The sequence below is a fragment of the Actinacidiphila sp. bgisy144 genome (assembly GCF_057708105.1).
The window spans coordinates 55359-113029 of the sequence record NZ_JBYIRM010000006.1; the positions used below are offsets into that span (position 1 = coordinate 55359).

Consider the following 57671-nt stretch of genomic DNA (forward strand, 5'->3'; position numbering starts at 1 on the left):
GGGCTGGTAGTGCGCGGCCAGCTCCGCGCCGGGCACCACCGGGGTCGCGGTGAGCAGCGCGCGCTGGAGGGTGAGCGCGGTGTGCCGGGTGCGCTGCAGCTCCACCGCCTGCCGCAGCGGTTCGCGCGCCTGGTACAGGATCTCCCGCAGCAGCGCCCGGTCCGCGGCGCCGGGCGGCGGGCTGTCGGCGCAGCTGGCCGCGCAGGCGAACGCGACCACGGCCGAGTCGATCACGATCGGCACCATGGTCAGGCTGGTGGCGCGCGCCTCGCGCAGCCACCGCCGGGACATCTCCGACAGCACGCTGTCGGGCGGGTCGCCGGTGGGGAAGGTGATCAGCCGGGGGCGGCGGCTCTCGATGACCTGCTGGGCGGCCTGGCCGACGAGGTAGGGCCGGTTGCTCAGCGGGGGCAGGGCCGGCAGTCCGGCGCGGGCGGTGGTGGCGACCCGGACCGCGGTGAGCGGGCCGCCGACGCCGGCCGCGGGCAGCATGAAGACCGCGCACGCGTCGGTCAGCTCCGGCACGACCGCGGCGGCCACGGCGGCGAACGCGTCCGGCACGTCGTCGGCGGTGGTGACCGTGGTGACCCGGGCGAGCAGCCGCTCGCGCAGCCGGTTGCGCCACTGGTCCTCGATGTCGGCGGTCGCGCCGATCCACTCCACCAGTTCCCCGCCGCGCTCGACCGGCACCGCCCGGGACTGCACGTGCCGGTACTCCCCGGTGGCGGTGCGCATCCGGAAGGTGCACTCGAAGCGCGCGCGGCCCTCGGCCGCCTCGTTCCAGGTCCGCACCAGCCGCTGCCGGTCGTGCGGGTGCACCGCGGCCATCCACTCCTGGTCGATCACCGGCCGCCACGGGATGCCGGTGAACTCCTCGAAGCCGCCGACCAGTTCGACGATCTCGCCGTTCGGCTTCATCAGCCACACGATCTGGGTGACCGCGGACATCAGCGCCTCGTACCGCTGGAGCGCCTTCTGCCGCTGCTCGGAGAGCAGTTGCGCGGCCTCGACCGCCTCCACCTGCGGGGTGGTGTCCACCGCCACGGCCAGCACCCCCGCGCCGAACCGGGAGACCACCGGCGAGCAGCTGTAGACGAAGTGCCGGCGGCCGGGCGCGCCGGGCGCGGTGCCCTCGGTGGTGCGGGTCTCGGTGACCTGCCGGGCGGCGCGGTCGAGGTGGACCTGGTCGAGCATCTTCAGGAAGCGGGCGGCATTGGGCTCGGTGAACACCTCGGCGGCGGGCGCGCCCAGCTGCCGCGGGCCGAACAGGGCGCGGAAGGCCTCGTTGACGTAGACCAGCCGGTGGTCCTCGCCCGCGGTGATCGCGACGGCCACGATGGCCCGGTCGAACACCTCGGGTTCGAGTTCGGGCACGCCGGGGCCCGCGCCGATCCGCCTCATGCTCCGATCATCGCGCGCCGCGGCCCGCCGGGCGCGTCGAACGCGCCGCGCGTTCGTACATCTGACCGATTTCGGGGGCCGCGGGCTTCCGGCGGGCCACGGCGCGCCGGTGCCCTTACGGTGGTTTGCGGGGGTACGGCCGCGTAGGTATCCGCGCACCCCCCTGCCCCGGCAGCCACGCAAGGAAGAAGGCGCTCACCATGGCCTCAGCGCCCACCATCCCGGACGTCACCCTCAACAACGGCGTCACGATCCCGCAGCTCGGCTTCGGCACGTTCCAGATCGAGCCGAAGGACACCAAGGACGCCGTCCTGGCCGCGCTGGAGATCGGCTACCGGCACATCGACACCGCCGAGATGTACGGCAACGAGAAGGAGGTCGGGCAGGCCGTCGCGGAATCCGGCCTGGACCGCTCCGAGGTCTTCGTGACCAGCAAGCTCAACAACGGCTTCCACGCCTACGGTGACGCGCTGACCGCCTTCACCCGCAGCCTGGACGACCTCGGCATGGAGTACATGGACCTGTTCCTGGTGCACTGGCCGCTGCCGGAGGTCGGCGACTACACCGAGACGTGGCGGGCGATGGAGGAGATCTACCGGTCCGGCCGGGTCAAGGCGGTCGGCGTCTCCAACTTCCAGATCGCGCACCTCAAGCGGCTGTTCGAGGAGACCTCGGTGGTGCCCGCGGTCAACCAGATCGAGGTGCACCCCTATCTCGTGCAGGACGAGTTGCGCGCCTTCGGCGAAGAGCACGGCATCGCCACCGAGGCGTGGTCCCCGATCGCCAAGGGCATGGTCCTGGACGACCCGGTGATCACTGCGATCGCCCAGCGGGTCGGGCGCAGCGCGGCGCAGGTGACGCTGCGCTGGCACCTGCAGCGCGGCGACATCGTCTTCCCGAAGTCGGTGACGCGCTCGCGGGTGGCGGAGAACCTGCGCCTGTTCGACTTCGAGCTGACCGGCCAGGACCTGGCGGACATCTCCGCGCTGGACCGCGGTGAGCGGACCGGCCCGGACCCGGACACCTTCAACTGGGTGCCGTAGGGGCGTACCCCGGCCGGGCGACGCGCCGCCGCCTCCCGCGCCCCGGGTCGCGGGAGGTGGCGCGCCGCCCGGCCGGGGGTCAGACGGAGGTCTCCAGCAGCCTGCGCAGGTCCTCGGCCATGCGCAGCGCCGCAGCGCGCCCGTCGCCGCCGAGCGCGCCGGCCGGCGCGGGTCGGGCCCGGTCCACCACCACCCGCAGCGCGGCCGCCGCGTGCCGGGCGAAGAGCGCCAGCAGGTCCAGCTCGCTCAGGCTGGAGCGGGACTGCGGCACCGGGTCGAGCACCTCCAGCACCCCCAGCACCCGGTCGCCGTGGGTCAGCGGCGCGGCCATCAGCGCGTCGGGGACGTACTCGGTGGACTCGGCGAAGTCCCGGTCGAAGGAGGAGCTGCGGGACAGGTCGTCCACGATGACGGGCTCACCGGAGGAGACCACCCACCCCGCGATGCCGCTCTCGGCGGGGAAGCGCCGCCCGACCAGGAAGCTCTCGCCCTGGCCGGAGACGGCCTGGAAGACCAGCTCGTGAGCCGGTTCGTCGAGCAGGAACACCGAACTGGCCTGGGCGCCGAAGATGGCCCGAGCGGTGTCGACCACCGACTGCATCAGCTCCTGGGAGAGCGGGTCGGTCACTGCGTTGCTCTCGTTGCTCTGTGTCACGAAGCACCCCTGATGCCCAGTTGGACGTTGGCCGCGGAAAGGTAGAGCGCGTTCTTGAGCTGGAAGGTCGTCATCCGGCGGTGCCGGGACAGGATGCGGGCGCACAGCCCGGCGATGTAGGGCGTGGCGAAGCTGTTGCCCGTGGTCCTGATCGACCCGCCGCCGAGCCAGGCCACCTGGACGTTCTGGCCGGGGGCGAAGAACTCCACCGGGGGGCTCGGGTTGTACAGGTGCAGCTCGGGGTCGTCCTCCTGGTGGCTGCCCACGGAGATCACCGACGCGAACCGCCACGGGAAGCTCTCCACCGGGGTGTTGTGCGCGGAGGCGACGATCGCGGTGCCGCGGAAGTACGCCTCGTCGGCGAGGACCCGCAGCTCCTCGGCGAACTGCGGGCGGGTGGTGGACAGGCTGAGGTTGATCACGTCGAAGCCCTGGCGGATCGCCCAGCGCAGGCCCGCGAGCAGCACGTCCCCGGTGCCGCCGAAGCCCTTGCCGAGCACCTGCACGCTGTACAGCTCGCACTCCGGCGCGGTCCTGCGGATGATGCCCGCGCAGGCGGTGCCGTGGCCGCAGGAGTCGCCCGGCTCGGTCGCCACGACGCTGGTGCCGGCGGCGTCCTTGCGGACCGTCCAGGAGCCGTCGACCCGGCCGATCAGCGGGTGGCCGCCCTCCACGCCGGAGTCCACGACGCACACCCGTACGCCGGTGCCGAGCGCGTCGGCCCAGCCGCGGCCGGGCGCCGGCGGCTCGCCGTCGGCGGCGACGAGCACGTCCTCCGGGCGCTTGCCGCGCAGGCTCCAGGTGAGTGAGGGGACGGCGCCCTTCTCGACGGTTCCCATGCAGCAGCCTCTCGCGTTCTGGCGGGGTCGCGGGTGCGGTGGGCGGCCCGCGCGGGTTCTCGGGGCGTGACGTGCCGTACGGGCGGCAGCGGCGGCGGGCGGCTCACGCGGGGGCCTGCTGCCGGCGGGCGGCGCGGCGCGCGCCGGGCAGGTGGCCCTTGGCCGCGAAGTGCCGGGCGGCCTGAGCTGCGGCCTCGCCCGCGGCCTCGGCGTTCCCGGCGCGGCGCAGCACGTCGGCGCGGTCCAGCCAGGCGACGGCGAGCAGGACCGGGGAGTCGGTGCCGGCGGCGGTGCGCACCGCGCGGGCGGACAGCGCCTCGGCCTGCTCGGCGCTGCCGCGCGCGGCGGCGATCCGGGCGAGGAGACCGTCGAGGTCGGCCGTGTCGGAGGCGGCCTCGCCGGGGGCGGCGGGGGCGCCGGAGTCCGCGGTGGTGGTGCCCGGGCCGGTGGCAGGGTCCAGGCCCGCGCCGGGGTGGTCGGCCGGACGTTCACCGGTGGCCGCGCCGGGCTCGGCGGGCGCCCCCAGGGCGTACGGGTCCGGGCCGGTGCGCGAGCCGCTGCCGGTACGCGCCCCGGGGCCGGCGGCCGAGGCGGCGGCCGGGCCCGAGCCGTTGGGGGCGGCGGCGAGGCGGGCGGCGGCCTCGTCGTGGCGGCCGACGTCCACCAGCAGCCGGGCCGCCTCGCGGGCGACCACACCGCGCAGCCCGTCGGCCTTCAGGCGCGCCGCGGCGGCGTCGGCCTCCTCGAGCAGGTCCAGGGCCCGGGCGCGGTCGTCCCCGAGGGTCGCCACCGCCGCGGCGAACAGCGGGAGCACCACGCGGCCCTCGGCGTACCCGAGTTCGCCGGCCAGCCGGCGGGCCCGGCTCAGGCACGCCTCGGCGTCCACCCACCGCTCCTGGAGGGCGAACAGCACCGCCAGCGGGCAGTTCAGCGTCAGCCGTACGGTAGGGCGCTGCTCGCCGTGCTCGGCCAGCAGGTCGCGGCTGCGGGCGACCGCCGACGGGACCGGTTCGGGGCCGCGCCACAGCGAGACGCCGATCGCGCCGAGGGCCAGGGCCCGTTCGGGCTCGGCGCCGGCCCGGCAAGCGTGGGCCAGGGCCCGCGACAGCAGGTCGTCCGCGGCCACATGGCGGCCCTGCGACTGCCGGTCCTGTGCGATCCGGATGCAGGCCCGCGCCTGGCCGAGGTCGTCGCCCGCCTGCTCGAAGACCGGCAGCGCCCACTGGGCGACGGTCCCCGCGCTGCTGCCGTCCGGCGCCGCCGACACCGCGGCCAGCGCGAGCCGCGCGTGGGCCGCCTCCACCGGGCGCACCGCCTCCCGCCCGAGCACGTCGAGCAGCAGCGCGCGGCCCTGGTCGGTACGGCCGGTCGCCAGCAGGACGTCGCCGAGCCGCCGCGCCGCCGCGCCCCACTCGGGCTCGTCCTCGGCCGCCAGATCCACCGCCCGTTCCAACAGCCCCGCCGCCCACGCCAGATCCGACCGCGCCAGCGCCCGCGAGCCCGCCTCCACCAGCAACCGCACGGCCCGCGCCCGCAGGTGGTCGGTGTGCGGGTCCAACACGCCCAGCTCGGCCCGGTAGCGGTAGGCCCGCTCCAGATGCGCCGCGACGGCCGCCACGCCCTCGACCCCGCCGGACCGCGCGCGCAGCAGCACCTCGCCCGGGCCTCCCTCCTCCCGGGGCCCCGCGGGCGCCTCCTCGGCGGCGGGCGCCAGGCGCCTGGACAGGGCCAGCGCGGCGTGTTCATGGCGTTCGGCACGGGTGCGCTTGGCCATGGACTGGTAGGTGACCTCATGGACGAGGCCGCTGCTGAAGCGCAGCGGATGGGTGCCGGCGAGCAGGCGGTGGCGGCCGAGTCCGGCGAGCGCGTCGCCCAGCGGCCCGGGCGCGGGGGTGCGGGCCGCGGCGTCGTAGAGGGCGCCGCCGGGCGCGCCTTCGGGGTCGTCGGCGACCAGGTCGGCGACCTGGTCGGCGGTGAACTCCCGGCCCGCGACGGCCGCGATGTCCAGCGCGGCGCGCTCCGCCCGGCCGAGGGCGCCGATCCGCGCGCCGAGCAGCGCCTGGAGGGTGGTCGGCAGGTCGCCGCCGCCGTCGGGGCGGTAGCCGGAGTCGGGCTGGGTGAGGGCGGCGAGGAGCTGTTCGAGGTAGAAGGGGTTGCCGCCGGCGGACTCCAGCACCTGCGGCGGTACGCCCGTACGCCCGCGGGCGGGCGCGGCGCCGTCCCAGTGCGCGCCGACCTCGGTGAGCGCTTCGGCGACGGTCTCGGCCTGCGCCGTGGTCAGGCCGGGCAGGGTCAGGGTGCGTGCCCGGGGGCCGCCCCACCCGGTGTGGCGGTCGGCGAGGTCGGGGCGGGCGGCGCACACGAACAGCACGCCGGCGCCGGCGAGTTCGGCGCGCAGCGCGGTGACCATGGCCAGCAGCGGCTCGCTCGCCCAGTGCAGGTCGTCCAGCACCAGGACGAGCGGGCGGCGGCGCGCCAGTACGGCGAGCAGGCCGGTCAGCGCGGCGCAGGTGTCGTCGGTCGACGGGTTGGGGGTGCCGTCCTCCAGCAGCCCGGCCGACAGCACGGCCAGCGCGGCGGCGGCCTCCTCGCGATCCGTGCGGTCCGCGATGCCCGCGGGGTCCGCCATGTCCGGCTCGCTGTCGAGGAGTTGGCGCACCGCCTCGGCGAGCGGCGCCAGGCTGCCGTGCTCGCCGTAGGGCCGGCAGCGGCCCGCGCCGTGGGCGAAGGCCCGCCCGGACTGCTTGCGCCACTCGTGGATCAGCCGGGTCTTGCCCATGCCGGCCTCGCCGAAGACCACGACCAGGTCGGGCCCTTGGCCGTCGCGTGCGGCGGTGGCGGTGAACGCCTCGCGCAGCGCCGCCAGTTCGCGGTCGCGGCCGACGAAGGGCACGTCGAAGCGGCGGCTGACCTCCGGCTCCTCCTCGACCACGGCGACCAGCCGGTAGGCGTCGACCGCGTCCTCCTTGCCCTTCAGCCGCAGCGCGCCCACCGGTTCGGTCCGGGCCCGCGCGCCGGCCGCGCGGCGGCTCTCCGGGCCGATCAGCACCTCGCCCTCGGCGGCGTTCTGCTCCAGCCGGGCCGCGACGTTGACCGTCTCGCCCGACACCAGCGCCTGGCGCGAGGACACGTCGGAGGCGGTGACGACCGGCCCGGTGTTGACCCCGATGCGCACCCCGATCCGGATGCCGAGCGAGGGCCCCAACTCCACGTCGTTGAGGCGCTGTACGGCGTCCAGCATCGCCAGTGCCGCGGCCAGCGCCCGCGCCGCGTCGTCCTCGTGGGTGACCGGCACCCCGAAGACGGCCATCACCGCGTCGCCGATGAACTTCTCGACGGTGCCGCCGAACTGCTCCAGGCACTCCCGCATCCGCTCGAAGTAGCGCAGCACCACGGTCCGCAGCGTCTCCGGGTCGAGCACGCCGGACAGCGCGGTGGAGCCCACCAGGTCGCAGAAGACCACGGTCACGACCTTGCGCTCCTCCTGCCGCACCCCGGCCGGTCCGGGGGCGGCCGGGGTGCCGCAGGAGGGGCAGAAGCGCGCCTCGGCGGGCAGTTCGGCGTCGCACGCGGTGCAGTGCATGCTCGGTCCCTTCCGCTGGTGGTGGAGCGGCTCAGAAGAGCGCGCCGCCGGCGATCTCGCTGTGCGCCTGCACTTCAGGGCCGACCTCGTCCAGCCGCGCCTTGATGTCGAGCATCACCGACAGCTCCTCCGCGCTCAGCGCCCGCAGCACGTCCCGCTGCTCCTCGGTGAGGTCGGCGACGCCGAAGCCGTGCGCCTGGAGCACCTCCAGGGTGTCGTCGGCCGTGCCGTCCATGCCCGCCCCGCCGATGTCCGCGCCGCCGTGGCCGCCGTCGCGCTCCCGGCTCTGCGCCGCCCCGTCGCTCATGAGGTGTGCGTCCTTTCCCTGGGGTGTTCCTGCTGCGCTGCCCGGCCGATGTGCGCGAACAGCTCCACGAGCCCGTCCACGGTGTGCAGCGCGCTCATCACGACCGCGTGCAGCAGGGGCGGGTCGAGCGGCAGCCCGTCGAGCAGCGCGAACAGCGCGGCGGTGTGCCCGCCGTCCAGCTCGGCGTGGCCGCGTACGGTCCGCAGCGCCGCGGCGGGCACTCCGGCGGCGGCGATCCGGTCCGCCAGCCAGGGCGCGGGCGCGTTGCCCTCCAGCACGGCGATGTAGCCGAGCAGCGCGACGGGGTGGTGGTGCGTGATCCAGTAGTACTGGGCGCCTGCCAGCCGGGCGACGACGGGGGACGGCTGCCGGTCGCGGACGGCCGCGGCATCGCCGCCCAGCGCGGCGATGTCCGCCAGCAGCCAGGCGTCGTGGCCGCGTTCCTCCTCGATGTGCGCGCGCAGGTAGGCGGTGAGCGGCGCGGCAACCGGGTCGCCGGGGCCCAGCCGGGCGCAGCGGCCTGCCGCGTGCTCCATCAGCGGCACGGACGCGCGGATCAGCCCGTGCATGGCGGCCAGGTAGCGGTCGTAGCGCGAACTCAGGCCCTGCGGGCGCCACATGGCGGTGGTGGCCGCCTGCACCGCGGGCGCGGTCAGCGCCAGCCGGGCGCGCAGCGCGGTGCCGGGCGGGACCGCGGTGGCCGCGCTCACCGCGCGGCTCCGCGCGGTGCGACCAGGTCGGCGTAGGGGGCGCAGCCGTGCCGCCGGACCAGGGCCACGGCGCCGGCCGCGGCCTGGCCGTCGGCGGCGTACCGGTCGAGCAGCGCGCCCGCGGGTCCGGCGCCCGCGGCGGCCGCGGCGGCCAGGACGCGCGGCTGGTCGGCGAGCGCGCGGCAGCCGTCGCAGTAGCCGCGGACCGGGGCCGGCTGGGCGGCGGGGTCGGCTTGAGCGGCGTGGGCGGCGGGGTCGGCGGCGCCGTAGCGGTGCCGCAGGTTCGCGGGGCCGACCGTCCTGATCATCCGCAGCACCGGCGACCGCCGCACCCGGGCGCTGATCTCCGGCCAGCCGTTGGCGCCGATGTGGCCGAGCGCCAGGTGCGCGGGGGCGGGTCTGCGGTCGACGACGTCCTGGTTGCAGCAGGCGAGCACGGCGCCGTCGGCGGCGACCACCGGCCAGGCGGCCATGGCGCAGGGCAGCGCGCGCTCCGGGTCGGGCGCCGCGGTGTCCGCGGCGGCCCAGGAGGCGGCCCGGCCCACCCGGCGCAGGGAGTTGACGAGCATGGGCACCCGGGTGCCGAAGGTGTGGCGGATGTCGGCGGTGACATCGGCGAGGTAGGGGTCGTCGGGGCCGCTGCCGACCAGGTGGACGCTGGTGGCGACCCCGGCGTCCAGCACCTGCGCCAGGAGGGCGAGGACGGGCGCGCGGCCGGTCTCGCGCTCGTGGAAGGCGTCCATGCTCACCGAGAAGTGGTCGACGGACGTCACGGCCCGCCAGATCCGCTCCGGCACGGCGTGGGCGCCCGGCCGTTCCGCGCGGGCCGCCGGGCCGACGAAGAAGGCGCCGGTGAGCAGCGCGGTCCTGGTGCCGGCCGCCCGCGCGCTCGCGGCGAGTTCGGTGACGAGGCCGGGCCGCAGCAGCGGTTCGCCGCCGGTCATCATGAGCACCGCGGGGTGCTCCTCGGCGGTGAAGCTGCCGACGAAGGACCGCAGCCGGGCGGCGTCGGGTTCGCCGGAGGCCATGGTGGCGGCGGTGGAGCAGTGCGCGCAGTGCAGCGGGCAGCGGCCGGTGACGGTCAGGAGCAGGCCCGCGCCCGGCAGCGGGCGCTGTGTCATCAGTTCGGCGAGTTCCATCGCACGCTCCTCATCGTCCTCCCGAGTGTCGGCGGGAGCGGTTCGAGGTGGGGTAAGAAGCGGTATGGGAGCGGTAAATCCGCAGGTGGCGGCCCGGGACACCGTTGGCCCCCGAAGGGGCGCACGCCGGGTCGGCGCGTGCGGCTCAGGCGGTGGCCCGCGGCAGCGGCAGGAGGTGGCGCTGCGCCTGTTCACGCGCGTAGACCTTCGTCAGGCGCGGGAGCTCGTAGCGGGCGGCGTGGGCGGTGACCTCGCTGCGCGGTGCCATGAGCACGCCGGCGTCCATCAGCGACTCCAGCCGGTGCAGGGCGTCGTCCTGGTCGCAGGTGAGCGCCTCGGCGGCCTGGCGCAGGGTGAAGGGCCGGTCCGGCAGCTCCCCCAGCAGGCACAGCGCGGCCCGGTCGGCCGGGCCGAGGTCCTGCCAGCAGCCGGCCAGGCTCGGCCGGACGTCGGCGTCCCCGGCGACGAGTTCGTCCAGGACGGTCCGGTCGTCGCCGAGCCGGGCGGCGTACTCGCCCAGCGGCAGGTGGCGGCGTACGGCGAGCTTCAGGCCGCTGACGCGTACGGCGAGCGGCAGCATCCCGGTGGCGGCCACGATCCGTTCGGCCGAGGCCGGACAGGAGCGCAGGCGGTCGGTGCCGATGATCCGGCCGAGCAGTTCCAGGCTCTCGGCCCGCTCGAAGGGCGCCAGCTCCAGCCGGTTGGCCGCGGCCAGGCCCGCCAGTTGGGCGCGGGCGGTGACCAGGACGGCGCTGCCGCCGCTGTCGGGCACCAGGGGCCGCACCGACGCCTCGTCGGCCGCGTCGTCCAGCACCAGCAGGACCCGCCGCGGTGCCAGCCAGGCCCGCCACGCGGCCGCGGCCTCCTCGGCGCCGGGCCGCCGGGTCCCGGGGTCCAGAGCGCCGGCCCCGTGCGGCGGTTCCGGCAGGCCGGCCAGCCGGGACAGCTCGGCCACCAGGGCGGCGGCCGGGCGCGGCCGGCCCTGCTCGTCGCGCATCCGCAGCAGCACCCGCCCGTCGGGGAACTCCGCGGCCAGCAGGTGCGCCGTGTGCACCGCGAGCGCGGTCTTGCCGGTGCCGACCGGCCCGGTCAGCAGCGTCAGCCGCCGTTCGCCCGCCAACAGGCCGCACAGCTCGTGCAGTTGGGGAACGCGACCGGTGAAGTCGGCGAGGTCCTGCGGGAGTACGGCGCCCAGTTCACCGCCGGGGCGGCGCGGCGCGGTCCGCGGGTCGGCGGCGCCGAGCGAGCCGAGGGTGCCGCCGGGCTGCTGGGGGCCGCCGTCGAGGATCGAGCGGTAGAGCGTCTCCAGCGCGGCGCTCGGCTGGAGCCCGTACTCGGCGGCGAGGAGCTGGCGCAGGGCCGCGTAGGCGGACAGCGCCTCGGTCTGCCGGCCCTGGGCGAACAGCGCGGTCATCTGCACGGCTCTGAGCCGTTCCCGCTCGGGGTGCCGCTCGACCAGGTCCGCGACGGTCTCGGCGACCTCGGTGGCGCGGCCGAGCCGCAGCTCGATCTCGGCCCAGTCCTCGTAGACCTGGAGGTGGCGGCTGTCGAGGCGTTCGGCCTCGGACCGCACCGCGGGCGAGAACCGCAGTTCGCGCAGCGGGAGTTCCTGCCGCAGTCCGAGCGCCTCGCGCAGCATCCGGGACGCCGGGGCCAACGCGCCCTGCGCGGTGGCCTCGCGGGCGGCCCTGGCCAGGTGCTGGAAGCGCAGCACGTCCAGTTCGTCGTCCCGCACCCGCAGCAGGTAGCCGCCGGCGTGGTGCGCGAGGCGGTCGCCCGCCCCGACGGTGTCCAGGAGCTTGCGCAGCGCGGAGATGTACACCTGGATGTTCTTGCGCGCGGTGCGCGGGGGCCGGCCGTCCCACAGGGTGTCGGTCAACAGGTCGAGCGACACGGGGGTGTTGGCGCGCAGCAGCAGCATCGCCAGCAGCAGCCGCTGTTTGAGCGGGCCGAGCGGGAGGGGGCCGTCGGGCGTGCCGACGGACAGGGGGCCGAGGACGGTGAGGCGCAGGGCGTCGTGCTGGGGTTCGGCCATCTCTGGTTTCACCTTTCCCACCGGCTGACCCGGGACCAGGTCATGAGCTGAGATGAATGACATCAGGCGGATGACTTATATCAAACGGATTCGCCCGGGTGAACAAGGCAACATCCGGCCGAGCCGCGGCAGTTGTCGGCCAACCCACCGCGACCTGCGGCGATACCGGCCGCATACCGCGAGTAGACCGGTTCCGAATCCCCTGCTCCTAGCGTGTGGAACGTCCGAACGACGCTTCACATCCGCTGACACGAGGAGACGATCATGGCTGACGCCGTCGACCCGACCAACGAGGAAGCCGCTGCCGAGACCGAGACCGACAACGAGGTCGAGGCGCACACCGCCGCTCCCCTGGAGCTCCAGGACCTGGAGGTCAGCAACCTGGAGGCTCCCGGCAGCACGGTCAGCCTGGCCGCCTGCGCCTGATCCTCCCGTGTGGGCGGCGTGCCGCGACGGCGCGCCGCCCACACGTCGTTGTGCGCCCGTACGGCCGGGGCCGGCCGCCCGGGCGCCCGCACCCCGACAGGAGACGACCATGGCCGAACCCGTACCGTCCGCGCCCGAACCCGAGCCCGAAACCGCCGCCGACACCGAGGAGTCCGAGGTCGAGGCGCACACCGCGATGCCGCTGGGCCTTCAGGAGCTCGGGGTGAAGGCGCCCGAACCCGACCAGCTGCTCGGCTCCACGAGCGCGACGAGCCTGGCGGTCTGCTGCTGACTCCCCGCCGTACCCCGCACGTCGATCCCGCACCGGAGAGGCCCATGATCCCGTTCCTGTACGTCGTCGCGGACAAGGAGTTCTACGCCCCGCTGGAGACCGCCCGCGACCGCGGGGAGGTCTACCGGCCCGCGGCCGTACCGGACGGCTGGACCGGGGCCGAGGCCGGGATCTGGACGATGTGGCACCGCGGCCGGCAGCTGCGCGGTGTCGAGGACGGCTGGAAGGTCCACGTGTCCGCGCGGCCCGGCCGCCAGCAGCACGTCCTCGACACCGTGGCCGCGGTCTGCTTCGAGCAGGACGTCGCCTTCAAGAACATGTCCTGCGCACTGTTCTACTGGTGGATGCACCACAAGCAGGCCGCCCGCCAGCAGAGCGGCAAGTTCGTCGCCGCCTACCCCACGAGCGTCGAGGCCGCCCGCACGCTCATGGAGCGGCTGCGCACCGAACTCGCGGACGAGGAAGGCCCGTTCATCCTCACCGACCGGCGCTACCGCGACTCGCGCACCGTCCACTACCGGTACGGCGCCTACCTGCCGCGCGATCGCGTCAACGCCGACGGCACCTACACCATGCTGCTGCGCCGCCCGGACGGCGTCCTGGCCGAGGACCGCCGGGGGGTCTCCTTCCACCTGCCCGACGGCGTCACCGACCCGTTCGCCGCCGGCCGGCCGAAGGCGAAGGGACCGAAGGCGCAGGGGCCGAAGGCGAAGGGCGCGACCCGTGCGAAAGGCGCCCCGGCCACGGCGGACGCACCCGCACCCGTCACCTTCCACGGCTACGCCTTCGAAGAGGCCCTCCAGTTCTCCAACTCCGGCGGCACCTACCGCGCCCGCGAACTCGCCACCGGCCGCCAGGTCTTCATCAAGGAGGCCCGCGCGCACACCGGGATCGCCCACGGCGAGCGCACCGCGCCCGACCAGCTCCGCGCCGAGCACGCCACGCTCACCGCGCTGCACGAGGCGGTGCCCGGCCTGGCCCCGCAGCCGCTGGAGCTCTTCCGCGAGTGGGAACACCACTACCTGGTCACCGAGTTCGTCGAGGGCGAGACCCTCCAGCGCTGGATGGTCGCCCATCAGCCCATGCTCGGCACCGGCCGCCGCCGCGAGGAGTTCGACGACTACTACGCGCGCTGCGAGAAGCTGATCGCACGGGTCGAGACCGCGCTGGACCGCCTGCACGCGGCCGGCTATCTCTTCGTGGACGTCAGCCCCGGCAACGTCATGGTCGGCGACGACGACAGCGTCCGGCTGGTCGACTTCGAGGCCGCCCAGCGCGCCGACAGCGACGAGATCCTGGTGATCGGCACGCCCGGCTACGCCCCGCCGCCCGAACTCGTCGGCGACGACCGGCTGATCCACGACACCTACGGGCTGGCCGGCCTCGCCCTGCTGCTGCTCGGGCCCTTCCACCAACTGGCCCGCCGCAACCCCGATACGCTCGCCCACCTGCGCGGCGAGCTCCAGGAGCGGGCGCCGGTGCCGGAACCCCTGTGGCGCAAGGCGGTCCGCTTCCACCCGCCGCGCCCCGCCGCCGACGGCGCCGTACCCCTGCCCACCCCCGAGCAGGTGGCCGCCGAACCGCTGCGCCACCTGGCCGAGTTGCGCGACCGCACCGCCGACGCGCTGACCGCCATGGCCGAACCCGGCCACCCGGCCCGGGTGTTCCCCACCATCGCCGACGGATACGCCAGCAACACCCAGTGCCTGGCCTACGGTTCCGCGGGCGTGCTGCACGCCCTGACCCGGGCCGGGCGCGCCCTCCCGGACGGCGCCCTGGAGCGGCTGCGCGCCGACACCTTCGACGGCATCGAGCGCCTGGGGCCCGGGCTGATGGCCGGCACCGCCGGAATCGCCTGGGTGCTCGCCGACCACGGCCTGCTGGACGAGGCACGCGACCTGCTCGCCGCCGCCGACCGGCACCCGCTGACCGCCTCCGGCGCCTGCGCCACCCTCTTCGGCGGCAGCTCGGGCCTGGCCATGGCCCACCTCGCCCTCTACGGGCACACCCGCGAGGACGCGCACCTCGACCGCGCGCAGCAGCTCGCCGCGGCGCTGCCGCCCGACGCCGAACTCACCGCGCTGCTCGGCGCCGACGACGCCACCGGCCTGATGCACGGCCGGACCGGCATCGCCCTGATGCTCCAGCAACTCGACGCCGTCACCGGGTCGTCGGCGGGCACGGAGCGCGGGGTGCGGCTGCTGCACGCCGAACTCGACCGCGCCACCGACCCCGACGCGCCCGGTCTGGCCTTCCCGATCTCCGCCGCCGACAGCCGCAGCCTGCCCTACCTGTACTGCGGCTCCGCCTCGATGGCGCACACCGTCGTCCGCTACACCCGCACGATCGGCGACGAGCGGCTGGTCCAGGCGCTGCCACGGCTGCTGGCCGCGGCCCGCACCCCGTACACCGCGATGTCCGGGCTCTTCCAGGGGCAGGCCGGACTGGGGTTCGCGGCTGCCGAGCACGCCCGGCTGACCGGCGACGCCGCCGCCCGGGACGCCGCGGTCCGCAGCGCGCGGGCCCTGTACAAGTTCGCGGTGCCGCACCCGACCGGGGTGCGCTTCCTCGGCGACCAGAACATGCGGTTCAGCGCCGACCTGTGGAGCGGCTCGGCGGGCGTGCTGCTCTTCCTGACGCAGCTGCTGGACCCCGCGCCCGACCCGCTGTTCACCGTGGACGCGCTCGCCGCCGCCCCCGCCCCGACCGCCGCAGCCAGGTGAGGTGCCCCGATGGACCGTGACACGACCGACAGCCCGAGCGGCGGACCGGACGCGGACACGAAGCAGCCGCCCGGCCCCGCGGACCGGGGCGTGCGGCGCGACGTCAACTACTACTGGTGCGGGCAGACCGCCTCCGCGTTCGGCTCGGTCTTCACCACCATCGCGCTGCCCGTCGTGGCGGTGGTGCACCTCAACGCCTCGGCCGGGGCCATCGGCCTGATCAGCGCGGCCGCCACCGCGCCGATCCTGCTGCTGGGCTTCCCGGCCGGCGCGCTCGCCGACCGCCTCGCCCACCCGCGCCGCACCCTGGTGCTGCTCGACCTGGTCTGCGCGGCGGCCGTCGGCGCGGTCGCCCTGGGACTGGCCGCGGGCACCGTCTCGCTGCTGTGGCTGGGCCTGCTGTGCGCCGTCATGGGCGCCACCTCCACGTTCTCGATGTCCGTGTACTTCCTGCACCTGCGCCAGCTCGTCGGCCCCGACGGCATCGGCAGCGCCCGGGCCCGGCTCCAGGCCGGGCAGTACGGTGCCGCGCTCGTCGGCCGGCTGCTGGCCGGGCCCGCAATCGCGGTGCTCGGCGCGGCCGCCGCGCTGTCGGTCGACGTGGCCAGCTACCTGCTCAGCGCCGTAGCGCTGCTCGCCATGCGCTCGCCCGACCTGGTGCCGCGCGGCCCGGCGCCCTCGATGCTGACCTCGCTGCGCGGCGCGCTGGCCGGCCTGCGGCTGTTCACCGGCGACGGCTTCCACCGCGCGCTGGCGGTGTTCATCGTGGTGCCGGCCGCGGCCCTGGCCGGGGTGACCGCCCTGACCGGCCCGTTCCTGCTGCGGGTGATCCACCTGCCGACGGCCGCGTACGGGTCGCTCTTCGCGCTGTCGGGGCTGATGGGGCTGTCGGGCTCGGCCGTCGCCGGGCGCGTGCTGGCGCCGGGGCGCAACCCCCGGCGGGTGCTGCTCGGGGCGTTCACCGCGGCGATGGCGTGCAGCCTGCTGCTGCCGCTGGCCGACGGGCCGCTGCCGCTGGCCGCGTGTTGCGCGGCGCTGGGCATCGGGCTGCCCATCTTCTTCGGGTCGATCGCCAATGTGGCCGTCAGCTCGGTGCTCGTCGCCGACATGTCCGAGGAGACGCTCGGCCGCGCGATGGCCGCGCTCCAGGTGTGCGTGGCCACCGCGGGCCTGGTCGGCGCGCTGGGCAGCGGTGTGCTCGGCGACTGGCTCGGGGTGCGCGGCGCGCTGTGGGCGATGGGGCTGATCGCGCTCGGCGGCGTCGCGCTGAGCCTGCCGCCCGCGCTGCGGGCCGCCCGAAAGGCCCCCGCTGTGCCCGCGCCGGAGCCGGCCGCGGTCTGACCGGGGCACCGGCTCGCATCCCCCACCCAAGTGCCGCCCCCGGTCCCCGACATGGCCGGAAATCCCCTTGCCCGGCCGGATCGGCGTTCCGACGGCTCCGGCCGCCCGCCGGACCGAACGGACAGCAACGTCCGCGTCACGCACGGAAGTCGGCGGCGGGGGCGAACCCACGGACACCGCCACCCGCGCCCCGTCACCCGGTTCACATCGGCCACACAGCCGACGGCCATTCCGGGATCGGGTGGGCACCGGCTACGATGAGGCCGGGGGCAGGGCACCCGGGCCTGGCCGGTACTACTCGGGGGGAGGCGGACCATGGACAAGCGTGTTTCCGCCGTGTCGTCCACCACCACCGCCGACCGCGAGCCGGACGCCACCCTCGCCGACAAGATCGACGCCCTCTTCCGCGTCGTCCGGCGCCCCAACCGCGAGCCGTACAGCCACGAGGAAGTCGCCCGCGCCTGCCGCGAGGCCACCGGCGAGAGCTTCTCCGCGACGTACCTGTGGCAGTTGCGCACCGGCCGCCGGGACAATCCCACCAAGCGCCATCTCGAGGCCCTCGCGCAGTTCTTCGACGTCCCCGTCGGGTACTTCTTCGACGACGAGCAGGGCGCGGCCATCGCCAAGGAACTCGAACTCCTCGGCGCGCTGCGCGACGCCGGTGTGCGCAGCATGGCGCTGCGCGCGGTTAACCTGTCCCCCGAGGACGCGGCCACGATCAGCGACATGATCGACGTCCTCGCCCGCAGGGAGCGCAGTTCCCAGGGGCGCGGCTTGTAGCGTGCCCGAACTCCGCTGTGAGGTCTCATGGCTCCGGCCGGTGGAGGGAGGGACAGCGGGTGAGGCGGGCAGGACGCGGCGGCGGCCGGGAGATGTGGAAGCGCTGCCGGCGCACGGTGGACGGGCTCGACCTGCCCGACCCGTTCGACGCGGCGGTCTTCATCGGGATGCTCGCCGGCACCCGCGGCCGTCCGATCGAGCTGGTGCCGATCTCCGCGGCGCTGCACACCCCGTGCGGCCTGCTGGTCACCACCGACCGGGCCGACTGCATCCTGTACGCGGCCGACACCAGCGCGCTGCACCAGCAGCACATCCTGCTGCACGAGGCGGCCCATCTGATCTGCGGCCACCACGAGACCGCGCCCGCCGCGTCGGCGGCCGCCGAGGTGCTCATGCCGCACCTGGCGCCGTCGCTGGTCCAGCGGGTGCTCGGCCGCAGCGTGTACACCGAACCGCAGGAGCAGGAGGCGGAGTTGGTGGCCTCCATGATCCTGGCGCGCACCGCCCAGGACGCCCGCGACGCCCGGCCGCAGCCGCCGCACCCGGGGCGGGCCCGGTTGGACCGGCTGTTCGGCACTCCGGAGGGCCCGGCGCCGGGCCGCCTCGATGACTGACCTGCTCTCCTTCCTCGGCGCCGCGTTCTTCCTGGTCTTCGGCGTCCACCGGCTGACGATCACCCGCGGCTCCCGCGCGGACCCCGCGCAGCGCTACGTCTCCGGTTTCGCGCTGTGCATGGGCCCCGCGCTGCTGCTCAATTCCCCTACGGTGACAGGTGGGTTGGCGGCCGACCCGGTGCTCGACACGGCGGTGATGTTCGTCAGCCACAGCCTGAAGCTGTCGGGCCTGGCCTTCCTCGCACTGGTCGCCTACGCCCTCAAGTCCCCGGCGGTCGGCCGGACGGCGCTGCGGCGCCAGGCGCGGCTGGCGGGTGCGGCGCTGGCCGCGTCGCTGCTGCTGTTCCTGGCCGCCCAACCGCACACCCGGGGTGACGAGTTGTCCGTCCCGGACGGCCACCGGTGGGCGCTGGCCGCCTTCAGCGCGCTCTTCGCGGTCTACGGAGCCTGGTGCCTGCTCGTGCTGGCCCGCGAACTCGCCGGCCACGCGGCCCGGACCGCGCCTGGGCTGCTGCGGACGGGGCTGCGGCTGATGATGCTCGCCGCCGCGTTCGGCGCCGCCTGGACGGCCTGGGCGCTGGACGACGTCCTCGGCGATCTGCGCGCGGGCCACCAGGGCGTGGGCGAGGACATGGTGTCCTCCTTACTGGGCGCGATCACCGCGCTGCTGGCGACCGGCGGGGCGACGGCGACCTTGTGGGGCGGCCCGCTCGGCGCCCCGGTGCGGTGGCTGCGCGCCTACCGCCGCTACCGGGCGCTGGAGCCGCTGTGGTCGGCGCTGCACCGCGAGCTGCCGCAGATCGCCCTCGACCCGTCGGCGGCCGAGCGCCGGCCGGGTCTGCGCCGGGCGGAGTTCGCGCTGTACCGGCGGGTGATCGAGATCCGCGACGGGCACCTGGCACTGCGGCCGTACTTCGACGCCGACGTCGACCGGTGGACGGCGGGCGCGGCGGAGGACGGCCGCCCGCGGCAGGCGGTGCTGGAAGCGGCCACGATCGCCGCCGCACTGGAGAACAAGCGGGCCGGGCGGCGGCACAGTGCCCAGGGCGCCCGGACGGCCGGGGCCGCGCCGCAGCCGCCGGCGGCCGTGGCGGCGACGGTGGCGGCCGAGACGGCGTGGCTGCTGGAGGTGACGGCTGCGTTCACCGGTTCCCCGGCCGTCGCCGACGTGCGCCGACGTGTCCGGCGGGCCGCGGCCGGCCCCGGCGGCACCGCGGCAGCTCCCGACCCGCGGACGTGACCGGGGACCGGGGCCGCCGCCCGCGGGCAGGCCGCGGCCCGGTTCAGCCGACGGGGCTGCCCTTGCCCAGCACGATCACCCCCGCGTCCGAGACGGCGTACAGCTCGCGGTCCCGCGCCGGGTTGACGCCGATCGTGGCGCCGGGCGGCACGTCCACGTTCTTGTCCAGCACCGCCCCGCGGACGATCGCGCCGCGCCCGACCCGCACGTTGTGGTGCAGCACCGAGCCCTGCACGACCGCGCCCGGCTCCACCACGACACCGGGCGACAGGACCGAGCGGGTGACCTGGCCGCGCACCACGCAGCCGGGGCTGACCACCGACTCCCCCACGATGCCGCCGGCGGCGATCTTCGCCGGCGGCAGCGAGCCGGGGTTGGTGTGGATCGGCCAGTCGCGGTTGTAGAGGCTGAACGCGGGCCGGTCGGAGACGAGGTCCATGTGCGCGTCGTAGTACGTGTCGAGGGTGCCCACGTCCCGCCAGTAGCCGTGGTCGCGGGCGGTCTCGCCGGGGACGTGGTTGGCGTCGAAGTCGTAGACGTGCGCGGCGCCCTGCGCGGTCAGCCGCGGCAGGATGCTGCCGCCCATGTCGTGCACGGACTGCGGGTCCTCCGCGTCCGCCTGCAGCGCCTCCAGCAGCACTTTGGTGGTGAAGACGTAGTTGCCCATCGAGGCGAAGACCCGCCCGGGGTCGTCGGGCAGCACCGGCGGGTCGGCCGGCTTCTCCAGGAACCGCTCCACCGTCACGCCGTCGGCGCCCGGGGTGATCACACCGAAGCCGCCCGCGTCGGCCCGGGGCACCTTGATGCCCGCCACGGTGACGCCCGCGCCGTGCTCGGCGTGCTGCGCCAGCATCTGCCGCGGGTCCATCCGGTAGACGTGGTCGGCGCCGAACACCGCGACGTAGTCCGGCTGTTCGTCGTGGATGAGGTTGAGCGACTGGAGGATCGCGTCGGCGCTGCCGAGGTACCAGCGCGGGCCCAGCCGCTGCTGGGCAGGCACCGGCGTCACGTAGTTGCCGAGCATGCTGGACATCCGCCAGGTCGTCGAGACATGGCGGTCCAGGCTGTGCGACTTGTACTGCGTCAGTACGCAGATCCGCAGGATGCCGCCGTTGACCAGGTTCGACAGCACGAAGTCGACCAGGCGGTAGTTCCCGCCGAAGGTCAAGGCCGGTTTCGCCCGGTCGGCGGTGAGCGGCATCAGCCGCTTGCCCGCGCCGCCGGCCAGCACTATGCCAAGGACCGAAGGTCCACCTCCGCGCATCGGCGCCCCCTTGTCCGTCGTCTGTACGCTGCCTGTACGCCGTCGTCCGTCGTGACGTGCCCGTTCCGTGCCCCGCCCGCACCCGCCCGCTACGGCGCCGCTCCCGCCTTCGCCACCTCCTCGTACAGCTGCGCGGTGCGGCGCGCGACGGTGTCCCAGCCGAACTCGCCGACCGCGCGCCGCCGTCCCGCCTCGCCCATCCGCGCCGCGGCCGCCGGGTCGGCGAGCACCCGGTCCAGCGCCCGGGCGAGCCCCGCCTCGAACTGGTCGGCGTGGCCCTCCCGGTAGGGCACCAGCAGCCCGGTCGTGCCGTGCGCGACGACCTCGGGGATGCCGCCGACCGCGGAGGCGACCACCGGTGTGCCGCACGCCATCGCCTCCAGGTTGACGATGCCCAGCGGCTCGTAGACCGACGGGCAGACGAACACCGCGGCATGGCTGAGGAGTTGCACCACCGCCGGGCGCGGCAGCATCGACGGAATCCAGTGCACCCCGTCGCGCACCGAGCTGAGTTCGTCGAAGAGCGACCTGAACTCCCGGTCCAGCGCGGGGGTGTCGGGCGCGCCCGCGCACAGTACGAGCTGTGCGGCCGGGTCGATCGAGCGGGCGGCGCGCAGCAGGTGCGGCACGCCCTTCTGCCGGGTGATGCGGCCGACGAACAGCACGTACGGGCGGGCCGGGTCGACGCCGAGCCGGGCGAGGGCGTCGGTGCGCGGGTCGGCCCGGTAGGTGGCGGTGTCGATGCCGTTGCGCACCACGTGCACCCGCGCGGGGTCGAGCGCCGGGTAGCAGGACAGGATGTCGCCGCGCATGCCGTCGGAGACCGCGATCACCGCGTCGGCGGACTCCATCGCCGTGCGCTCGGCCCAGCTGGAAAGGGCGTAGCCGCCGCCGAGTTGCTCGGCCTTCCAGGGGCGCAGGGGTTCCAGCGAGTGCGCGGTGAGCACGTGCGGGATGCCGTGCAGGAGCTTGCCGAGGTGGCCGGCGAGGTTGGCGTACCAGGTGTGGGAGTGCACCAGGTCGCGGCCCTGGAGCGCGGCGGACATCTGGAGGTCGACGGCGAAGGTGCGCAGCGCGTCGTTGGCGCCGTCGAGGCTGTCGGGGGCGCGGTGGCGGGCGACGCCCGGGCTGTCGCCCTCGCCCCAGCAGTGCACGTCGAGGTCGACCAGGCGGCGCAGTTCGCGGGCGAGGAACTCGACGTGCACGCCCGCGCCGCCGTAGACGTCCGGGGGGTACTCCCGGGTCAGCAGTGCGACCTTCACGCGGACCTCCTGCCGTCGGCGACCGTTCTCCTTGCTTTCCCCGCTTGCGGGTGACTTATCACCGCGGCGGCCCGGGTTCGCCGGCGGCGCCGCCGGCCGGGGGTGCGCCGGTGCGCGGACGCGCCGCGGTGTGGTGCGGTTGACCCGGATTCGGCCATGCTCGGCGCCTTGCCACCCGTTGCCACCGGTTGCCACCCGTTTGCCACCCATGACCGCCCGCAGTCACCGGCGCGGGCTTTTGCCCACGTATGGGGCGTCGGTGCACTCGTGGGCCGGGTGGGACCCGGCCCGGGGCAAGCACAACCCCGTCGCGCCCGCGGCAATACCGCCGATCCCGCCCCGCGGGACGCCGTACGGAATGACGCTTTATTGACGGCTGCGATCCCCCGGTCCCGGGCACACGTATGGGAGAGACGACACGTGATGACCACCCCCCACTCCCCCGCACCTCTGCCGCTGCGCGCCGGAGAGCGGTTGGCACTGGCACTGGCGAGGGAAGAGATGATGCAGGACTACCACCGGTGGGAGACCGACCCGCAGACGGTCGTCGGTTTCGGTGCCCGCTGGCCGGTGTCCTGGGAGGTGTTCCAGGCCCGTTTCCTGAGCAGTCACACCTCGGAGCACTACCAGCTCTTCGAAGTGGTCACCACCGAGGACGCGGTGCCGGTGGGCACCACGTCCCTCTGCGTCGACCAGGCGGTCAACACCGCCGAACTCACCCTGGTGATCGCCCCGGAGCACCGCGGCCGGGGCTATGCGTCCGAAGCCACCGCTCTCACCTTGGACTGGGCGTTCTCCATCGCATCGCTGAGCGCGGTGTGGCTGGAGGTGCTGGCCCCGCACACCGCCGCGGTCAACGCCTATCTGAAGGCCGGTTTCCGTACCGCCGGCCGGCTGCGCAGCGCCGCGCTGTGGCAGGGCCGGCGGGTGGACAAGCTGCTCCTGGACTGTGTGCCCGACGACCTGGCAGAAAAGAGGTGATCCGCGATGTCCTGCCCCGATGTCAACTGCCGCAAGGGCGGCTGCACCACCGACCCCGGTCAAGGCCGGCCCGCCGCTGAGCGCGCTCCCGAGAAGTGAGCCCGGCCGCCCCGGGCCGCGCCCCCGCCTGCCGGAGGTGCGGCCCGGGGCGCGTCGCGGCGGACCGGGCCAGTACGGTGTGCGGGACCTTTGGTGATCAGCCGCGGAGGGGACGCAACCGATGGCCCAGTTCGACATGCCGCTGGAAGAGCTCAGGACGTACCGCAGCGCCTCGATCGAGCCGCCGGACTTCGACCGCTTCTGGGCGGACACCCTCGCGCAGGCCCGCAGCCACGACCTGGACGCCCGGTTCGAGCCGGTCGCGACGGCGATACGCACGGTGGAGATCTTCGACGTGGAGTTCTCCGGCTTCGGCGGGCACCGGATCAAGGGCTGGTTCTCGGTACCGGCCGGGTCCACCGAACCGCTGCCGCTGGTGGTGGAGTTCGTCGGCTACGGCGGCGGGCGCGGGCTGCCGCACCAGAACCTGACATGGGCCTCGGCGGGATACGCGCACTTCCTGATGGACACCCGCGGCCAGGGCGGCTCCTGGTCGACCGGCGACACCCCCGACCCGGTGGGTTCGGCGTCCGCGACGCCCGGCTTCCTGACCCGCGGCATAGCCGATCGCGACACCTTCTACTACCGCCGGGTGATCACCGACGGTGTGCGCGCGGTCGAGGCGGCCCGCAGCCACCCGCTGGCCGACGCCGCCCGCACGGTACTGACCGGGGTCAGCCAGGGCGGCGGGCTGAGCATCGCGGTGGGCGGCCTGGTGCCGGACCTCGTCGCGGTGGCGCCGGACGTGCCGTTCCTGTGCGACCTGCCGCGGGCGGTCCGGATCACCGACGCGGCCCCGTACCGCGAGGTCGCGGTCTACCTGGCCAACCACCGCCCGGAGCGGGAGCGGGTGTTCGGCACCCTCGCCTACTTCGACAACGTGCACTTCGCGGCCCGCGGCAGCGCCCCCGCGCTGTTCTCCACCGCGCTCCAGGACCTCACCTGCCCGCCCTCCACGGTGTTCGCCGCGTTCAACGGCTACGGCCACCAGGACCGGACCATCGAGGTCTACGACTTCAACAGCCACGAGGGCGGCGGCGCCCACCACGAGGCGCTGCGGCTGGAGTGGCTGCCGAAGTACGTCTGAACGGCGCGGGCGGTGCGCCGCGTTGACCGGGTGCGCGGCGAACCGCTTTTGAAAAAGGGAGGAATACGTTCGCGAGGTCCGGGCAGAAGGCGGATGACCGTTTTACCAGTTCGAGGCGATGAGGTGACCGTGACCGTGAACGCGCAGCAGCCGGCCGGCACGAGCGGAACCGCGACCTACCCGGGTCCGGCCGACCAGGCCCAGGAGGCGACCGGCGGGCTCCCCTGGATCGAGGACGCCACAGCCGTCGCCCCGAAGGACGCCCGGGTGCTGTCGAAGCTCTTCTTCGACCGGCTCCAGGAGCTGGAGGAGGGCACCCACGCCCACAGTTACGCCCGCAACACCCTGATCGAGATGAACCTCGCGCTCGTGCACTTCGCCGCCGGGCGCTACCGCAACCGCCCGTCGACCGACCGCGAGGAGATCGTCCAGGTCGGCACGATCGGGCTGATCAAGGCGATCGACCGGTTCGACCTGTCCCGGGAGACGGAGTTCACCACCTTCGCGATCCCGTACATCGTCGGCGAGATGAAGCGGTTCTTCCGCGACACCTCGTGGGCGGTCCACGTGCCGCGGCGGCTCCAGGAGCTGCGGGTGGAGCTGGGCAAGGCCAAGGAGCAGCTGGCGCTGCTGCTGGACCGCGACCCGACGGTGGCGGAGCTGGCCGCCCACCTGGAGATGTCCGAGGAGGACGTGCTGGAGGGCCTGGTCGCCGCGAACGGCTACACCGCCGGTTCCCTGGACGTGCCGTGGTCCGACAGCGACGCCGGCCCCGAGAGCGACGGCCGCACCCTGGCCGACTCCATCGGCGACTGCGACCCGTCGATCGAACTGGTCGAGGACCTGGGCAGCCTGGCCCCGCTGATCGCCGAACTCTCCGACCGCGACCGCGAGCTGCTGCGGATGCGCTTCGTCGACGAGATGACCCAGTCGCAGATCGGAGAGGAGCTGGGGTACTCCCAGATGCACGTCTCCCGGCTGCTCAGCCGTATCGTCCGCAAGCTCCGGGCCGGCCTGCTCGCCCAGTGACGGCCCGCGCCCGGTACGGACGGGTGCGGCAGGGGTGACCGCGGCCGCTCAGGCCGGTTCGGCCGCTTCGGCCGCGGTCAGGGGCCTGGCGATGTCCTCCAGCGACTTCTGCTCCGCGTCGACCGCGAAGACCGCCGCGACCAGGCCGCCCGCGCACATCAGGCCCGCGCCGATGCAGAACGCCAGCACGGTGTCCGCGACCTTCCCCGAGGAGGTCAGGTCGGCGAAGACCAGCGGCCCGGTGATGCCGCCGGCCGCCGTGCCGACCGCGTAGAAGAACGCGATGGCCATCGCGCGGGTCTCCATCGGGAAGATCTCCGACACCGTCAGGTAGGCGCTGCTCGCGCCGGCCGAGGCGAAGAAGAGCACCACGCACCAGCACGCGGTGAGCGTGGTGGCGTCCAGCGTCCCGCGGTGGAAGAGCCAGGCGGTGAGGAAGAGCAGCACGCCGGACAGCAGGTAGGTGCCGCTGATCATGATCCGCCGCCCGACCAGGTCGAAGAGCGGGCTGAGCAGCACCGCCCCGCACAGGTTGCCGGCCGCGATCACCGCGAAGTAGTAGCCGGTGTGCCCGGAGTCGACGCCGTAGAAGGTGATCAGGATCGTGCCGAAGCCGAAGGTGATGGCGTTGTAGAGGAACGCCTGCCCGATGAAGAGGGACAGGCCCAGCACCGCGCGTCTGGGGTACTTCGCGAAAACGGTTTTGGCGATCAGCCCGAAGCCGATGCTCCTGCGCTGGTGGATGGTGATCTCGCGGCCGGCGCGCGGCAGCCGGGTGCCCTTCTCCGTCTCGACCCGCTGCTCGACGTCGGCGACGAGGTGCTCGGCCTCGTCGCCGTAGCCGTGGATGAACTGCCAGCGCGGGCTCTCCGGCACGTGCCGGCGCACCAGCAGGATGACCAGGCCGAGCACCACGCCCAGCGCGAAGGTCAGCCGCCAGCCGACGTCCTTGGCGAACAGGCTCGTGTTCAGCGCCGCGATGGACAGCAGCGAGCCGCCGATCGCGCCGAGCCAGTAGCTGCCGTTGATGCTCAGGTCCACCCGGCCGCGGTACTTCGACGGGATCAGCTCGTCGATCGCGGAGTTGATCGCCGCGTACTCCCCGCCGATGCCGAAGCCGGTCAGGAAGCGGAAGGTGAAGAACCACCACGGCGCGAAGGACACCGCGGTCATCGCGGTGGCGCCCAGATACACCGCGAGGGTCACCATGAACAGCTTCCGGCGGCCGTAGCGGTCGGTGAGCCAGCCGAAGAAGAGCGCGCCGACGCACGCCCCGGTCACGTAGAGGGCGGCGGCGAGGCCGGTGATGTCGGAGGAGGAGATGGCAAGGCCGGAGCCCGGTTCCGCCAGCCGCCCGGCGATGTTGCCGACGATGGTGACTTCCAGGCCGTCCAGAATCCACACGGTGCCCAGGCCCACCACGATCATCCAGTGCCAGCCCGACCAGGGCAGCCGGTCCAGCCGGGCCGGCACGTCGGTGGTGACGGTGCGGCCGCCCTCGCTGCTGGACCGGTCCGCGGCGGACGTCGCCATGGCGGATCACCTCCTCGGCGGCCAGTCTCACACCGGGCCGCCCGACACGCGCGCACGCCACCCCCGGCGGGTCGACGCCGCCGCACACCCGCGCGGCAGGGCACCATGCTGGGACAACGCCGCCGCCCGGGAGGGACCTCGCCGTGCGCACCACGCTCCACCAAGTCCGGTCGATCGTCGCGCCTCCGCTCACCGGCCCGCACGGCCCGCTGCCGCCGCTGCTGCTCGTCCTGACCGTGGTGACCGGCCTGGTCGACGCCTTCAGCTACCTCGCCCTGGGCCGGGTCTTCGTCGCCAACATGACCGGAAACGTCGTCTTCATCGCCTTCTCGCTGGCCGGCGCCAAGGGCTTCTCCCTGCTCGCCTCCGTCCTGGCGCTGCTCGCCTTCGTCGCGGGCGCGGTGGCCGGCGGGCGGCTGTACGGGCTGGCCGCCGCGCACCGCGCGCGACTGCTGCTCGGCGCCACCGTCGCCCAACTGGCTCTGGTACTGGTGTCGTTGGTCTTGTCGGAGACGGTGTCGCTGCCCGCGGACGGCACTTCGCGCGCGGTGCTCGTGGTGCTGCTCGGGCTGGCGATGGGCTCGCAGAATGCGGTGGTCCGCCGGCTGGCGGTGCCCGATCTGACCACCACGGTGCTGACCATGACGCTCACCGGCGTCGCCGCGGACTCACGGCTGGCCGGAGGCGGGGACAGCAGGGCCGGGCGGCGGCTGCTGTCGGCGCTGGCGATGTTCGCCGGGGCGCTCGCCGGGGCGGCGCTGATCGTGCACGGCCATCCGACCGCGCCGCTGCCGATCGTGGCGGCCCTGCTGGCCGTGGTGGCGGCCGGGCTCGTCCCGCACCGCCACTCGACGCTGCCGTGGGCGGCCCCGGAGGCCGGCTGACGGCGGGTGCCCGGCGGATGGTTGCGGTACGGCCCCCGGCAGCGCGGGGGCGCGGGGCGAGGGGGCTCGGGGGCGCGGGGGGCGCGGGCCGGTTTCACCCGGGTGGCCGCTCACCAGGGGACCTGTGAGGAACATGTGCCGCCGCTGGGAGATCATGGCAGGACAGCCCCCTGTCCCCCGTCCGCCGTCCTGTTGTCCCCCTGTTCCGCAGACCGGCCCCCATGAGGTGAGGTTCCGCAGTGCGCAAGCACCCGCAGCATTCCCCCGCCGCCCGACCGTCGTACTCCGCGCGCCTGCTCCGGCACGGCGCCCTCGCGGCCGGCCTGCTCGTGGCCGTCGCCGGGTGCGGGAACGGCAACTCGTCCTCCTCGTCCACGCCCACCGGCACCACGGCCACGTCCTCGCGGGCCGGCGCCTCCCCCGCGACCTCGACCAGCACCACCGCGAGCCCGACGGGGACCACCAGCGCGCCGCCCAGCACCTCGGCTCAGCCCACCGCCACCGCGGCCTCCTGCGTGGACCGGGCGTACGACGCGATGACGAACTCCCAGCGGGTCGGCCAGCTCTTCATGACCGCCGTCACCAGCACCGGCGTGACCGCCGCCCAGATGCAGGCGATCACCACCGGCAAGACCGGCTCGGTCTTCCTCCAGGGCCACACCACCGCGGGCACCACCGCGGTGAAGGCGGTCACCGCCAAGGTCCGCTCGCTGGCCTCCCCGGTCAAGGGCGTGTCCCTGGGCATGTTCGTCTCCACCGACCAGGAGGGCGGCCAGGTCCAGGTGCTCAACGGCTCGGGCTTCAGCACGATCCCGAGCGCGGTCACCCAGGGCACCTGGTCCACCTCCACCCTCCAGAGCAGCGCCGCCACCTGGGCGCGCCAACTGGCCGCCGCCGGGGTCGACATGAACCTCGCGCCGGTCGCCGACACCGTCCCGGCGAACCAGGTGACGGTGAACGCGCCGATCGGCAAGCTCGACCGGGAGTACGGCACCACCCCCTCCACCGTCGCCTCCCACAGCACCGCGTTCCTGCGCGGCATGAAGCAGGGCGGCGTGGTGCCGGCCATCAAGCACTTCCCGGGGCTGGGCCGGGCCAGCGGCAACACCGACTTCACCGCGAACGTCACCGACTCGGTGACCACCGCCACCGACCCCTACCTCCAGCCGTTCAAGGCCGGTATCCAGGCGGGCACGCCGTTCGTGATGGTCTCCTCGGCGATCTACACCCGGATCGACTCCCACAACCCGGCGGCCTTCTCCTCCGCGGTGATCCGCACCCTGCTGCGCGGCAAGCTCGGCTTCAAGGGCGCGGTCATCTCCGACGACCTCGGCAACGCCGCCGCGGTCGCCAACCGCACCCCGGCCCAGCGCGCGGTGGACTTCATCACGGCCGGCGGCGACATCGTCCTCACCGTGCGGACCAGCGACATCTCCCCGATGACGTCGGCGGTGCTCAGCCGGATGTCGTCGAACTCCGCCTTCCGCTCCGACGTGGCGGCCAGCGTGCGCCGGGTGCTCACCGCCAAGCAGAACGCGGGCGTACTGACCTGCGGCTGACCGGCGGGAATCTCCTACCACGACCGCAGCAGCACCAGCAGGGCCCCGGTGTCCGCCGACCGGGGCCTTCTGCGGTCCATCCGGGTGGTCCACCCGTTTCCCTGGACCGGTTCGGCGCTCCGGCATGCGATCAAGGACGAGCACAAGGGAACGCCGCACTGTGAGAAAGAAGGCCGCAATGTACTCAGCGCATGCCCGGCACCGCGTCACGACCGGCATCGCCGGTCTGCTGATCGCCGGTTCCGGCCTGCTCGCCGCGCCGTCCGCGTACGCCGCGGCGCCCCGGCCCGCCGTACCCGCGGACAGCGCCGCCGGCGCCACGAGCGCCGCGAGCGCCGCCGCTCCGGCGTCGGCCGGGCAGCAGACGCAGACCACCGCCGAGCCGCAGGGCCGGGTCGTGTCGCGCCTGCCCCTGACGATCCGCGAGAAGGCCACGTCGAACTCCCGCTCGCTGGGCACCCTCCAGCCCGGCACCGTGATCTGGCTGCACTGCAAGGTCGTGGGCCAGAACGTCGACGGCAACAAGCTCTGGTACCTGCTCGGCAACGGCCGCCCCGGCTACGTGGCCGCGCGCTACGTGCAGAACCTGTCCGCGGTGCCGTACTGCAAGTGACACCACCACCGGCCCACCCCGGGCCGAGTGGCGGCGGACCGGCGCGAGGTCCGGCACGAGCCATGGCACGAGCGCCGGCACCAGCGCCGGCACCGCCGCCGCAAAGTTTGGTGAGGGCACCCTAAGCATGACGCGCGGGTGAACTGCGGGCGAATTGTGGGTTCCTGGCCTTTGTGCAGGTGGGAGGGCGTGCTGCCGCGTGTTTAGCATGTCGGCGTCACATCCTGCTGCACCGATTCCCGGAGGTCCGGTGTGCCCGCCGAACCCGCGCCCGAACCCGCACCGGCGGCCGGCGAGAAGACCGCCGCGCCGCCCGACGGCGTAGTGCCGCCCGCCGAGGAAGCGGCCGAGGTGGAGCGGACACCCGGCGACGAACCGGCCGCCCCCGACGGGAAGCCGGCCCCGGCCGACGCCACCGCCGCCACGGCCGACACGACCGGCACGACCGGCACCGCCGACACGGACACCGGCGCGGACACCGACCTCACGGCCTCCGCGGCCCCCTCCCCCGCCACCGCCGCCGCCACCGCCGGCGCCCCCGGCGCGCCCCGCAGGCGCCGCGCGCGCGGCTGGACCGTGGCGGCCACCGCCGTCGCCGTCGCCGCCGCGGTCACCGCCGGGGTGCTGGCCACCGGCGGCGGCCACCGCACCGCCGGCACCAAGGCCGCCGCCTCCGCCGACGGCCTGGAGCACACCGCCGTCGAGGTGTCGCCGAGCACCTGCGGCAGGGGCTGGGGCGCCGCGCAGCAGCCGCACGCCGGCACCCAGGCGTTCGACCTGCACAACACCGCGGGCAGCGCCATCGAGGTCTACCTCAAGGACCCCAAGACCGGGAAGCTGTTCGCGGAGATCGAGGGGCTGGCTCCGGGCGCGACCCGCTCGATGGTCGTGGACCTCGGCAGCGGCCGGTACGCCTTCGAGTGCCAGCAGGAGGACACCGACGCGGTCACCGGCCCCACCGTGACCGTCCCCGGCACCGTCCCGCAGGGGCCGTCCTCGCTGCCGGTCACCGTGCACGACCTGATCCCGCCGACCCTGGCCTACCAGAAGTGGATCAAGGCGCGGATGGCCGAACTCGCCACCGACACCGGGGTGCTGAAGTCCGACATCGACCGCGGCGATTTGGCCGCGGCCCGCCGCGACTGGCTCACCGGCCACCTGGTGTACGAGCGGATGGGCGCCGCGTACGACACGTTCGGCGACGCCGACGGCGTCATCAACGGCACCGCGCCGATCGGCCAGGACCCGTCCGCCGACCCGGACTTCACCGGTTTCCACCGGATCGAGTACGGCCTGTGGCACGGTGCGTCCGCGAAGTCCCTGCGCGGCCAGGCGGACACGCTGGACAAGGCGGTACGGGCGCTGAAGGCGCAGTGGAGCACGCAGCAGATGGACCCGGCGAACATGGGGCTGCGCGCGCACGAGATCATCGAGAACGCCGAGCAGTTCGAACTGACCGCCCGCACCGACTACGGCAGCGGCACCAACCTGGCCACCGCGTCGGCGAACATCGACGGCACCCGGGCGATCCTGGCGAAGCTCCGCCCGCTGCTGGCCGCCCGCGACACCGGCCTGAAGCAGCTCGACGCGTCGCTGGACCGCGCCCAGAACTACCTGAAGTCCCTTGAGCACGGCGGGAACTGGACCCCGCTGGCCGAGCTCACCCGCGCCCAGCGCGAGCAGGTGAACGCCGACTTCGGCGACCTGCTGGAACAACTCGCCCCGGTGGCGGCGATCTTCGACGTACGGAGGACGGTATGACGACCGACACGGGCTGCCCGGCCGGCGGCGGCGAACTGCGCCGGCGCGGTTTCCTGCGCGGCGCGGCGGTCGGCGTCGGGGCGGTCGGCGCGGTCGCGGGCGGCGCCGCCGTGCTGACCGGGTCGAGCGCGGCGGCGGCGACGCCGTCGGCGAGCGCCGAGCAGGCGGCGCCGTTCCACGGCGCGCACCAGGCGGGCATCACCCAGGACGTCCAGCCGGCCAGCGTGTTCCTGTCGTTCGACGTCACCGCGGCCGACCGGCGGGAACTGGTGGAGCTGCTGCACACCGTCACCGAGCGGGCCCGGTTCCTGACCGGCGGGGGCACCCCGGCGGCGCTGGGCATCACCGACTCGCCGTCGGACAGCGGGACGCTGGGCCCGCGGGTGCCCGGCGACGGGCTGAGGGTCACCACCGGGGTCGGCGCGTCGCTCTTCGACGGCCGGTTCGGGCTGGCGGACCGCAAGCCGCTGCGGCTGACCGAGATGCCCGCGTTCGAGGACGACGACCTCCAGCCGGACTGGTGCCACGGCGACCTGAGCCTCCAGCTCAGCGCGCCGCACCAGGACACGGTGCTGCACGCGCTGCGCGACATCGCCCGGCACACCCGCGGCGGCATGCAGGTGCGCTGGCGGATGGACGGCTTCACCAGCCCGCCCCGGCCCAGCGGCACCCCGCGCAACCACCTCGGCTTCAAGGACGGCACCGCCAACCCGGACATCAGCGACCCGGCGGTGGCGAAGAAGCTGCTGTGGACCGGCGGCAACGGCGAGCCCGCGTGGACCACCGGCGGCTCGTACCAGGTGGTGCGGCTGATCCGGATGCTCGTCGAGTTCTGGGACCGGGTCTCGATCACCGAGCAGGAGCGGATGTTCGGCCGGGCCCGCGACACCGGCGCGCCACTGGACGGGAACGCCGAGTCCGACACGCCGAACTACGCGCTGGACCCGATGGGCGACGTGATCCCGCTGGACAGCCACATACGGGTGGCCAACCCGCGCACCGCGAAGACCGACGACTCCCGCCTGCTGCGCCGCGGCTACAACTACGACCGGGGCATGGACAGCGACGGCAACCTCGACATGGGGCTGGTCTTCGTCTGCTACCAGCAGGACCTGGAGCGGCAGTTCGCCACCGTGCAGAAGCGGCTGGCCGGCGAGCCGCTGGTGGACTACATCACCCCGTTCGGCGGCGGTTACTTCTTCGCCCTGCCCGGTGTCAAGGACCGCAGCGACTGGCTCGGCCGCGCCCTGTTCGCCTGACCTGCGCACACAGTTCCCACCCAGGCCACCCACACCGAACCGCCCCCTTCTGTTCACCCGGGGGCCACCACCGGGCCGTTGTCATGTCGCGGCTCACCCCGACGATCGCGTTCGACACCGCGCGCGAACCGACAACCGGCACGCGTCGAGCACCACACAGCGGAGGCTGACACAGCATGAGCACCACAGGCGGTACGAGCAGGTCAAGAGGGGGTTCCCGGCGGCGCACCGCGCGCTGGGGGGCGTTCGCCGGGGCGGCGGCGCTCGTACTGCTGGGGGGCACCGCGCCCGCCTACGCCGACAACGCGAACCACGGCGGCGGCAAGGGCAGCACCAGCACCACCACTCCGATCAAGCACCTGGTGGTGCTCTTCGACGAGAACGTGTCGTTCGACCACTACTTCGCGACCTACCCGAAGGCCGCGAACACCGACGGCACCACGTTCACCGCGGCGAAGAACACGCCGAAGAACATCGACACCGCCGCGCACGCCGGCCTGGTGAAGTCGAACCCGAACCAGTACACCCCGCAGCGGCTCAGCCCGGACGAGGCCGTCACCTGCGACCAGAACCACAGCTACGGCCCGGAGCAGTACGCCGCGAACGGCGGCAAGGCCGACCAGTACGTCCAGAACACCGACAGCGGCAAGTGCTCGGGCGGCCTGTACTACCAGCCCGGCCTGGTGATGGACTACTACGACGGCAACACCGTCACCGGCCTGTGGAACTACGCCCAGCACTACTCGCTCGGCGACAACTCCTACAGCTCCAACTACGGCCCGTCCACGCCCGGCGCGCTCAACCTGGTCTCGGGCCAGACGCACGGCGTGGTCTCGGTCGACCCGGCCTCCGGCACCGAGAACCCGAAGCAGACCGCCACGCCCGACTCGTACACCGTGGTCTCCCCGAACGCCAAGGGTGTCGGCACGGTCGCCAACGACCCCGACCCGGCCTACGACGACTGCTCGGACAACAGCCACACCAGCACCAACGCGCTCGCCTCGATGACCGGCAAGAACGTCGGTGACCTGCTCAACGCCAAGAACGTCACGTGGGGCTGGTTCCAGGGCGGGTTCCGCCCGTCCACCGCGTGGGACGGCAAGCAGGGCGACTACGCCAGCTGCCTGGGCGACACCCACACCAACGTGGCCGGCGCCTCCTCCGTCGACTACAGCGCGCACCACTCGCCGTTCCAGTACTACAAGTCGACGTCGAACCCGCACCACCTGGCGCCGAAGAACACCGCCGAGATCGGCCACAACGGCCAGGCGAACCACAACTACGACCTGACCGACTTCGACTCGGCGCTGAAGGCCGGCAACCTGCCCGCCGTCAGCTTCCTCAAGGCGGCCGAGTACCAGGACGGCCACGCGGCCTACTCGGACCCGACCGACGAGCAGAACTTCCTGATCAAGGAGATCAACGCGATCCAGTCCTCCGCGGACTGGAAGGACACCGCGATCGTGGTCGCCTACGACGACTCCGACGGCTGGTACGACCACGCGTACGTCGCGCCGAGCAACGGCTCCAAGGACACCACGGTCGGCTCGAACGGCAAGGCCGCCGACAGCCCCGCCTGCCAGGCCGCCCCGGCCGCCGCGAAGGGCTACGCGGACCGCTGCGGCCCGGGCACCCGGCAGCCGCTGCTGGTCATCTCGCCCTACAGCAAGGTGAACTCGGTCGACCACACCCAGACCGAGCAGGCCTCGATCACGAAGTTCATCGAGGACAACTGGAAGACCGGCCGGGTCGGTGACGGGTCCTTCGACGCGCGCGCGAACACCCTGACCAACGCGTTCGACTTCAAGCACCCGAACGACAAGCAGGTGCTGCTGAACACCAACGGCTCGGTGAAGTCGGTCAAGCCGATCAGCGCCACCAAGCCCACCGCCCCCGGTAAGTCCGGCACGTCCGGCAACGGTGGCAAGTCCGGCAGCGCGGGCGGCTCGTCGAGCTCCGGCGGCAACGCCCCGACGGCGCAGCTCGCCGAGACCGGCGGCTCCTCCCCGGCGCTGCCGCTCGGCATCACCGCGGGCGTCCTGGTGGTCGGCGGCGGCGCGCTGTACTACGCCCGCCGGCACCGCGCCTCCTCCCGCACGGCGGCCTGACGGGCCACCGCGCGGCACCGCGTCACACGAAGGGCCGTCCCGGTCGCCGGGGCGGCCCTTCGCCGTGTCCGCCCGCCTGTCGGGCCTTGAAGCAACTGCCGGACCGGTCGGCCGCGTTGCCTTCACGAGGCGAACGCGCGGCGTGCCCGGCGGCGGGTCGGCGCCCGCCAACCGGCCGCCGGGCACGATCCGGCAGCGGCTGCGCGCACAACTCTTGACATGGGTGAAACACAGGGAGAAACATTCCGGTGTGCGTTGGGAGAGCGCTCTCACCGGTCAACCGGGGGCGCTCGCCCGTAGTTCGGCACCTTTGGCCCAGCACCTTCAGCTCGGCACCGCAGTTCGGCACCTCAAGTCCGGCACAGCAGTCCGGACTTGCGCCCCCACCCCTGGAACCAGGAGAGCCGCCATGCTTCCACCCCCCACCACCGCCGCGCTCAGACCCGCGGCCGCCACGGACCGGCACAGCCGGCGTACCGTCGTGGCCGCGGTGATCACCGCGCTGTTCGCCTCCCTGCTGCTGTTCGTGCCGGCCCGGGCCGCCCACGCGGCCGACACCCTGCTCTCGCAGGGCAAGACGGCGACCGCCTCGTCCACCGAGAACGGCGGCACCCCCGCCTCCGCGGCGGTCGACGGCAGCACCGCCACCCGCTGGTCCAGCGCCTTCTCCGACCCGCAGTGGCTGGAGGTGGACCTCGGCGCCACCGCGACGGTCAGCTCGGTCACTCTCAACTGGGAGACCGCATACGCGACCGGCTTCAAGATCCAGCTGTCGTCGGACGGCACCACCTGGACCGACGCGTACTCCACCACGAGCGGCACCGGCGGCACGCAGACGGTCTCCGTAAACGGTTCCGGGCGCTATGTCCGGATGTACGGGACCGCGCGGGCCACCCAGTACGGCTACTCGCTCTGGGAGTTCCAGGTCTACGGCACCTCGGGCGGCTCCACCGGCGGCACCGGCCCGATCCAGGGCGGCGGCGACCTCGGGCCGAACGTGAAGGTCTTCGACCCCTCGACGCCCGACATCCAGAGCCAGTTGGACGCGATCTTCGCCCAGCAGGAGAGCAACCAGTTCGGCGACGCCCGCTACCAGGTGTTCTTCAAGCCCGGCACCTACAACAACATCAACGACCAGATCGGCTTCTACACCTCCGTCTCCGGCCTGGGCAAGAACCCGGACGACGTCCAGATCAACGGCGACATGACCGTGGACGCCGGCTGGTTCAACGGCAACGCGACGCAGAACTTCTGGCGCAGCGTGGAGAACATGGCGATCAAGCCGGTCAGCGGCACCGACCGGTGGGCCGTCGCGCAGGCCGCGCCCTTCCGCCGCATCCACGTCGAGGGCGGCCTCAACCTCGCGCCGAACGGCTACGGTTGGGCCAGCGGCGGCTACATCGCCGACAGCAAGATCGACGGCACGGTCGGGCCGTACTCGCAGCAGCAGTGGTACACCCGGGACAGCTCGATCGGCGGCTGGACCAACGGCGTGTGGAACATGGTCTTCTCCGGGGTCCAGGGAGCGCCCGCCCAGGGCTTCCCGAACCCGGTCTACACCACGCTGAGCACCACCCCCGAGTCCCGTGACAAGCCGTACATGTACCTCGACGGCAGCGGCAACTACCAGGTGTTCGTGCCGAACCTGCGCACCAACGCCAGCGGCGTGGACTGGCCGAACACGCCGGGCACCTCGATCCCGCTGACCCAGTTCTACGTCGCGAAGCCCGGCGTGTCCGCGGAGACCATCAACGCCGCGCTCGCGCAGGGCCTGAACCTGGTGCTCACCCCGGGCATCTACCACCTCGACGAGCCGATCAGCGTGAACCGCGCCAACACCGTGGTGCTCGGCCTGGGTTACGCCACGCTCATCCCGGACAACGGGGTGGACGCGATGAAGGTCGCCGACGTGGACGGTGTGAAGCTGGCCGGCTTCCTGATCGACGCGGGCACCGGCAAGTCGCCGCAGCTGCTCCAGGTCGGCGCGCCCGGCTCCTCGGCGAGCCACGCGGGCAACCCGACCACCATCCAGGACGTCTTCGCGCGGATCGGCGGCGCCGGCCCGGGCCAGGCGACCACCGCCTTCGAGATCAACAGCAACGACGTGGTGATCGACCACACCTGGCTGTGGCGCGCCGACCACGGCGCGGGCGTGGGGTGGACCACCAACCCCGCGGACGAGGGCCTGAAGGTCAACGGCAACAACGTGCTGGCGACCGGCCTGTTCGTGGAGCACTTCGAGAAGTACGACGTCGAGTGGGCCGGCCAGAACGGCCGGACGATCTTCTTCCAGAACGAGATCGCCTACGACCCGCCGAACCAGGCCGCCATCCAGAACGGCAGCACCCGCGGCTACGCCGCCTACAAGGTCGACAACAACGTCACCAGCCACGAGGGCTGGGGGCTGGGCAGCTACTGCAACTTCACCGCGGACCCGACGATCGTGCAGGACCACGGCTTCGAGGCGCCGAACACCCCCGGCGTGAAGTTCCACGACCTGCTGGTGATCTCCCTCGGCGGCATGGGCCAGTACGCCCACGTCATCAACGACACCGGCTCCCCCACCTCCGGCACCTCCACCGTCCCCTCCACCGTCACCAGCTACCCGTAAGGCCGCACCACCCCCCGGCCGCCGCCCCCACCCGGGGCGGCGGCCCTCTCACTCCCCGATCACTCCCCGCTCCCGCCCCCGCCACGCTCTGCTAACGTGCCCGGACATCTACGGTCAGGGGGGGCTGGTGGGAACCGTCAGGCGATCGAGGGCGGAACGGCGGCGGCAGGCGCAGATCCTCCGCTACTGGCGGGCGGTGGAGTACTTCAGCCCGCCGACGGTCGACCGGGTGGACCCGCGCAACAACGTCTTCCCCGTGCGCCCGGACCGGCCGCTCCCCTGGGAGCCCGGTTCCCGGACCGGCCCTGCCCCGGTCCGCGACAACTTCGTGTGGCAGCACACCGTGTACGCCGGGACGTTCGCGGTGGAGAAGGTGCGCGACGTCCTGCTGGAGGCGTTCCGGGCGCCGGACGCCGAGCTGGACCTCGACGGCCGGATCAGCGGTGACAGCGCCGTGCTGTGCTTCACCGTCAACCAGGACGGCCTGCTGGTCAAGGACAGCGCCACCCTGTCCGCCTGTGCCTGGGCCGTGGGCCGGACCCTGGACCCGGGCCCGCACGACGACGCCTGGCTGGCGGGGTTCGACGAGTACGGCAAGGGGTTGCTCCAGCGTCTGCTGGATCTCGGCGACGGGAAGGTGGCCGTCGAGCGGCGGACGTCGGCCGACCCCGACGGGCCGCCCTCAGGGCTCGGACCGGTCGCGGGCCTCTTCTCCCGGCTCGCGGTCACCGCGGCGCGGAACGGGCTGGGCGTCGCGGCAGCGGCAGCCGGCGCGCACCTCGGACCGGTGGGGGGACTCGCGACCGAGCTGATCGAGCAGGCCGGCGGCGAGCTGATCGACGCGGCGGCCCGCAGCCTCGGCGGCCTGGAGGCGGGCGACGGCGGTCCCGCCGGCACGCGGCGGCCCCGCGGTGCCGGGGCAGCGGGCGGGCGGGACGGCACGCGGCAGCAGGAACCGCCGGTCGAGCTGGGCACGAAGGTACTCGACGTGCACGACCTGGTGGCCGTCACCCGCTGGGTGGTGGATCAGCTGGGCGTGGGCGCGGCGCTGCGGCCCGACGCGATCCGGATCAGGAGCCGCGCGATCCCGGCGCGGCAGGCCGGCGAGACGGGGGGCGACACCCTCCTCAACAGCTTCTACGCCGACGACCTGCAACGGGTCGCCGAGGCCGTCGAGGAGGGGCGGGCCGGCGACGCGCTGCTGTCCTACCTCAGCGCCGACGCGGACCTGGACGCGGCGGACCGCCACGACGTGCGCCGCGCGCCGGAGACCGTACTGGACCAGGTCCGCCCCTCGCGCATGCCGCTGGGACGATGGCCGGCCGACGGCGACAAGCCCCTCGTTCTGAGCCAGCAGTTCGCGGTCAACCGCGTCATGGAGACGCTCGGAGCCGACGGCGGCACCGGGGTCTACGCGGTGAACGGCCCGCCGGGCACCGGCAAGACCACCATGCTGCGCGACCTGATCGCCGCGGTCGTGGTCCGGCGCGCCGAGCGGCTGGCGGAGCTGAGCAGTCCCGAACTCGCCTTCTCCCGCCAGCCGTTCACCTGGCGCAGCGAGGACAACGCGGGCAAGATCCACCCGCGCGGCATCCATCCGCTGGTGCCCGCGCTCACCGGTTTCGAGATGGTGATCGCCTCGTCCAACAACGGGGCGGTGGAGAACGTCACGTTGGAGGTCCCCGGCGCGCGGGCGATCGGTGCGCAGTGGGCGGCCGACGCGGACTACCTCTCGGGCCCGGCCGGTATCGCGCTCGGCGAGCCGGCCTGGGGCGCGATCGCCGCCCGGCTGGGCCGGCGCAGCAACCGCTCCGACTTCGTGCAGCGGTTCTGGTGGGGGAACCCGCCGCAGGTCCCCGGCCGGCGGCGCGAACCGGCGGGCACGGCGGCTTCCCCGACTTCACCGGCTTCCCCCGCTTCCCCGGCTCCCGCTGCTCCCGGCCCCCTCGGGCCCCTCGGGCTCCAGAAGATGTTGCAGATGCAGATGCAGAGGGGTGATCGCGGCACTCCCGGGAGGACGGCCGCCGCGGTCACCGCCGACGGCGAGCACCGGCCGCTGGGGCGGGAGACGTGGAGCGATGCCGTACGGCGCTTCACCGCGGCCCGGCGGAAGGTACACGAACTGGCCGCGCGGCGGCAGGAGATCGCCGACCTCGCCGCCCGGCTGGCGGGGCCGGACGCGCTCCTGGCCGCCCTCCTGACGCGGGAGTCCGACGCCCAGGACGCGCTGTCCCTCCTCCAGCAGGAGCGGCGTCGCGGCGAGTCCGCGCTCGACGAGCGCCGTACTGAGTACGCCGGGCGCCAGGAGGCGCTGTCGGCCGCACGGCTCCTCCTCGACGAAGCCGATGCCGCCGCGGCCTCCGGTGAGCAGCAGGTCAGTGCCGCGGAGGCGCTGCTGCACCGCCATGACGCGCGCAAGCCCGGCGTCGTCCGGCGGTTCTTCTCGCCGGAGACCCTGCGGCGCTGGCGGGCCGAGCGCACCCTGCTCGAGGCGCAGCTGGCCGCCGCCGACGCCCGGTTCACCGCGCTGGAGTCGGCCAGGGAGACCAGGCAGGTCGAAGTGCGGGCCGCGCGGGGCAGGTTGGACGAGGCGGTGGCCGCCGTCCGGCGGGCGGAGTCGCGGCTCGCCGTCTGCGACCAGGCCCGCGAGCGGCAGACCGCGGCGCTCGCCGAGGCCGGGGACCAGGCGGAGCGCAGGCGGCGCGCACGGGAGGACGAGGAGCGGCGGCTGGCCGACGCGCGCCGGCGCTGGGGCGCCGCCGTTCCGGGTGCGGAGTGGCGGGCCGACCCCGGCGACCGGGAGGCGATGGAGGCGCGGGAGCTGTCCGCGCCGTGGATGGACCCGGAGTTCGCCGCCGCGCGCTCCGCGCTCTTCCTCGCGGCCCTGGATCTGCACCGGGCGCTGCTGGCCAACGCCCCCGACCGCCTGCGCAAGAACCTCCAGGCGGCCATGGACGTGGTGGGCGGCCAGGCGCCGTCGGAGCTGCCGGCGAAGGTGGTGCTCGCCGCGTGGCAGATGCTCTTCCTGGTGGTGCCGGTGATCTCGACGACCTTCGCGTCGATGGGGCGGATGTTCGACCGGCTGGGTGGCGAGGCGCTGGGCTGGCTGCTGGTCGACGAGGCGGGCCAGGCCGCGCCGCAGGAGGTGGTCGGCGCCCTGTGGCGCTCGCGCCGCGCGGTGGTCGTCGGCGACCCGATGCAGCTCGAACCGGTCGTCACCCTGCCGTGGACCGGGCAGCGGCGGCTCGCGTCCCGCTTCTCGGTGGACCGCCGGTGGGCCCCGTCCGCGGCCTCGGTCCAGACCCTCGCCGACCGGCTCAACCCGTACGGCACCTGGCTGGCCGACCGGGACGGCGAGCAGGTCTGGCTCGGCTCCCCGCTGCGCGTGCACCGCCGCTGCGACCGGCTGATGTTCGAGGTCAGCAACGCGATCGCGTACGACGGGATGATGGTCTACGGCGTCTCCCGCGACCAGGACGACTTCCCCCTGGTGCAGCGCAGCATCTGGCTGGACGTGCCCTCCCTGCCGGGCGAGGAGAAGTGGAACCCCGAGGAGGGCAGCGTGCTGGAGTGGTTCCTCGGCCTCGTCGGGGACCGCATGGCGGACACGGTGGGCGCAGCGCCCGCGGACGGCGATCCGGCGGGGGAACTGCGGCGGCGGTTCGACGAGTCGCTCTTCGTCATCAGCCCCTTCCGCGACGTGGTGGCCGGCATCGACCGGGTGGCGGACGGCCGCCTGTCCCGCAAGCGGTACGGGACGGTGCACACCACGCAGGGCAAGGAGGCGGACATCGTGGTCCTGGTGCTCGGCACCGGGACCGGCCAGGTCGGTTCCCGCGACTGGGCCGCCAAAAACCCCAACCTGCTGAACGTCGCCGTCACCCGCGCCCGCCGCCGGCTCGTCGTGATCGGGGACCACGCCGTCTGGTCGCGGCACCGCTACTTCGGCGACCTCGCAGGCCACGCCGGGCTCCACCGGTGGACGCCCGAGCGCTGAGCAGCCGCCCGCCCGGGGGCCGGGCCGCGGGTGCGGCTACGGCTGCGGCTGCGGTTTGCGGGCCTCGATGAGGAAGCGGGTGGAGTGGGCGACGAAGGGGCCCTGCGTGGTGATGAGGCGGTGGAGGTCGCGCAGGCGGTCGCGGTAGCGGTCCACGGTGAAGTCGGGCACCATCCAGATCACCTTGCGCAGGAAGTAGACCACCGCGCCGATGTCGTGGAAGTCCATCCGCAGCCGTTCCAGGCGCAGGTCCAGCACCTCCAGGCCGGCCGCCTCGGCCGCCGCCCGGGCCGTCCCGGGGTCGCGCGCGTCCCCGGCGCCGGACGGCTGCGGCCCGAGGAAGTACTCGTAGACCTCGGCGGCGCTGGCGGGACCGACCTGCTGGGAGAGGTAGGTGCCACCGGGGCGCAGCACGCGGGCGATCTCCTGCCACCACACGGTGACCGGGTGGCGGCTGGTGACCAGGTCGAACGCCGCGTCCGCGAAGGGCAGCGGCGGTTCGTCGGTGTCGGCGACCACGACCGCGCCGCGCGGGTGGAGCAGGGCGGTGGCCTTCGCGACGTTCGGCGGCCAGGACTCGGTGGCGGCCATCACGGGCGGGAGGACCGGGGCGCCGGCCAGCACCTCGCCGCCCCCGGTCTGGAGGTCCAGCGCGGCCGAGACCCGGCCCAGCCGCTCGGCCATCAGCCGTTGATAGCCCCACGAGGGCCGCTGCTCGCTCGCCCGCCCGTCCAGCCAGGAGAAGTCCCAGCCGGCCACGGACACGGCGTCGGCCTCGGCCACCAGCGCGTCGAAGGTCCGGTCCATCGGTTCAGCGTCGCGGCCCGCGCCAGGGCGCGGCAACCGGTTTTACGCGGTCGCGGGCGGGGGGAGGGTGAGGTAGCAGCGGATCGCGGTGCCGGCCGCGCCGGTGTGGGTGCGGACCAGGTCGGCCAGTTGGTGGACCATGAGCAGGCCGCGGCCGCCGGGGCGGCCGGGCGGGGGCAGGCGGCTGCCGGCGAGGGGGTCGGCGAGCCGCCCGCCGTCACGCACCTCGCAGGCGATGTGGCCGTCCTCCGCCCAGATCCGCACCACGCCCGAACCGCCGCCGTGCCGCACGCTGTTGGTGGTCAGCTCGGCGACGGCCAGCGCCAGGTCGTCCAGCCGCCGGCCGGTCAGCCCGAGCGCGTCGGCCGCGCGGACCGCGAACTGCCGTGCCGCGCGCAGCCCGTCGTCGTCGAACCGGAAGGACGCGGCGAACCGGGGCTCGGCCAGCGGCACGTTGTAGGAGGCGGCGGCCATCTCGGGCGCGTAGTGCGCGCTGGGCCGGCGGCGGCCGCCCTCGATCAGCACCGGGTGGGTGACGCAGGCGTCGCCCAGGGCCTGCGGGGCGAGCCGGGCCGCGTCGTACAGGCACAGGATGGTCGCGCGGCGCCCGTCGAACGCGGCGTTGACCAGGGCCTCGTGCTGCACGCAGGCCGGGTACTCCAGCGGGGTGCGGCCGGGCCAGACGGGTTCGGCCACGATCCGGACCGGGCCGGAGGGCTGCGCGTCGGCGAAGGCGGCGAGCACACCGGGGATGATCCGGCCGGGGTTGCGGCCCGCGCTGGCCATGTCGGTGAAGTGCACGCCGTCGGCGAGCGGACCGAGCGCGTTGTGCAGCCGGGCCAGCCGTTCCCCGGGCACCGCGACGGCGACGGGCTCGCCCGCGGCCAGGCCGTCCCGTACGAAGGCGAGGGTGCTCTCGAGGTACTCGGCGTCGTCCCGGTAGAAGCAGGCGGGGTGCGAAAAGGCGTCCGCGGACTCCCCCATGTCCTCCCACCCCCTTTCGGACACCTGTGCCGGTGCCGACAGTATGCGCCCCCGAAAAGATGACCTTGGGCAGGGGCCCTGCCCTGCCCGCCGGGCCGGGCCGGCTGTGCCGCCCGGTGTCAGTCGTGGTTGATCGCCTCGAACGCCGCCGACAGCGTCTCGCTCTCGTCGTCCGGCACCGCCCGCTCCAGGGCCGGCACCAGGTCGCGCCGCTCGTGGAAGAGGTACTGGTACATCTGGGTGAGGGCGCCGTCGATCGTCAGGCGGCGGGTGTCCTCCGGGTGCCGCCCGGTCAGCGCCCGGTCCAGGATGCCCTGGATCAGATCGCCCTCCTGCCGGTCCCGCGCCACCACCCGGGCGCTCTCGCCGTGCCGCTCCAGCACCTTGCGGACCGTGGCCTCCTTGGCCGCGCAGTGCCGCGCGAACATGTCGGCCAGCGGACGCAGCTCCTCCGGGGCGTCCACGTCCCGCATCCGCAGGTCCTCCACCGTCGCCAACAGCATCCCTCCCGACGTCACCAGGCTCGCCGCCAGTCCGGTCGGCACGTGCTGACCCTTCTTCCCCGAGCCGTCCTCCTGATGCCGGCGCCTCAGACCCCACCTGCCGCGGCCGCCGCCGGCCGCCTTCTCCCGCTCGCCCGCTCCACTCATCGCCACCGGCTCCTTCTCCTGCGCTCACGGACCCCTACCTCCTACGGTGCAACGGCCCGGCCGTCCCCGCTCCTCACCTTGAGCCGCCGGGGCGGGGGCGCCCGCTCACCGGCCGCCGCCGTCCTCCTCGTCGGGCAGGTCCTCGTCGGGCAGGTCCTCGTCCGCCACCAGGTGCACCGCCGCCTCCTCCGCGGACGCGGCGCCCCCGTCGATCCCCACGTCCGCGCCGATCTCGCCGTCCCGCCGGGTGTGCGCGCCCTCGTCGGGGCCGACCAGCCGCCCCGAGCGCGCCTCGCCCGCCTCCGGGTCCACCAGTTCCCCGTCCGTGTCCGGCGCGTCCCCCAGACCGTCGCCCTCCGGCGCCTCCCGGTCCGGCCGTTCCCGTGCGAGGCGCTGGTCCAGCGACTCCCCCTCCCGCTGCTCCTCCCCCGTCGTCCCGCTCTCCTCCACCGCCAGCGGTCTCTCGGGCGGGGAGTAACCCTCGTCCAGTACGTCCGCCACGCCCCGGTCCTCCAACGTGTCCTCCGGCTCCAACAGCCCGTCGTCCTCCTCCTGCCGATACACGTCGTCCCCCCACCCGAACCCGTTCGCTCCGACCTGCCGGTCGCTCATCAGCCCGCTCTCATCCCGTCGAGGACCCTTCACCAAACCACCGCCTACCCTTACGCTCTCACCCAAAACGACAGCTCAGGTTCCCCCGCGGCGCCCGCCCCACGGAAGGGTGGGTCCTGTGGCTTGCGGGACCTTGCGGTCCGCCGTGGCTGGTCGCGCAGTTCCCCGCGCCCCTGGGCATGTGCGGGTATCCCCGCGGCGCCCGCCCCACCGGAGGGTGGGTCCTGTGGGGCGCGGGACCTTGCAGTTCACTGTGGCCGGTCGCGCAGTTCCTCGCGCCCCTGGGTATGTGCGGGTATTCCGCGGATTGTGGCGCGCCTGAGGGTCTTTATGCCGACCGATCGCAGGAACCACGATCCGCGGAGGGCCCGAGCGCATTCCAGGGGCGCGGGGAACTGCGCGACCAGCCACCACGGACCGCAAGGTCCCGGAAACCACAGCACACCCCACCCCCCGGGGACCGGCACCCCGGGAGGGCCCGAGCGCATTCCAGGGGCGCGGGGAACTGCGCGACCAGCCACCACGGACCGCAAGGTCCCGGAAACCGCAGCACACCCCACCCCCGGGGGGTTCAGCGAACCCCGGAAGGCCGGAACTGCACGCTGATGCGTCCGCCCACGACCCCGCGGGTCTTGGGCACCGCGTGGTCCCAGGTGCGCTGGCAGGACCCGCCCATGACGATGAGGTCGCCGTGCCCGAGCGGGCACCGCAGCTGCGCGGGACCGCCACCGCGGGGACGGAGGAGGAGCGGGCGGGGCTCGCCGAGGGAGAGGATCGCGACGAGCGTGTCGTGGCGGCTGCCGCGCCCGGTGCGGTCGCCGTGCCAGGCGACACTGTCCCGCCCGTCGCGGTAGTAGCAGAGCCCGGCGGTGGCGAAGGGCTCGCCGAGTTCGTCGGCGTAGTGGGCGTCGAGGGCGTCCCGCGCCCGGTCCAGGAGGGGGTCGGGCAGCTCCTGCCCGGCACCGTAGTGCGCGAGGAGGCGGGGCACCGCCACGACGTCGTCGTACATGACACGGCGCTCGGCCCGCCAGGGCACCTCGGCGGCGAGCCGTTCGAAGAGGTCGTCGGCGCCGGTGAGCCAGCCGGGGAGGGTGTCGATCCAGGCGCCGGAGCCCAGCGGGGTCCGGCGGACGGCGGCGAGGTCCCCGAGACCGGGTTCGCCGATGCCGAACAGGGACGCCTGCTGATGGTGCATACCAGCAGCGTAACCGATATTCGTACGAACATTCGATTGCATGGGCGAGGCAGGGCGGTCCGGGGCGGCGCAGGATGGTCGCATGCTGTTCTCCGAGGTCGCCCGGGTCTCCCGGGAGGTCGCGCGGACCTCCGCGCGCACCCGCAAGACGGAACTGCTCGCGGAGTTCTTCCGGGCGGCGAGCCCGCAGGACGCGCCGATCGCGATCGCCTACCTGGCCGGCCGCCTGCCGCAGGGCCGCCTCGGCATCGGCTGGGCGGCGCTGCGGGGCCGGGCCGCCCCGGCGGCGGAGCCGACGCTGACGGTGCGGGCGGTGGACGCGGCGCTGACGGCCGTCGGGGAGGTGTCGGGCCAGGGCGCGCAGGCCGGGCGCCGGGCGCTGCTCCAGGACCTGTTCGGGCTGGCGACGGCGCCGGAGCAGGAGTATCTGCTCGGGCTGCTCACCGGTGAGGTGCGGCAGGGCGCGCTCGACGCGGCGGCGGTCGAGGGGCTGGCGGTGGCGACGGGCGCGGAATCGCCGCAGGTGCGGCGGGCGGTGATGCTCGCGGGTGCGCTGGAGCCGGTGGCGCAGGCGCTGCTGGACCGCGGCCCGCAGGCGCTGGCGACGTTCGCGCTGACGGTGGGGCGGCCGCTGCTGCCGATGCTGGCCGGCTCGGCGAAGGGCGTGGCGGAGGCGCTGACGCGGCTGGGGCCGTGTGCGGTGGAGGAGAAGCTCGACGGGATCAGGGTCCAGGTGCACCGGGACGGCGGCCGGGTACGGGTCTTCACCCGCACCCTGGACGACGTCACGGCGCGGCTGCCGGAGGTGGTGGCGGCGGCGTCGGCGCTGCCCGCGGAGCGGTTCGTGCTCGACGGCGAGGTGCTGGCACTGGCGGCCGACGGGCGGCCCCGCCCGTTCCAGGAGACCGCGGGCCGGGTCGGCTCGCGGGTGGACGTGGCGACGGCCGCGGCGGCGCTGCCGGTGCACCCGGTCTTCTTCGACGTGCTCTTCGTCGACGGCCGGGACCTGCTCGACCTGCCGTACGGGGAGCGGCACGCGGCGCTGGCCGCGCTGGTGCCGGCCGCGTACCGGGTGCGGCGCCTGACCGTCGCGGACCCCGGCGACGAGGAGCAGGTGCGCGCCGCCGAGGAGTTCTTCGCCGCGACCTTGGAGCGCGGCCACGAGGGCGTCGTCGTCAAGGGCGCGGGCAGCCCGTACGCGGCGGGGCGGCGCGGCGCGACATGGCTGAAGGTCAAGCCGGTGCACACCCTGGACCTGGTGGTCCTCGCGGTGGAGTGGGGCCACGGCCGCCGGACCGGCATGCTGTCGAACCTGCACCTGGGGGCGCGGGCCGAGGACGGTTCGTTCGTGATGCTCGGCAAGACCTTCAAGGGCCTGACCGACGCGCTGCTGACCTGGCAGACCGAGCAGTTGCTGGCCCGCGCGGTCTCCGACGACGGCCACCTGGTCACGGTGCGGCCCGAGCTGGTGGTGGAGGTCGCCTACGACGGGGTGCAGACCTCCCCGCGCTACCCGGCGGGCCTGACGCTGCGCTTCGCCCGGGTGCTGCGCTACCGCCCGGACAAGACGGCGGACCAGGCGGACACCGTGGCCGCCGTCCGCGCGGTCCACGGCGGGCAGGCGGGCTGAGGTGCCGGGGCCCGGGCCCCGCCTCCCCGGTTGCGGCCGCGCCGAGCGGGTACCCGAGGTCGAGATACGACCGGAGCAACCGACCGAGCACCGGACGAGAGGTGAGCCGCCATGGCCCGCACCACCCGGCGCGACACGGCACGCGCCCTGCTTCGCGCCTACGGCCGCACCTACGCCGACGAGGCGGGTATCCGCCTGACCGACACCCCGCAGCCGCTCTACCGCCTGCTCGTCCTGGCGAGCCTGCTCAGCGCCCGTATCCGCGCGGGGGTCGCCGTCGCGGCGGCCAAGGAGCTGTCCGCCGCCGGGATGCGCAGCCCGCGCGCGATGGCGCGGGCCACCTGGCAGCAGCGGGTGGACGCGCTCGGCCGCGGCGGCTACCGCCGCTATGACGAGCGGACCGCCACCCAGCTGGGCGACGGCGCGGAGCTGGCGAGCGCGGAGTACGGCGGCGACCTGCGCGGCATGCGCGCCCGCGCGGACGGCGACGTCGGCGCCCTGCGCCGCGAGCTGCGGGAGTTCCCGGGGATGGGGCCCGCCGGCGCGGACATCTTCCTGCGCGAGGCCCAGGCCGTCTGGCCCGAGTACGCGCCCTATCTCGACGCCAAGGCGCTCGAGGGCGCCCGGCTGCTCGGCCTGCCGGACTCCCCCGAGCAGCTGACGCGGCTCGCCGACGGCGCCGAACCGGCGGTGCTCGCCGCGTCGCTGGTGCGCGCCTCGCTCGACAAGGACGCGGCCGCCACGGTCGCCGAGGCGGCCGCCGCCGCGCGCTGAGGGCCGCGGACGACCGGTCCTACCGGTTCTCCAGCCGCAGCTTCGCCTCCTGTTCCTGGTCACCGGCCGCGGTGCCGACGACGCGGACGGCGAACGCCTCGGCGAGGCCCTCCCGCAGCCGGTCGACGGCCAGATAGCCGCCCTGCGCGGTCAGCGTGACGGGCGCGGTGAGGCGGCCGGGGTCGGCCAGGCCGAGGGTGCGGGACACGTCGAACGTGGCCGACCACACCGTGGGGTGCTCGCCCTCGGTCTCCTCGGGTGCGTCGTCGGCGGCCCGGTCGGAGGGGAAGCTGGCCTGGAGCGCGGCGAACACGGCCGCCGCGTCCTGTCGTGCGCAGCTGTCCACGACGACCGCGACCTGCGAGGACGGGTCGACGGGCGGTTCCTGCTGGTCTTGCGCGGTACTCACGGTTGCTGTCCTTCCGGGTGGACCGGCGACGGACGGTCCGCGGACACAGCGGACCACGCCCTGCACATGTCCACTGTGTGCCGGCCAAAACCCCCTGATGGGCCGTACGGGCGCGGACCTTCCGGGTGATCCGCGCCCGGCCGCCTGCGGCACAATCGGGGCATGCCGCGACGCCCCGCCCGTACCGCCCGCCCGACCGCGCCCCGCGCCGGCCGGGACACCCCCGCCGCCACCGCCGCCTGCCCCTGCGGGCTGGCCGCCCGCTACGGGGAGTGCTGCGGCGCCCTGCACGCAGGTGCTCCCGCGCCCACCGCGGAGCGGCTGATGCGCTCGCGCTACGCCGCGTTCGCCGTGGGCGACACCGCGTACCTGCTGCGCACCTGGGCCGCCGCCACCCGGCCGCCGGACCTCGACCTCGACCCGGCGGTGCGCTGGACCGGCCTGGACATCCTCGGCAGCACCGGGGGCAGCGCTTTCCACACCGAGGGCACCGTCGAGTTCCGCGCCCGCTACCGGCTGGACGGGCGGGACGGCGAGCAGCGGGAGAACAGCCGCTTCGTCCGCGAGGGCGGGCGGTGGGTCTACGTGGACGCGCTCGCGTGAGTGCCGCGCCCGGGCTCGACCCGGTGGTGCGCGCGGCGGTGGCCCACCACGTGCTGGAGGTGCTGGCGCGGGCCTGCCCGGGCGGCCGGGCCGACCTGCGCGGGTCGCTCGCCACGGGCACGGCCGACCCGTACAGCGACATCGACGCGCGGTGGACGGTGCCGGACGAGCGGTTCGGCGGCTGCGTGGACCGGGCCGGCGAGGTGCTCGCCGAGGTGCGACCGGTGCTGTCGGTACGCGGCGACCCCGACCGTGCCGGCGACCCCGGCCACCGGCTGCTCTTCGTCGCCTTCGAGGGGCTGCCGCCGTTCTGGCGGCTCGACCTGGAGATCACCGCGGCGCCCGGTGCCGCGCCCCGCGCCCCAGCCGTCCGCCACCCCTGGCGGCCCGCGGCCAGCGCCCTGGCCAACGGCGTCGCCGCGGTCAAGGCGCTGCACCGCGGCGACCCGGCCACCGCCCACGCCCTGCTCACCCGCGCCTACGCCCGCACCGGCCTCCCGGGCCGCCCCACCGGCCGCTTCCCCGCCGACCTCGCCGCCCTCGCCCGCGCGGCCCTCACTCTCGACCCGGCGCTGGACCGCGAAGCCGCGGCCCTCACCGCCCTCCCCCTGCCCTGACCGCCCCGTCGCCGGTGCCAGGTCATGTCCGACCGATCCCGCCCGGCGCTCTGGGGGAGCCTCACACGCCGTGGGGCGTGCGGGAGCACCAGGTTCCGCCGTCCCCCGCCCGTCGGGCGGGACGACGCCAGTTGCCGGACACGGCCTACGCGATCGGGTCGCGGGCGTCGTAGTGGCGGAAGGAGCGCTGGAACAGGCCGATCAGGGTGATCGCGACGATGCAGGCGAGGCCGCCGCCGACCACGGCCGCGGTCGGGGTGAGCAGGTCGGACACCGAGCCCGCGAGGAAGTCGCCGAGGCGGGGCCCGCCGACCACGACGACCAGGAAGACGCCCTGGAGGCGGCCGCGCATGTCATCGGGCGCGGCGGACTGGAGCATCGTGTTGCGGAAGACCATGGAGACGGTGTCCGCACAGCCCGCGAGGGCGAGGAAGAACAGGCCGAGCGGCAGGCTGCGGGTCAGCCCGAAGACGGCGACGGCCGCGCCCCAGGAGCCCACGGCGACGAGCACCGCGAAGCCCTGGCGGTTCACCCGGCCGAGCCAGCCGGAGAAGACACTGCCGACCAGCGCCCCGACCGCGGGCGCGGCGGCCAGCAGCCCGACGGTGCGGGTGTCGCCGCCGAACCACAGGCCCGCGACGGCGGGGAACAGCACCCGGGGCTGCGCGAGCACCATGGCGGCGAGGTCGGAGATGAAGGTCGTCCGCAGGTTGGGGCGCGCACCGAGGTAGCGCAGCCCTTCGACGACGGACGGCCGGCGCCGTGCCGCGGCCGGGTCGGCGCCGGGCTCCCCGGGGAGCATCGCGGGCAGCCGCCACATCGCGTACAGGGAGGCGGTGAAGGCGGCGACGTCGATCAGGTAGGCGGCCTGGTAGCCCCAGAAGCCGACGAAGACGCCGCCGAGCATCGGCCCGGCCATCTGCCCGACGCCGCTGGACAGGGAGGCGAGCGCGTTGGCCGCGGGCAGCCGCTCGGGCGGCAGCAGGCGGGGGATCATGGACGAGCGGGCGGGCGAGTTCATCGCGAAGCACACCGCCTGGAGGGCGACGATCGTGTAGAGCGGCCACACCCGGTGGACGTGGAGAATCGCGACCACGGCGAGCGCCGCCGACAGCACGGTGGCGCCGCTGGCGGTGACGAGGCCCAGCCGGCGCCGGTCGACCGCGTCGGCGACGGCGCCGCCGTAGAGGCCGAAGACGATCAGCGGCACCAGGGAGCACAGGCCGACCAGGCCGACATAGAAGCTGGAGCCGGTGATCGCGTACACCTGGAGCGCCACGGCCATGGCGGTCATCTGCTGGCCTATGTAGGACACGGCGTTGCCGAACCACAGGCGCCGGAAGTCGGGGTGCTCGCGCAGCGGGGAGACGTCGGCGAGCAGCCGGGAGCGGCGCTGGGCGGGTATCGCGGCGGGTGCCGTACCGGCCGCCGCGGTGCCGGGCGCGGTCTCGGGGCCGCTGCCGGGCGCGGTGTCGGGGCCGGTCGGCTCGGCGGTGGCGCGGTCGTCTTCTTCGCTGTTGAGCACGCGAAACCGTAGCAACCTGGGCCGGACGGGGGACCGGCGGGTCCGCCGGGTGGGCGCACGGGTGACGCGTCCACCCGGGTGGCGGATGCGGATCGAAACCGGGTGGTGGCGGAGCGTACGGCGGCATAGGCTGAACGGGACGAGCAGGCTGTCGGGGAAGTACCTGGCCCCGCGGCCCGTCCCGGAATCCGTCGCCGACTCGGCTGCACTTCCGGCACCGGCATCAGGCGCCACCGCGTCCGCACCGCCCGACAGAGAAGGACTTCCCCCCGGGCGCCATGACGCGACGCGGTTCGGCCGCGTCCGGCGCTACCGGACCACGCGACGCTAAGGAGTGCGCGGTGTCAGCAGACAGGTTCACCCGCAACGACGGTGAGGACAGCAAGCCCGGGCGCGACCGGGACGGCACGTCCCTGCTGGAGGAGGAGCGCCCGCTGGACGTCTGGTCCAGGTGCGCGCCGATTCGGCTCGCCGGATACGAGGACGACCCCAGCGAGACGCACATCCTGCGCAGCATCGACTGACGCGGACCCGTGAGCGGCGCCCGCCGCCCGGACGACCTCCGGGGGCGGGCCCCTGCCGTCAGGGCGGCAACGGGCGGGCCGGCAGCGGCTGTCGGCGGCTTCCGGCCTCACGCACATCGCAACTCCCGGCCGACCCACGGGTGTCCGAAGCAGGCCGTTCTGTGACGCGTCTCATGCGCGAATCGACGTAAATTCGGCGTGAATTTCGCATGCGGCGGTCAGGATCGGGCAAACGGCCCTCGTGTGTGGCGTTTTCACCGACCCCCGAGGAGCGAACTCATGCTGATGGCCCACCCGACCGTCCTGCGCAACCTGGTGGAGCGTTACGAGACGCTCCGTGCCGTCGTCGACGAGGGCCGCGCGGACGGGTCGGACCGTGCGGAGGGCGTGGACCCCCTGGTACGGCAGCAGTTGCAGGACACCACGTACACGTTGTGCGTCTCGACCGGCACCCGGGAGATCGGGGCCGCGCTCGCAGCCGCGCGCCGCCACATCGACACGATCGCGGTCGATCCGTTCGACCCGACCCCGGCGCAGGACGCCAGCGCGGCCTGACCGCCCCTTCAACACCGCAGCACCGAACGAAGTCTGACGCACCGACCGGACGACGGAGTACCGGACGGCGACCCCGCGGGTGCGGGTCGCGCACGTCCACGCGACCCGCCGCCCGCGCACACCTCACCGGTACGGACCCCGGCAACGGGAGTCCCGACGACCGGTCCCACCCCGCGAGCCGCCACCGGCGCCGACCGGCCCGCGGGCGCCGCTCCCCCTTTCCCCCCGAGGTCATGGAACATCCATGCCCTTTTCCCTGGGCCGCCATTGACCTGGCGTTTCGCGGCCGCCGCAGGCCATCCGCCCATAGCGGCAGGCGGCAGGGGGTGCCAGTGGGGCATCACTCGTTGGAATGAAAAGGCGGGTGGATGCGACTCGATCGGGCGTGTGCGGGCGTTGTCCCCGGTGCGGGCATAGCGCTCGCTATGTTCCGGAAGGCAGTGAGGGTATGAACAAGGTCGCCCGAAAGGGACTGGTCACGGCGATGGTCGCGGGCGGTGTGCTCGCCTCCGCCGGGGCCGCGCAGGCGGACGCCGGGGCCGGGGCGCAGGCGGCGGGCTCGCCGGGGGTGCTGTCCGGGAACTCGGTGCAGGTGCCGGTGCACGTGCCGGTCAACGCGTGCGGGAACACCGTCGACGTGGTCGGGCTGCTCAACCCGACCTTCGGCAACACCTGCGCCAACACCTCGTCCGGCTCGTCGACGGCGGCGGTCCCGGCGGCCCCGGCGGCCCCCGCGTCGAAGGCCTCCACCGACGGTCGGCCCGCCAAGCACGCCGGGAAGCCGGCCGACGAGTCCGGCACCGCCGGCTCCCACTCCACCGGGGGCGCCCACGCGGCCTCCCACGCCACCGGCTCCCCCGGCGTGCTGTCCGGCAACTCCCTCCAACTGCCGGTCGACGTCCCGGTCAACATCTCGGGCAACTCGGTCAACGTGGTGGGCATCGGCAACCCTGCCTTCGGCAACACCGCGGTCAACAGCAGCACTCCGCCCCGCACCGCCACTCCCCCGCCGCCGGCCCACCAGCCGAACCCCGCGCCGCCGAACGACCGGGCGGACATGGCCGACACCGCCGACTCCTCGGCCCTGCCCTCCCTCGCCCACACCGGCGCCGACGGCCTGGGCTGGACCGCCGGCGCCAGCGCCGCGCTGCTGCTCGGCGGCGCGCTGCTCTACCGCAAGGCGCGCCCGGCCTCCCGCACCGCCGCGAGCGCGGGCCCCGTCGGCGCCGGCCCGCGCTGACCCGCCGTCCCCGGCCGGCGGCACCCCTCCTCGGGCCGCCGGCCGGGGCCCCACCACCAGCCACCGCGCCCCGGTCGATCGGTTTCCGCGCCCCCGCGGCCAGGGACGACACCGCACGGCCGGTGGCAGCTCGGCTCCTCACCCCTAAGGTGTACGCGCGCACATCCCGCACGCCCGCTTCAGCGCCGAAGCCCGCCCGTGCCGTGCCGCTCCCGTACCGCACCCTGCCGTATCACCGCGAAGCCGTGATCCGAGGAGCCCCGCAATGGCGTTGCCGCAAGGCACGCTCAGCCACCGCTACCGTGGCGAGCACCCCCTCCGTACCCTCCTCTACCTCTTCCACCCCGACCGGCGCCGCGTCGGCGTCGCCGTCGCCGCGTTCCTCGCCAAGCACGCGCCCGTGTGGCTGCTGCCGCTCATCACCGCCAACGTCGTGGACGTGGTGGTGAAGCACGAGCCGATCTCCGTCCTGTGGTGGAACTCGGCGGTGCTGCTGGTGATCCTCGTGCTCAACCCGCCGTTCAACCTCGCCTATGTGCACCTGATGCAGGGCTCGGTCCGGCGCACCGGCACCCGGCTGCGCAGCGCGCTGTGCCATCGGATGCAGCAGCTGTCGATCGGCTACCACTCCCGGGTCAGCGCGGGCGTGCTCCAGACGAAGGTGGTCCGGGACGTCGAGACCATCGAGACCGCCGCCCAGCAGACCGCGGACAACGGACTGGCGGCGATCGCCACCCTGTCCGGCGGGCTGGTGGTCATCGGCATCCAGGCACCCGTGTTCCTGCCGGTCTACCTGGTCGTGGTGCCCGCCTCCGCCGCGCTCGTGGTCAGGCTGCGCCGCCGGATCAAGGACCGCAACGAACTCTTCCGGCAGCAGGTCGAGCAACTCTCCTCACGGGTCAGCGAGATGACCACGCTCATCCCGATCACCCGGGCGCACGGCCTGGAGGACACCGCCCTGCACCGGATGGACCGCACCCTGGGCGAGGTGCTGCACGCCGGGCTGCGACTGGACCGGCTCAACGGCTGGTTCGGCTCGCTCGCCTGGATTCTGCTCAACACCATCGGCGTCGCCTGCCTGGCCGGCTCCGCGCTGGTCGCGTACTACGGCTGGTTCAGCGTCACCCCCGGCACCGTGGTGATGCTCTCCGCGTACTTCTCCAGCCTCACCGGGTCGGTGACCACGCTGCTGACGCTCGCCCCGCAGATCGGCAAGGGCCTGGAGTCGGTGCGTTCGATCGGCGAGGTGCTCCAGGCACCCGACCTGGAGCAGAACGACGGCAAGGCCGAAGTCGCCGGCGTCCTGGGCCGGTTCGAGTTCCGCGACGTGACCCTCACCTACCCCGACAGCGACCGGCCCTCGCTGGACGGCTTCGACCTGGAGGTGCGCCCCGGCGAGACGATCGCGCTGGTCGGCGGCTCGGGCGCGGGGAAGTCCACGGTGCTGAACCTGGTGATCGGCTTCCTGCGGCCGACCGGCGGCCGCATCCTGCTGGACGGTGCCGACATGGAGGCCCTCGACCTGCGCGACTACCGCAGCTTCCTGTCGGTGGTGCCGCAGGAGTCGATCCTCTTCGAGGGCAGCGTCCGGGACAACGTCACCTACGGCATGGCCGACGTGCCCGACGAGCGGGTCCGGGCGGCGCTGCGGGACGCCAACGCGACGGAGTTCATCGACCGGATGCCGCAGGGCCTGGACACCGTCGTCGGCGAGCGCGGCGCCCGGCTGTCCGGCGGGCAGAAGCAGCGCCTCGCCATCGCCCGGGCGCTGATCCGCGACCCGCGGGTGCTGGTGCTCGACGAGGCGACGTCCGCGCTCGACTCCCGCTCGGAGGCCCTGGTGCAGCAGGCGCTCGTCCGGCTGGTCAAGGGCCGTACGGTCTTCGTCGTCGCGCACCGGCTGTCCACGATCAGGAACGCCGACCGGATCGTGGTGATGGACGAGGGCCGGATCGTGGAGATCGGCTCGCATGCCGAACTGCTGCGCCGCGGCGGCGCGTACGCCGGGCTCCAGGCGGCGCAGCTGGCGTAGGCGGGGCCGTGCGCGGCCGGCGGAGGGGCAGCCCGGCGCACAGCCGCCCCGAGCACCAGGGGCGGCCCGGGACATCCGCGCCCGGGCCGCCCCCGCCCTGCGACCTGTCACGGCCTCCGGCCGGCGGGCCGTCAGCCGCCGAGCACGCCGGAGACCATCGCCTTGGCCTCCTCCTGCACCCGCGCCAGGTGCTCCGGTCCCTGGAAGGACTCGGCGTAGACCTTGTAGACGTCCTCGGTGCCGGACGGGCGCGCGGCGAACCAGGCGCTGTCCGTGCAGACCTTGATGCCGCCGAGCGGGGCGCCGTTGCCGGGCGCCTCGGTGAGCACCGCGGTGACCGGTTCACCGGCCAGCTCGCGGGCGGGCACCTGGTCGGGCGAGAGCTTGGCCAGCACCGCCTTCTGCTCGCGGTCGGCGGGCGCGTCGATCCGGGCGTAGGCGGGCGTGCCGAACCGCCCGGTCAGCTCGGCGTAGTGCGCGGACGGGCTGCGGCCGGTCACGGCGGTGATCTCGGCGGCGAGCAGCGCCAGCAGGATGCCGTCCTTGTCGGTGGTCCACACGCTGCCGTCGCGGCGCAGGAACGACGCGCCCGCGGACTCCTCGCCGCCGAAGGCGAGGGTGCCGCCGAGCAGCCCGTCCACGAACCACTTGAAGCCGACCGGCACTTCGGTGAGGGTGCGGCCGAGCCCGGCCACCACCTTGTCGATCATCGAGGAGGAGACCAGGGTCTTGCCGATCGCCAGCCCCCGGTCCCACTGGTCGCGGTGCCCGACCAGGTAGTCGATCGCCACCGCGAGGTAGTGGTTGGGGTTCATCAGCCCGCCGTCGGGGGTGACGATGCCGTGCCGGTCGGCGTCCGCGTCGTTGCCGGTGGCGACGGCGTACTCGTCCTTGCGGGCGATCAGCGACGCCATGGCGTACGGCGAGGAGCAGTCCATCCGGATCTTGCCGTCCCAGTCGAGCGTCATGAACCGCCAGGTCGGGTCGGCGTGGGGGTTGACCACGGTCAGGTCGAGGCGGTGGCGTTCGGCGATCGCGCCCCAGTAGTCGACGGAGGCGCCGCCGAGCGGGTCGGCGCCGATCCGGACGCCCGAGGCGCGCACCGCGTCCAGGTCGAGGACACCGGGCAGGTCGTCGACGTAGCCGCCGAGGAAGTCGTGGCGGCCGGTGGTGTCGGCGGCCAGCGCCCGGGCGTAGGGGATGCGGCGCACCTCGCGCAGCCCGTCGGCGATCAGCGCGTTGGCGCGGTCCTGGACCCAGCCGGTGGCGTCGGAGCCGGCCGGGCCGCCGGTGGGCGGGTTGTACTTGAAGCCGCCGTCGCGCGGCGGGTTGTGCGAGGGGGTGACGACGACGCCGTCCGCGAGGCCGGCGGTGCGCCCGCGGTTGTGGGTGAGGACGGCGTGCGAGACGGCCGGGGTCGGGGTGTAGCCGTCGGCGGCGTCGATCAGGACGGTCACGCCGTTGGCGGCGAAGACCTCCAGCGCGGTGACCCGGGCGGGCTCGGAGAGCGCGTGCGTGTCGGCGCCCAGGAACAGCGGGCCGTCGGTGCCCTGCGCGGCGCGGTACTCGCAGATGGCCTGGCTGGTCGCGGCGATGTGGTCCTCGTTGAACGCCGTGTCCAGCGCCGAGCCGCGGTGGCCGGAGGTGCCGAACGCCACCCGCTGCCCGGGCTCGGCCGGGTCGGGGTGCAGGGCGTAGTAGGCGGTGACCAGCCGGGGTACGTCGACCAGGTCCTCCGGGCGGGCGGGGGTTCCGGCGCGCTCGTGCGGCATCCTGCACTCCTTCTCACTGCGGGCTGTCGGGGGTCGTGCGGCCGTGCGGGGCGGCCTGACCTGCCCGTCCATTCTCGCCCGGCGCACGCCGCCGGGCCGACACGGCCCCGCCGCAGATCCCCCGTCCGCCCGCCGGGCCTACGATGGTGACGCTTCGGCGGGCGCCGGACGGAAGGCGGAGGCGATGGCCACGGCTGGACTGCCGGCAGCACCGGGCGGGGTACGGCTGGCGTCGTCCGCGGGCCGGTGGGTGCTGGCCTGCTCGGTGCTCGGCTCGGGCATGGCGATGCTGGACGGCACCATCGTCAACATCGCGCTGCCGCGCATCGGCGAGGACCTCGGCGCGTCGCTGGCGGCGTTGCAGTGGACGGTCAACGGCTATCTGCTGACGCTGGCCGGGCTGATCCTGCTCGGCGGCGGGCTCGGCGACCGGTACGGGCGGCGGCGGGTGTTCACCGTCGGCGTGGTGTGGTTCGCGCTGGCGTCCGCGCTGTGCGCGATCGCGCAGGACGCCGGCATGCTGATCGCCTCCCGGGCGCTGCAGGGCGTGGGCGGGGCGCTGCTGAC

47 protein-coding genes (2 of these 47 cut by a window edge) are annotated in these 57671 nt (G+C 74.4%); 28 read left to right on the forward strand and 19 right to left on the reverse strand.

Going from position 1 to position 57671, the window contains the following annotated elements:
• On the reverse strand, positions 1-1401 hold the 5' portion of the coding sequence (locus AC3EVP_RS09050; RefSeq protein ID WP_435127942.1) for a SpoIIE family protein phosphatase. The gene continues 684 nt to the left of window position 1, outside the view; the window shows 1401 of its 2085 coding nt (coding positions 1-1401); it begins with the start codon at positions 1399-1401; the stop codon falls past the left edge of the window.
• A gap of 200 nt (positions 1402-1601) precedes the next feature.
• Here AC3EVP_RS09050 and AC3EVP_RS09055 point away from each other — a divergent pair, with 200 nt between their 5' ends.
• A complete protein-coding gene (locus AC3EVP_RS09055; protein WP_335980893.1) occupies positions 1602-2444 on the forward strand; it encodes an aldo/keto reductase in 843 nt (280 codons plus the stop codon).
• A 79-nt stretch (positions 2445-2523) separates the two neighbouring features.
• Here the strand turns inward: AC3EVP_RS09055 and AC3EVP_RS09060 are convergent, their stop codons facing one another.
• The 7 genes from AC3EVP_RS09060 to AC3EVP_RS09090 form a co-directional block, all read right to left on the reverse strand.
• Positions 2524-3045 carry a GAF domain-containing protein gene (locus tag AC3EVP_RS09060; protein ID WP_335980934.1) on the reverse strand — a complete coding sequence of 174 codons (522 nt, stop codon included), beginning with the start codon at positions 3043-3045 and terminating at the stop codon, positions 2524-2526.
• Between the two features lie 50 nt (positions 3046-3095).
• Positions 3096-3938: a S8 family peptidase gene (locus AC3EVP_RS09065; protein WP_335980894.1), complete on the reverse strand. Its 843-nt coding sequence runs from the start codon at positions 3936-3938 to the stop codon at positions 3096-3098.
• 103 nt (positions 3939-4041) lie between these two features.
• A complete protein-coding gene (locus tag AC3EVP_RS09070) occupies positions 4042-7521 on the reverse strand; it encodes an AAA family ATPase (protein ID WP_435127945.1) in 3480 nt (1159 codons plus the stop codon).
• Positions 7522-7552: 31 nt separating this feature from the next.
• On the reverse strand, positions 7553-7756 hold the full coding sequence (locus AC3EVP_RS09075) for an aroma-sacti cluster domain-containing protein (protein ID WP_335980935.1): 204 nt from the start codon (positions 7754-7756) through the stop codon (positions 7553-7555).
• A gap of 68 nt (positions 7757-7824) precedes the next feature.
• Positions 7825-8448 carry an iron-containing redox enzyme family protein gene (locus tag AC3EVP_RS09080; RefSeq protein ID WP_435128251.1) on the reverse strand — a complete coding sequence of 208 codons (624 nt, stop codon included), beginning with the start codon at positions 8446-8448 and terminating at the stop codon, positions 7825-7827.
• 86 nt (positions 8449-8534) lie between these two features.
• Complete coding sequence (locus tag AC3EVP_RS09085; RefSeq protein ID WP_435127947.1) at positions 8535-9677, reverse strand: radical SAM protein; 1143 nt, start codon at positions 9675-9677, stop codon at positions 8535-8537.
• 145 nt (positions 9678-9822) lie between these two features.
• Positions 9823-11712: an AfsR/SARP family transcriptional regulator gene (locus AC3EVP_RS09090; protein WP_435127949.1), complete on the reverse strand. Its 1890-nt coding sequence runs from the start codon at positions 11710-11712 to the stop codon at positions 9823-9825.
• A 264-nt stretch (positions 11713-11976) separates the two neighbouring features.
• On the opposite strand from AC3EVP_RS09090, the gene AC3EVP_RS09095 reads away from it, so the two are divergent.
• The 7 genes from AC3EVP_RS09095 to AC3EVP_RS09125 all read left to right on the forward strand — a co-directional run bounded on the left by AC3EVP_RS09095 (position 11977) and on the right by AC3EVP_RS09125 (position 19128).
• Positions 11977-12138 carry a hypothetical protein gene (locus tag AC3EVP_RS09095; RefSeq protein ID WP_335980898.1) on the forward strand — a complete coding sequence of 54 codons (162 nt, stop codon included), beginning with the start codon at positions 11977-11979 and terminating at the stop codon, positions 12136-12138.
• A 109-nt stretch (positions 12139-12247) separates the two neighbouring features.
• Positions 12248-12430 carry a hypothetical protein gene (locus AC3EVP_RS09100; RefSeq protein WP_335980899.1) on the forward strand — a complete coding sequence of 61 codons (183 nt, stop codon included), beginning with the start codon at positions 12248-12250 and terminating at the stop codon, positions 12428-12430.
• 44 nt (positions 12431-12474) lie between these two features.
• On the forward strand, positions 12475-15153 hold the full coding sequence (gene lanKC / locus AC3EVP_RS09105; protein ID WP_435127951.1) for a class III lanthionine synthetase LanKC: 2679 nt from the start codon (positions 12475-12477) through the stop codon (positions 15151-15153).
• 9 nt (positions 15154-15162) lie between these two features.
• Positions 15163-16494, forward strand: coding sequence for an MFS transporter (locus AC3EVP_RS09110; RefSeq protein ID WP_435127953.1), 1332 nt, complete (start codon positions 15163-15165; stop codon positions 16492-16494).
• 315 nt (positions 16495-16809) lie between these two features.
• A complete protein-coding gene (locus AC3EVP_RS09115) occupies positions 16810-17274 on the forward strand; it encodes an XRE family transcriptional regulator (protein WP_335980902.1) in 465 nt (154 codons plus the stop codon).
• Positions 17275-17333: 59 nt separating this feature from the next.
• A complete protein-coding gene (locus tag AC3EVP_RS09120) occupies positions 17334-17888 on the forward strand; it encodes a ParH-like protein (protein ID WP_435127955.1) in 555 nt (184 codons plus the stop codon).
• Positions 17881-19128 (forward strand): MAB_1171c family putative transporter, encoded by a 1248-nt coding sequence (locus AC3EVP_RS09125; RefSeq protein WP_435127957.1) that lies wholly within the window; start codon positions 17881-17883, stop codon positions 19126-19128. Before AC3EVP_RS09120 ends, AC3EVP_RS09125 begins: the two co-directional genes overlap by 8 nt.
• Before the next feature lie 43 nt (positions 19129-19171).
• Here the strand turns inward: AC3EVP_RS09125 and glgC are convergent, their stop codons facing one another.
• Together glgC and glgA are read right to left on the reverse strand one after the other, a co-directional pair.
• On the reverse strand, positions 19172-20392 hold the full coding sequence (gene glgC, locus AC3EVP_RS09130) for a glucose-1-phosphate adenylyltransferase (protein ID WP_435127959.1): 1221 nt from the start codon (positions 20390-20392) through the stop codon (positions 19172-19174).
• A gap of 89 nt (positions 20393-20481) precedes the next feature.
• Positions 20482-21654: a glycogen synthase gene (gene glgA, locus AC3EVP_RS09135; protein WP_435127961.1), complete on the reverse strand. Its 1173-nt coding sequence runs from the start codon at positions 21652-21654 to the stop codon at positions 20482-20484.
• A gap of 423 nt (positions 21655-22077) precedes the next feature.
• On the opposite strand from glgA, the gene AC3EVP_RS09140 reads away from it, so the two are divergent.
• The 3 genes from AC3EVP_RS09140 (at position 22078) to AC3EVP_RS09150 (ending at position 24850) form a co-directional block, all read left to right on the forward strand.
• Positions 22078-22635, forward strand: coding sequence for a GNAT family N-acetyltransferase (locus AC3EVP_RS09140; RefSeq protein WP_335980937.1), 558 nt, complete (start codon positions 22078-22080; stop codon positions 22633-22635).
• Between the two features lie 220 nt (positions 22636-22855).
• The gene (locus tag AC3EVP_RS09145; protein WP_435127963.1) at positions 22856-23821 is read left to right on the forward strand and encodes an acetylxylan esterase; all 966 of its coding nucleotides are present in this window, start codon (positions 22856-22858) and stop codon (positions 23819-23821) included.
• Between the two features lie 93 nt (positions 23822-23914).
• Positions 23915-24850, forward strand: coding sequence for an RNA polymerase sigma factor SigF (locus AC3EVP_RS09150; RefSeq protein WP_435127965.1), 936 nt, complete (start codon positions 23915-23917; stop codon positions 24848-24850).
• A 48-nt stretch (positions 24851-24898) separates the two neighbouring features.
• On the opposite strand, the gene AC3EVP_RS09155 is transcribed toward AC3EVP_RS09150, so the two are convergent.
• On the reverse strand, positions 24899-26383 hold the full coding sequence (locus AC3EVP_RS09155) for an MFS transporter (RefSeq protein ID WP_435127967.1): 1485 nt from the start codon (positions 26381-26383) through the stop codon (positions 24899-24901).
• 143 nt (positions 26384-26526) lie between these two features.
• Between AC3EVP_RS09155 and AC3EVP_RS09160 the strand changes: the two genes are divergently transcribed.
• From AC3EVP_RS09160 to AC3EVP_RS09195, 8 genes are all read left to right on the forward strand, one after another.
• A complete protein-coding gene (locus AC3EVP_RS09160; protein WP_435127969.1) occupies positions 26527-27267 on the forward strand; it encodes a DUF1275 family protein in 741 nt (246 codons plus the stop codon).
• Between the two features lie 239 nt (positions 27268-27506).
• Positions 27507-28826, forward strand: a complete 1320-nt coding sequence (locus AC3EVP_RS09165) for a glycoside hydrolase family 3 N-terminal domain-containing protein (RefSeq protein ID WP_335980914.1) — start codon at positions 27507-27509, stop codon at positions 28824-28826.
• 178 nt (positions 28827-29004) lie between these two features.
• Positions 29005-29439: an SH3 domain-containing protein gene (locus AC3EVP_RS09170; protein ID WP_435127971.1), complete on the forward strand. Its 435-nt coding sequence runs from the start codon at positions 29005-29007 to the stop codon at positions 29437-29439.
• Positions 29440-29691: 252 nt separating this feature from the next.
• On the forward strand, positions 29692-31200 hold the full coding sequence (locus AC3EVP_RS09175; RefSeq protein ID WP_435127973.1) for an EfeM/EfeO family lipoprotein: 1509 nt from the start codon (positions 29692-29694) through the stop codon (positions 31198-31200).
• On the forward strand, positions 31197-32459 hold the full coding sequence (efeB, locus tag AC3EVP_RS09180; RefSeq protein ID WP_435127975.1) for an iron uptake transporter deferrochelatase/peroxidase subunit: 1263 nt from the start codon (positions 31197-31199) through the stop codon (positions 32457-32459). The genes AC3EVP_RS09175 and efeB overlap by 4 nt, the downstream gene beginning before the upstream one ends.
• A 176-nt stretch (positions 32460-32635) precedes the next feature.
• Positions 32636-34567 carry an alkaline phosphatase family protein gene (locus AC3EVP_RS09185; protein ID WP_435127977.1) on the forward strand — a complete coding sequence of 644 codons (1932 nt, stop codon included), beginning with the start codon at positions 32636-32638 and terminating at the stop codon, positions 34565-34567.
• 409 nt (positions 34568-34976) lie between these two features.
• The gene (locus AC3EVP_RS09190) at positions 34977-37178 is read left to right on the forward strand and encodes a discoidin domain-containing protein (RefSeq protein WP_435127979.1); all 2202 of its coding nucleotides are present in this window, start codon (positions 34977-34979) and stop codon (positions 37176-37178) included.
• Between the two features lie 127 nt (positions 37179-37305).
• On the forward strand, positions 37306-41175 hold the full coding sequence (locus tag AC3EVP_RS09195; protein ID WP_435127981.1) for a DEAD/DEAH box helicase: 3870 nt from the start codon (positions 37306-37308) through the stop codon (positions 41173-41175).
• Between the two features lie 36 nt (positions 41176-41211).
• Here the strand turns inward: AC3EVP_RS09195 and AC3EVP_RS09200 are convergent, their stop codons facing one another.
• From AC3EVP_RS09200 to AC3EVP_RS09220, 5 genes are all read right to left on the reverse strand, one after another.
• Positions 41212-41982, reverse strand: a complete 771-nt coding sequence (locus tag AC3EVP_RS09200) for a class I SAM-dependent methyltransferase (RefSeq protein ID WP_435127983.1) — start codon at positions 41980-41982, stop codon at positions 41212-41214.
• Positions 41983-42024: 42 nt separating this feature from the next.
• Positions 42025-42966: an anti-sigma factor RsbA family regulatory protein gene (locus AC3EVP_RS09205; RefSeq protein ID WP_335980923.1), complete on the reverse strand. Its 942-nt coding sequence runs from the start codon at positions 42964-42966 to the stop codon at positions 42025-42027.
• Positions 42967-43085: 119 nt separating this feature from the next.
• Positions 43086-43616 carry a hypothetical protein gene (locus AC3EVP_RS09210; RefSeq protein WP_435127985.1) on the reverse strand — a complete coding sequence of 177 codons (531 nt, stop codon included), beginning with the start codon at positions 43614-43616 and terminating at the stop codon, positions 43086-43088.
• 105 nt (positions 43617-43721) lie between these two features.
• On the reverse strand, positions 43722-44228 hold the full coding sequence (locus AC3EVP_RS09215; protein ID WP_435127987.1) for a DUF5709 domain-containing protein: 507 nt from the start codon (positions 44226-44228) through the stop codon (positions 43722-43724).
• Positions 44229-44799: 571 nt separating this feature from the next.
• Positions 44800-45423: an alpha-ketoglutarate-dependent dioxygenase AlkB gene (locus AC3EVP_RS09220; RefSeq protein ID WP_335976245.1), complete on the reverse strand. Its 624-nt coding sequence runs from the start codon at positions 45421-45423 to the stop codon at positions 44800-44802.
• A gap of 82 nt (positions 45424-45505) precedes the next feature.
• Here AC3EVP_RS09220 and AC3EVP_RS09225 point away from each other — a divergent pair, with 82 nt between their 5' ends.
• Together AC3EVP_RS09225 and AC3EVP_RS09230 are read left to right on the forward strand one after the other, a co-directional pair.
• Entirely contained in the window at positions 45506-47053 is a 1548-nt protein-coding gene (locus AC3EVP_RS09225; protein WP_435127989.1) for an ATP-dependent DNA ligase, read from the forward strand.
• A 111-nt stretch (positions 47054-47164) separates the two neighbouring features.
• On the forward strand, positions 47165-47827 hold the full coding sequence (locus tag AC3EVP_RS09230; RefSeq protein ID WP_435127991.1) for an endonuclease: 663 nt from the start codon (positions 47165-47167) through the stop codon (positions 47825-47827).
• A 19-nt stretch (positions 47828-47846) separates the two neighbouring features.
• Here AC3EVP_RS09230 and AC3EVP_RS09235 read toward each other — a convergent pair whose 3' ends face one another.
• Entirely contained in the window at positions 47847-48236 is a 390-nt protein-coding gene (locus tag AC3EVP_RS09235; protein WP_335976241.1) for a hypothetical protein, read from the reverse strand.
• 162 nt (positions 48237-48398) lie between these two features.
• On the opposite strand from AC3EVP_RS09235, the gene AC3EVP_RS09240 reads away from it, so the two are divergent.
• Positions 48399-48839, forward strand: a complete 441-nt coding sequence (locus AC3EVP_RS09240) for a YchJ family protein (protein ID WP_435127993.1) — start codon at positions 48399-48401, stop codon at positions 48837-48839.
• Entirely contained in the window at positions 48836-49456 is a 621-nt protein-coding gene (locus AC3EVP_RS09245) for a nucleotidyltransferase family protein (RefSeq protein WP_435127995.1), read from the forward strand. Before AC3EVP_RS09240 ends, AC3EVP_RS09245 begins: the two co-directional genes overlap by 4 nt.
• A 145-nt stretch (positions 49457-49601) precedes the next feature.
• On the opposite strand, the gene AC3EVP_RS09250 is transcribed toward AC3EVP_RS09245, so the two are convergent.
• On the reverse strand, positions 49602-50861 hold the full coding sequence (locus AC3EVP_RS09250) for an MFS transporter (protein ID WP_435128254.1): 1260 nt from the start codon (positions 50859-50861) through the stop codon (positions 49602-49604).
• A 461-nt stretch (positions 50862-51322) separates the two neighbouring features.
• Between AC3EVP_RS09250 and AC3EVP_RS09255 the strand changes: the two genes are divergently transcribed.
• From AC3EVP_RS09255 to AC3EVP_RS09270, 4 genes are all read left to right on the forward strand, one after another.
• Positions 51323-51505, forward strand: coding sequence for a hypothetical protein (locus AC3EVP_RS09255; RefSeq protein ID WP_435127997.1), 183 nt, complete (start codon positions 51323-51325; stop codon positions 51503-51505).
• 279 nt (positions 51506-51784) lie between these two features.
• The gene (locus tag AC3EVP_RS09260; RefSeq protein WP_335976233.1) at positions 51785-52060 is read left to right on the forward strand and encodes a DUF5133 domain-containing protein; all 276 of its coding nucleotides are present in this window, start codon (positions 51785-51787) and stop codon (positions 52058-52060) included.
• Positions 52061-52508: 448 nt separating this feature from the next.
• A complete protein-coding gene (locus tag AC3EVP_RS09265) occupies positions 52509-53300 on the forward strand; it encodes a chaplin (RefSeq protein ID WP_435127999.1) in 792 nt (263 codons plus the stop codon).
• A gap of 265 nt (positions 53301-53565) precedes the next feature.
• Positions 53566-55332 carry an ABC transporter ATP-binding protein gene (locus AC3EVP_RS09270; RefSeq protein ID WP_435128001.1) on the forward strand — a complete coding sequence of 589 codons (1767 nt, stop codon included), beginning with the start codon at positions 53566-53568 and terminating at the stop codon, positions 55330-55332.
• Between the two features lie 131 nt (positions 55333-55463).
• Here AC3EVP_RS09270 and pgm read toward each other — a convergent pair whose 3' ends face one another.
• The gene (gene pgm / locus AC3EVP_RS09275; protein ID WP_435128003.1) at positions 55464-57104 is read right to left on the reverse strand and encodes a phosphoglucomutase (alpha-D-glucose-1,6-bisphosphate-dependent); all 1641 of its coding nucleotides are present in this window, start codon (positions 57102-57104) and stop codon (positions 55464-55466) included.
• 184 nt (positions 57105-57288) lie between these two features.
• On the opposite strand from pgm, the gene AC3EVP_RS09280 reads away from it, so the two are divergent.
• A protein-coding gene (locus tag AC3EVP_RS09280) for a DHA2 family efflux MFS transporter permease subunit (RefSeq protein ID WP_435128005.1) crosses the window boundary here: on the forward strand, positions 57289-57671 show its 5' end (the start). 1132 nt of this gene lie beyond the right edge of the window; 383 of the gene's 1515 nt are visible here — the first part of the coding sequence; the start codon lies at positions 57289-57291; the stop codon falls past the right edge of the window.

Bases quoted from the DNA above. Each gene is read 5' to 3' on its own strand.
- AC3EVP_RS09090 (WP_435127949.1), bottom strand. From the start codon at position 11,712: ATGGCCGAACCCCAGCACGACGCCCTGCGCCTCACCGTCCTCGGCCCC.
- AC3EVP_RS09170 (WP_435127971.1), top strand. From the start codon at position 29,005: ATGTACTCAGCGCATGCCCGGCACCGCGTCACGACCGGCATCGCCGGT.
- AC3EVP_RS09190 (WP_435127979.1), top strand. From the start codon at position 34,977: ATGCTTCCACCCCCCACCACCGCCGCGCTCAGACCCGCGGCCGCCACG.
- AC3EVP_RS09075 (WP_335980935.1), bottom strand. From the start codon at position 7,756: ATGGACGGCACGGCCGACGACACCCTGGAGGTGCTCCAGGCGCACGGC.
- AC3EVP_RS09080 (WP_435128251.1), bottom strand. From the start codon at position 8,448: ATGTGGCGCCCGCAGGGCCTGAGTTCGCGCTACGACCGCTACCTGGCC.
- AC3EVP_RS09060 (WP_335980934.1), bottom strand. From the start codon at position 3,045: ATGCAGTCGGTGGTCGACACCGCTCGGGCCATCTTCGGCGCCCAGGCC.
- AC3EVP_RS09210 (WP_435127985.1), bottom strand. From the start codon at position 43,616: ATGAGTGGAGCGGGCGAGCGGGAGAAGGCGGCCGGCGGCGGCCGCGGC.
- AC3EVP_RS09070 (WP_435127945.1), bottom strand. From the start codon at position 7,521: ATGCACTGCACCGCGTGCGACGCCGAACTGCCCGCCGAGGCGCGCTTC.
- AC3EVP_RS09265 (WP_435127999.1), top strand. From the start codon at position 52,509: ATGAACAAGGTCGCCCGAAAGGGACTGGTCACGGCGATGGTCGCGGGC.
- AC3EVP_RS09055 (WP_335980893.1), top strand. From the start codon at position 1,602: ATGGCCTCAGCGCCCACCATCCCGGACGTCACCCTCAACAACGGCGTC.
- AC3EVP_RS09100 (WP_335980899.1), top strand. From the start codon at position 12,248: ATGGCCGAACCCGTACCGTCCGCGCCCGAACCCGAGCCCGAAACCGCC.
- AC3EVP_RS09095 (WP_335980898.1), top strand. From the start codon at position 11,977: ATGGCTGACGCCGTCGACCCGACCAACGAGGAAGCCGCTGCCGAGACC.
- AC3EVP_RS09140 (WP_335980937.1), top strand. From the start codon at position 22,078: ATGACCACCCCCCACTCCCCCGCACCTCTGCCGCTGCGCGCCGGAGAG.
- AC3EVP_RS09150 (WP_435127965.1), top strand. From the start codon at position 23,915: ATGACCGTTTTACCAGTTCGAGGCGATGAGGTGACCGTGACCGTGAAC.
- AC3EVP_RS09125 (WP_435127957.1), top strand. From the start codon at position 17,881: ATGACTGACCTGCTCTCCTTCCTCGGCGCCGCGTTCTTCCTGGTCTTC.
- AC3EVP_RS09185 (WP_435127977.1), top strand. From the start codon at position 32,636: ATGAGCACCACAGGCGGTACGAGCAGGTCAAGAGGGGGTTCCCGGCGG.
- AC3EVP_RS09270 (WP_435128001.1), top strand. From the start codon at position 53,566: ATGGCGTTGCCGCAAGGCACGCTCAGCCACCGCTACCGTGGCGAGCAC.
- AC3EVP_RS09110 (WP_435127953.1), top strand. From the start codon at position 15,163: ATGGACCGTGACACGACCGACAGCCCGAGCGGCGGACCGGACGCGGAC.
- AC3EVP_RS09225 (WP_435127989.1), top strand. From the start codon at position 45,506: ATGCTGTTCTCCGAGGTCGCCCGGGTCTCCCGGGAGGTCGCGCGGACC.
- pgm (WP_435128003.1), bottom strand. From the start codon at position 57,104: ATGCCGCACGAGCGCGCCGGAACCCCCGCCCGCCCGGAGGACCTGGTC.
- AC3EVP_RS09230 (WP_435127991.1), top strand. From the start codon at position 47,165: ATGGCCCGCACCACCCGGCGCGACACGGCACGCGCCCTGCTTCGCGCC.
- AC3EVP_RS09200 (WP_435127983.1), bottom strand. From the start codon at position 41,982: ATGGACCGGACCTTCGACGCGCTGGTGGCCGAGGCCGACGCCGTGTCC.
- lanKC (WP_435127951.1), top strand. From the start codon at position 12,475: ATGATCCCGTTCCTGTACGTCGTCGCGGACAAGGAGTTCTACGCCCCG.
- AC3EVP_RS09215 (WP_435127987.1), bottom strand. From the start codon at position 44,228: ATGAGCGACCGGCAGGTCGGAGCGAACGGGTTCGGGTGGGGGGACGAC.
- AC3EVP_RS09145 (WP_435127963.1), top strand. From the start codon at position 22,856: ATGGCCCAGTTCGACATGCCGCTGGAAGAGCTCAGGACGTACCGCAGC.
- AC3EVP_RS09260 (WP_335976233.1), top strand. From the start codon at position 51,785: ATGCTGATGGCCCACCCGACCGTCCTGCGCAACCTGGTGGAGCGTTAC.
- AC3EVP_RS09065 (WP_335980894.1), bottom strand. From the start codon at position 3,938: ATGGGAACCGTCGAGAAGGGCGCCGTCCCCTCACTCACCTGGAGCCTG.
- glgC (WP_435127959.1), bottom strand. From the start codon at position 20,392: ATGCGCGGAGGTGGACCTTCGGTCCTTGGCATAGTGCTGGCCGGCGGC.
- AC3EVP_RS09155 (WP_435127967.1), bottom strand. From the start codon at position 26,383: ATGGCGACGTCCGCCGCGGACCGGTCCAGCAGCGAGGGCGGCCGCACC.
- AC3EVP_RS09115 (WP_335980902.1), top strand. From the start codon at position 16,810: ATGGACAAGCGTGTTTCCGCCGTGTCGTCCACCACCACCGCCGACCGC.
- AC3EVP_RS09240 (WP_435127993.1), top strand. From the start codon at position 48,399: ATGCCGCGACGCCCCGCCCGTACCGCCCGCCCGACCGCGCCCCGCGCC.
- AC3EVP_RS09205 (WP_335980923.1), bottom strand. From the start codon at position 42,966: ATGGGGGAGTCCGCGGACGCCTTTTCGCACCCCGCCTGCTTCTACCGG.
- AC3EVP_RS09085 (WP_435127947.1), bottom strand. From the start codon at position 9,677: ATGGAACTCGCCGAACTGATGACACAGCGCCCGCTGCCGGGCGCGGGC.
- efeB (WP_435127975.1), top strand. From the start codon at position 31,197: ATGACGACCGACACGGGCTGCCCGGCCGGCGGCGGCGAACTGCGCCGG.
- AC3EVP_RS09220 (WP_335976245.1), bottom strand. From the start codon at position 45,423: ATGCACCATCAGCAGGCGTCCCTGTTCGGCATCGGCGAACCCGGTCTC.